The 56,650-nt window shown below is 70.1% G+C and carries 51 protein-coding genes and 1 tRNA gene (2 of these 52 only partly in view); 18 read left to right on the top strand and 34 right to left on the bottom strand.

The window, feature by feature from the left end:
- On the bottom strand, positions 1 to 998 hold the 5' portion of the coding sequence (locus FKR81_RS09035; protein ID WP_146350522.1) for a flavin monoamine oxidase family protein. 640 nt of this gene lie to the left of the window's left edge; 998 of the gene's 1,638 nt are visible here — the first part of the coding sequence; the start codon lies at positions 996 to 998; its stop codon lies off the left edge, out of view.
- Positions 999 to 1,145: 147 nt separating this feature from the next.
- Between FKR81_RS09035 and FKR81_RS09030 the strand changes: the two genes are divergently transcribed.
- Positions 1,146 to 1,346 (top strand): hypothetical protein, encoded by a 201-nt coding sequence (locus FKR81_RS09030; protein ID WP_146350521.1) that lies wholly within the window; start codon positions 1,146 to 1,148, stop codon positions 1,344 to 1,346.
- Positions 1,347 to 1,350: 4 nt separating this feature from the next.
- Entirely contained in the window at positions 1,351 to 2,505 is a 1,155-nt protein-coding gene (locus tag FKR81_RS09025; protein WP_146350520.1) for a lactate 2-monooxygenase, read from the top strand.
- On the opposite strand, the gene FKR81_RS09020 is transcribed toward FKR81_RS09025, so the two are convergent.
- The 6 genes from FKR81_RS09020 to FKR81_RS08995 all read right to left on the bottom strand — a co-directional run bounded on the left by FKR81_RS09020 (position 2,502) and on the right by FKR81_RS08995 (position 6,774).
- Complete coding sequence (locus tag FKR81_RS09020) at positions 2,502 to 3,059, bottom strand: hypothetical protein (protein ID WP_146350519.1); 558 nt, start codon at positions 3,057 to 3,059, stop codon at positions 2,502 to 2,504. The genes FKR81_RS09025 and FKR81_RS09020 overlap by 4 nt on opposite strands.
- Positions 3,060 to 3,087: 28 nt before the next feature.
- Complete coding sequence (locus FKR81_RS09015) at positions 3,088 to 3,612, bottom strand: hypothetical protein (RefSeq protein ID WP_146350518.1); 525 nt, start codon at positions 3,610 to 3,612, stop codon at positions 3,088 to 3,090.
- Positions 3,609 to 4,388 carry an ESX secretion-associated protein EspG gene (locus tag FKR81_RS09010; RefSeq protein WP_186762866.1) on the bottom strand — a complete coding sequence of 260 codons (780 nt, stop codon included), beginning with the start codon at positions 4,386 to 4,388 and terminating at the stop codon, positions 3,609 to 3,611. Before FKR81_RS09010 ends, FKR81_RS09015 begins: the two co-directional genes overlap by 4 nt.
- Positions 4,389 to 4,405: 17 nt before the next feature.
- Positions 4,406 to 5,668 (bottom strand): PPE domain-containing protein, encoded by a 1,263-nt coding sequence (locus tag FKR81_RS09005; RefSeq protein WP_186762865.1) that lies wholly within the window; start codon positions 5,666 to 5,668, stop codon positions 4,406 to 4,408.
- 67 nt (positions 5,669 to 5,735) lie between these two features.
- Complete coding sequence (locus FKR81_RS09000) at positions 5,736 to 6,344, bottom strand: DUF3558 domain-containing protein (protein WP_146350515.1); 609 nt, start codon at positions 6,342 to 6,344, stop codon at positions 5,736 to 5,738.
- 7 nt (positions 6,345 to 6,351) lie between these two features.
- Positions 6,352 to 6,774, bottom strand: a complete 423-nt coding sequence (locus FKR81_RS08995) for a hypothetical protein (protein ID WP_146350514.1) — start codon at positions 6,772 to 6,774, stop codon at positions 6,352 to 6,354.
- Between the two features lie 290 nt (positions 6,775 to 7,064).
- Here FKR81_RS08995 and FKR81_RS08990 point away from each other — a divergent pair, with 290 nt between their 5' ends.
- A complete protein-coding gene (locus FKR81_RS08990) occupies positions 7,065 to 7,898 on the top strand; it encodes a hypothetical protein (protein WP_146350513.1) in 834 nt (277 codons plus the stop codon).
- Here FKR81_RS08990 and FKR81_RS08985 read toward each other — a convergent pair.
- The 7 genes from FKR81_RS08985 to FKR81_RS08955 form a co-directional block, all read right to left on the bottom strand.
- Positions 7,880 to 8,521 carry a helix-turn-helix domain-containing protein gene (locus tag FKR81_RS08985; RefSeq protein ID WP_146350512.1) on the bottom strand — a complete coding sequence of 214 codons (642 nt, stop codon included), beginning with the start codon at positions 8,519 to 8,521 and terminating at the stop codon, positions 7,880 to 7,882. The two genes, FKR81_RS08990 and FKR81_RS08985, sit on opposite strands and share 19 nt — an antisense overlap.
- A 12-nt stretch (positions 8,522 to 8,533) precedes the next feature.
- Complete coding sequence (locus tag FKR81_RS08980) at positions 8,534 to 8,854, bottom strand: hypothetical protein (RefSeq protein WP_146350511.1); 321 nt, start codon at positions 8,852 to 8,854, stop codon at positions 8,534 to 8,536.
- Between the two features lie 100 nt (positions 8,855 to 8,954).
- A tRNA-Val gene (locus FKR81_RS08975) sits at positions 8,955 to 9,026 on the bottom strand.
- Between the two features lie 83 nt (positions 9,027 to 9,109).
- Positions 9,110 to 10,504: a carbohydrate-binding protein gene (locus tag FKR81_RS08970; RefSeq protein ID WP_146350510.1), complete on the bottom strand. Its 1,395-nt coding sequence runs from the start codon at positions 10,502 to 10,504 to the stop codon at positions 9,110 to 9,112.
- Positions 10,505 to 10,933: 429 nt separating this feature from the next.
- Positions 10,934 to 12,595: a bifunctional 3'-5' exonuclease/DNA polymerase gene (locus tag FKR81_RS08965; protein WP_235921406.1), complete on the bottom strand. Its 1,662-nt coding sequence runs from the start codon at positions 12,593 to 12,595 to the stop codon at positions 10,934 to 10,936.
- A complete protein-coding gene (locus tag FKR81_RS08960) occupies positions 12,586 to 12,843 on the bottom strand; it encodes a hypothetical protein (protein ID WP_146350509.1) in 258 nt (85 codons plus the stop codon). Before FKR81_RS08960 ends, FKR81_RS08965 begins: the two co-directional genes overlap by 10 nt.
- Positions 12,836 to 13,417 (bottom strand): winged helix-turn-helix domain-containing protein, encoded by a 582-nt coding sequence (locus tag FKR81_RS08955; protein WP_146350508.1) that lies wholly within the window; start codon positions 13,415 to 13,417, stop codon positions 12,836 to 12,838. Before FKR81_RS08955 ends, FKR81_RS08960 begins: the two co-directional genes overlap by 8 nt.
- Before the next feature lie 328 nt (positions 13,418 to 13,745).
- Between FKR81_RS08955 and FKR81_RS08950 the strand changes: the two genes are divergently transcribed.
- On the top strand, positions 13,746 to 16,232 hold the full coding sequence (locus tag FKR81_RS08950) for a tetratricopeptide repeat protein (RefSeq protein WP_146350507.1): 2,487 nt from the start codon (positions 13,746 to 13,748) through the stop codon (positions 16,230 to 16,232).
- Here FKR81_RS08950 and FKR81_RS08945 read toward each other — a convergent pair.
- Entirely contained in the window at positions 16,204 to 17,127 is a 924-nt protein-coding gene (locus FKR81_RS08945) for a proline dehydrogenase family protein (RefSeq protein ID WP_146350506.1), read from the bottom strand. The genes FKR81_RS08950 and FKR81_RS08945 overlap by 29 nt on opposite strands.
- Before the next feature lie 81 nt (positions 17,128 to 17,208).
- Positions 17,209 to 18,834, bottom strand: coding sequence for an L-glutamate gamma-semialdehyde dehydrogenase (gene pruA / locus FKR81_RS08940; protein WP_146350505.1), 1,626 nt, complete (start codon positions 18,832 to 18,834; stop codon positions 17,209 to 17,211).
- 109 nt (positions 18,835 to 18,943) lie between these two features.
- On the opposite strand from pruA, the gene FKR81_RS08935 reads away from it, so the two are divergent.
- Positions 18,944 to 20,449, top strand: a complete 1,506-nt coding sequence (locus FKR81_RS08935) for a PucR family transcriptional regulator (protein ID WP_146350504.1) — start codon at positions 18,944 to 18,946, stop codon at positions 20,447 to 20,449.
- Here the strand turns inward: FKR81_RS08935 and FKR81_RS08930 are convergent.
- The 6 genes from FKR81_RS08930 to FKR81_RS08905 are packed head-to-tail and all read right to left on the bottom strand — an operon-like array spanning position 20,431 to position 25,347.
- A complete protein-coding gene (locus FKR81_RS08930) occupies positions 20,431 to 21,048 on the bottom strand; it encodes a YidC/Oxa1 family membrane protein insertase (RefSeq protein ID WP_146350503.1) in 618 nt (205 codons plus the stop codon). The two genes, FKR81_RS08935 and FKR81_RS08930, sit on opposite strands and share 19 nt — an antisense overlap.
- Before the next feature lie 41 nt (positions 21,049 to 21,089).
- A complete protein-coding gene (locus tag FKR81_RS08925) occupies positions 21,090 to 21,374 on the bottom strand; it encodes a DUF6412 domain-containing protein (protein WP_222598202.1) in 285 nt (94 codons plus the stop codon).
- Positions 21,375 to 21,423: 49 nt separating this feature from the next.
- Positions 21,424 to 22,014 carry a nucleoside/nucleotide kinase family protein gene (locus tag FKR81_RS08920; protein ID WP_146350502.1) on the bottom strand — a complete coding sequence of 197 codons (591 nt, stop codon included), beginning with the start codon at positions 22,012 to 22,014 and terminating at the stop codon, positions 21,424 to 21,426.
- On the bottom strand, positions 22,011 to 22,553 hold the full coding sequence (locus FKR81_RS08915) for a DUF402 domain-containing protein (RefSeq protein WP_146350501.1): 543 nt from the start codon (positions 22,551 to 22,553) through the stop codon (positions 22,011 to 22,013). The genes FKR81_RS08920 and FKR81_RS08915 overlap by 4 nt, the downstream gene beginning before the upstream one ends.
- Positions 22,531 to 23,856 (bottom strand): FAD-dependent oxidoreductase, encoded by a 1,326-nt coding sequence (locus FKR81_RS08910; RefSeq protein ID WP_146350500.1) that lies wholly within the window; start codon positions 23,854 to 23,856, stop codon positions 22,531 to 22,533. The genes FKR81_RS08915 and FKR81_RS08910 overlap by 23 nt, the downstream gene beginning before the upstream one ends.
- Positions 23,857 to 23,913: 57 nt before the next feature.
- Positions 23,914 to 25,347, bottom strand: a complete 1,434-nt coding sequence (locus tag FKR81_RS08905) for a helix-turn-helix domain-containing protein (RefSeq protein WP_235921405.1) — start codon at positions 25,345 to 25,347, stop codon at positions 23,914 to 23,916.
- Positions 25,348 to 25,491: 144 nt separating this feature from the next.
- Between FKR81_RS08905 and FKR81_RS08900 the strand changes: the two genes are divergently transcribed.
- On the top strand, positions 25,492 to 26,841 hold the full coding sequence (locus FKR81_RS08900; RefSeq protein ID WP_146350498.1) for an aldehyde dehydrogenase family protein: 1,350 nt from the start codon (positions 25,492 to 25,494) through the stop codon (positions 26,839 to 26,841).
- Between the two features lie 63 nt (positions 26,842 to 26,904).
- Here the strand turns inward: FKR81_RS08900 and FKR81_RS08895 are convergent, their stop codons facing one another.
- Both FKR81_RS08895 and FKR81_RS08890 read right to left on the bottom strand, forming a co-directional pair.
- Positions 26,905 to 28,476, bottom strand: a complete 1,572-nt coding sequence (locus FKR81_RS08895; RefSeq protein ID WP_146350497.1) for a beta-N-acetylhexosaminidase — start codon at positions 28,474 to 28,476, stop codon at positions 26,905 to 26,907.
- Between the two features lie 84 nt (positions 28,477 to 28,560).
- The gene (locus tag FKR81_RS08890; RefSeq protein ID WP_235921404.1) at positions 28,561 to 30,045 is read right to left on the bottom strand and encodes a CYTH and CHAD domain-containing protein; all 1,485 of its coding nucleotides are present in this window, start codon (positions 30,043 to 30,045) and stop codon (positions 28,561 to 28,563) included.
- 163 nt (positions 30,046 to 30,208) lie between these two features.
- Between FKR81_RS08890 and FKR81_RS08885 the strand changes: the two genes are divergently transcribed.
- Positions 30,209 to 31,015 (top strand): hypothetical protein, encoded by an 807-nt coding sequence (locus FKR81_RS08885; RefSeq protein WP_146350495.1) that lies wholly within the window; start codon positions 30,209 to 30,211, stop codon positions 31,013 to 31,015.
- 711 nt (positions 31,016 to 31,726) lie between these two features.
- Here FKR81_RS08885 and FKR81_RS08880 read toward each other — a convergent pair.
- Positions 31,727 to 32,353: an HNH endonuclease family protein gene (locus FKR81_RS08880; protein WP_146350494.1), complete on the bottom strand. Its 627-nt coding sequence runs from the start codon at positions 32,351 to 32,353 to the stop codon at positions 31,727 to 31,729.
- A 182-nt stretch (positions 32,354 to 32,535) separates the two neighbouring features.
- Between FKR81_RS08880 and FKR81_RS08875 the strand changes: the two genes are divergently transcribed.
- Positions 32,536 to 33,006, top strand: a complete 471-nt coding sequence (locus tag FKR81_RS08875; protein ID WP_146350493.1) for a hypothetical protein — start codon at positions 32,536 to 32,538, stop codon at positions 33,004 to 33,006.
- Positions 33,007 to 33,026: 20 nt separating this feature from the next.
- On the opposite strand, the gene FKR81_RS08870 is transcribed toward FKR81_RS08875, so the two are convergent.
- Both FKR81_RS08870 and FKR81_RS08865 read right to left on the bottom strand, forming a co-directional pair.
- A complete protein-coding gene (locus FKR81_RS08870; RefSeq protein ID WP_186762862.1) occupies positions 33,027 to 35,549 on the bottom strand; it encodes an AfsR/SARP family transcriptional regulator in 2,523 nt (840 codons plus the stop codon).
- A gap of 61 nt (positions 35,550 to 35,610) precedes the next feature.
- The gene (locus FKR81_RS08865) at positions 35,611 to 36,549 is read right to left on the bottom strand and encodes a methionyl-tRNA formyltransferase (protein ID WP_146350491.1); all 939 of its coding nucleotides are present in this window, start codon (positions 36,547 to 36,549) and stop codon (positions 35,611 to 35,613) included.
- A gap of 93 nt (positions 36,550 to 36,642) precedes the next feature.
- On the opposite strand from FKR81_RS08865, the gene FKR81_RS08860 reads away from it, so the two are divergent.
- Both FKR81_RS08860 and FKR81_RS08855 read left to right on the top strand, forming a co-directional pair.
- Positions 36,643 to 37,899 (top strand): lysine N(6)-hydroxylase/L-ornithine N(5)-oxygenase family protein, encoded by a 1,257-nt coding sequence (locus FKR81_RS08860; RefSeq protein WP_146350490.1) that lies wholly within the window; start codon positions 36,643 to 36,645, stop codon positions 37,897 to 37,899.
- Entirely contained in the window at positions 37,896 to 39,425 is a 1,530-nt protein-coding gene (locus tag FKR81_RS08855) for an amidohydrolase (RefSeq protein WP_222598201.1), read from the top strand. The genes FKR81_RS08860 and FKR81_RS08855 overlap by 4 nt, the downstream gene beginning before the upstream one ends.
- Before the next feature lie 28 nt (positions 39,426 to 39,453).
- On the opposite strand, the gene FKR81_RS43430 is transcribed toward FKR81_RS08855, so the two are convergent.
- A complete protein-coding gene (locus FKR81_RS43430) occupies positions 39,454 to 41,130 on the bottom strand; it encodes a serine protease family protein (protein WP_186762861.1) in 1,677 nt (558 codons plus the stop codon).
- A gap of 120 nt (positions 41,131 to 41,250) precedes the next feature.
- On the bottom strand, positions 41,251 to 41,874 hold the full coding sequence (locus FKR81_RS08845; protein ID WP_235921403.1) for a hypothetical protein: 624 nt from the start codon (positions 41,872 to 41,874) through the stop codon (positions 41,251 to 41,253).
- Positions 41,875 to 42,206: 332 nt separating this feature from the next.
- Between FKR81_RS08845 and FKR81_RS08840 the strand changes: the two genes are divergently transcribed.
- On the top strand, positions 42,207 to 42,515 hold the full coding sequence (locus FKR81_RS08840; protein ID WP_146350489.1) for a hypothetical protein: 309 nt from the start codon (positions 42,207 to 42,209) through the stop codon (positions 42,513 to 42,515).
- Here FKR81_RS08840 and FKR81_RS08835 read toward each other — a convergent pair.
- Together FKR81_RS08835 and FKR81_RS08830 are read right to left on the bottom strand one after the other, a co-directional pair.
- Entirely contained in the window at positions 42,487 to 43,365 is an 879-nt protein-coding gene (locus FKR81_RS08835) for a GNAT family N-acetyltransferase (RefSeq protein ID WP_146350488.1), read from the bottom strand. The genes FKR81_RS08840 and FKR81_RS08835 overlap by 29 nt on opposite strands.
- A 46-nt stretch (positions 43,366 to 43,411) precedes the next feature.
- Positions 43,412 to 43,960 carry a LuxR C-terminal-related transcriptional regulator gene (locus FKR81_RS08830; protein WP_146350487.1) on the bottom strand — a complete coding sequence of 183 codons (549 nt, stop codon included), beginning with the start codon at positions 43,958 to 43,960 and terminating at the stop codon, positions 43,412 to 43,414.
- Here FKR81_RS08830 and FKR81_RS08825 point away from each other — a divergent pair.
- From FKR81_RS08825 to FKR81_RS08815, 3 genes are read left to right on the top strand one after another with little or no spacing between them, the layout of a single operon-like run.
- Positions 43,959 to 44,285 carry a hypothetical protein gene (locus tag FKR81_RS08825; protein ID WP_146350486.1) on the top strand — a complete coding sequence of 109 codons (327 nt, stop codon included), beginning with the start codon at positions 43,959 to 43,961 and terminating at the stop codon, positions 44,283 to 44,285. The genes FKR81_RS08830 and FKR81_RS08825 overlap by 2 nt on opposite strands.
- A gap of 11 nt (positions 44,286 to 44,296) precedes the next feature.
- Positions 44,297 to 45,628, top strand: a complete 1,332-nt coding sequence (locus FKR81_RS08820; RefSeq protein ID WP_146350485.1) for a hypothetical protein — start codon at positions 44,297 to 44,299, stop codon at positions 45,626 to 45,628.
- 26 nt (positions 45,629 to 45,654) lie between these two features.
- Positions 45,655 to 47,070 (top strand): glycoside hydrolase family 19 protein, encoded by a 1,416-nt coding sequence (locus FKR81_RS08815; RefSeq protein ID WP_146350484.1) that lies wholly within the window; start codon positions 45,655 to 45,657, stop codon positions 47,068 to 47,070.
- Positions 47,071 to 47,128: 58 nt separating this feature from the next.
- On the opposite strand, the gene FKR81_RS08810 is transcribed toward FKR81_RS08815, so the two are convergent.
- Positions 47,129 to 48,352: a hypothetical protein gene (locus FKR81_RS08810; protein WP_146350483.1), complete on the bottom strand. Its 1,224-nt coding sequence runs from the start codon at positions 48,350 to 48,352 to the stop codon at positions 47,129 to 47,131.
- A 96-nt stretch (positions 48,353 to 48,448) separates the two neighbouring features.
- On the opposite strand from FKR81_RS08810, the gene FKR81_RS08805 reads away from it, so the two are divergent.
- A complete protein-coding gene (locus tag FKR81_RS08805) occupies positions 48,449 to 51,328 on the top strand; it encodes an AfsR/SARP family transcriptional regulator (RefSeq protein ID WP_146350482.1) in 2,880 nt (959 codons plus the stop codon).
- On the opposite strand, the gene FKR81_RS08800 is transcribed toward FKR81_RS08805, so the two are convergent.
- Both FKR81_RS08800 and FKR81_RS08795 read right to left on the bottom strand, forming a co-directional pair.
- A complete protein-coding gene (locus FKR81_RS08800) occupies positions 51,316 to 51,585 on the bottom strand; it encodes a DUF2277 domain-containing protein (RefSeq protein WP_146350481.1) in 270 nt (89 codons plus the stop codon). The genes FKR81_RS08805 and FKR81_RS08800 overlap by 13 nt on opposite strands.
- A 20-nt stretch (positions 51,586 to 51,605) precedes the next feature.
- Positions 51,606 to 52,019 (bottom strand): cupin domain-containing protein, encoded by a 414-nt coding sequence (locus FKR81_RS08795; protein WP_407936511.1) that lies wholly within the window; start codon positions 52,017 to 52,019, stop codon positions 51,606 to 51,608.
- A 201-nt stretch (positions 52,020 to 52,220) separates the two neighbouring features.
- Here FKR81_RS08795 and FKR81_RS08790 point away from each other — a divergent pair, with 201 nt between their 5' ends.
- The 3 genes from FKR81_RS08790 to FKR81_RS08780 form a co-directional block, all read left to right on the top strand.
- Positions 52,221 to 54,890 carry a S9 family peptidase gene (locus tag FKR81_RS08790; protein ID WP_146350479.1) on the top strand — a complete coding sequence of 890 codons (2,670 nt, stop codon included), beginning with the start codon at positions 52,221 to 52,223 and terminating at the stop codon, positions 54,888 to 54,890.
- A gap of 245 nt (positions 54,891 to 55,135) precedes the next feature.
- On the top strand, positions 55,136 to 55,723 hold the full coding sequence (locus FKR81_RS08785) for a hypothetical protein (protein ID WP_146350478.1): 588 nt from the start codon (positions 55,136 to 55,138) through the stop codon (positions 55,721 to 55,723).
- 119 nt (positions 55,724 to 55,842) lie between these two features.
- A protein-coding gene (locus tag FKR81_RS08780; RefSeq protein ID WP_146350477.1) for a hypothetical protein crosses the window boundary here: on the top strand, positions 55,843 to 56,650 show its 5' portion. It continues 419 nt past the right edge of the window; 808 of the gene's 1,227 nt are visible here — the first part of the coding sequence; it begins with the start codon at positions 55,843 to 55,845; the stop codon falls past the right edge of the window.

Raw genomic sequence — 56,650 nt, 5'->3', positions numbered from 1 at the left:
ATCGAGATGCTGCTCAGGCAGTAGTCGGCGCGCATCGTGAACCCGGCACCGGTCACCTCGACGCCGTCGGCGAGCAGCCGGATCCCGGTGACTGGCGCGTTGTAGCGCACCTTGGCGCCGACCTTGCGCAGGAAGCCTTCGATGATCTTGTCCATGCCGCCGACCGGCTGGAACAGCGCGGGCTGCCACGTGTGGTGCAGCGGGATGTAGAAGTTGTGGTGCCAGAACTGCGAGTACAGCAGTTCCCGCAACGGCAGCGGCGGTGGCGCCTCGTACAGCTGGTCCACGTTCAGCGGCTTCGTGGTGCCCGACCGGGTCGAGCCGCGATAGGTGCCGTCCGGCCGCAGATCGCCGAACGTCTTCAGCAGGTCCGTCAGCGCCGACCGTTCGCTCGCCGTCAGGTCCTCGTCCAGCGCGCCGCGCCTGACCGCCCTCGTGAGCAGTTCCGCGAGGTGTCCTCGGGTGTCGTTGGCGACCCTGCGGTTGACCTGCGCCTTGCCCATGAATCCCTGAGGGCTCTGCACCAGGTTCGCGGTCGTCTCCATTGTGTACGGTTCGAGCGCGACACCCAGTTCCGCGCAGTAGCGCAGCACCCTGCGGTGGTGGTGCGGGATCCGTCCGGCGCCGAGGTTGAGGTACAGCCCCTCGTCGAACTGGCAGACCTGCGTGGTCGTGCTGCCGTCGGCGTGCTGCTCGGTGACCTTCGTGCCCCTGCGCGCGGTGAACACGCGCCCGCCCGCACGTCCCTGCGCCTCGAGGACCTGCACCTGGAACCCGGCGCGCTGCAGCTCGTACGCGGCGGTGAGCCCGGCGGGCCCCGCACCGAGGATCAGCACCGACGTGCCCGCACCGGAACCCCGCGGCAGCACCGACTCCCCGGCCTGCCTCCCGACCTGCGCCGCGGCCGCCTCGAACGGCACGGTCCCGGCCATCATCTGCGCGAGGACGGACGCTCCGGTCGCAGCGAGGAAACGTCGTCGGGTGGTGTCGCTTCGCATGCGGGCCAGTGTGTCGGCGCCACCCCTTGCAATCGCCTACACCTGGGTGCCGGCCGTTGCCCCTCGCCGAGTTTCGCGGTTCCCGGGACGGGGCGACCGTCCGATGAGTAACCTCCCCGCGTTCACCGACAATTCTGGGGGTTAGTCATGGTTCGCTTGGGTGGCCTGCTCGTCGTTCTCGGCTTCCTGTCCGCGATCTTGTTCCAGTTCACCGAGTACCGGCTGACGCTGCTCAGCTGGGCCGACGACTACCAGCCGGTCCTCGGCATCGGCATCGGTGTGGTCGGCGTGCTGCTGCTGGTGGCGAAGAAGCTGACTAGCAAGCAGAAGCCCGCGGTAGCAGAGTAGGCGCATGACCGGATTCGCTTCGTACCAGAACGAGATCTACCTGCAGGGGCTCGGCGGCCAGGTGCCGCCGTTCACCACCGACGTGACCGGGCTCGAGGAGTCCGCGCGGGAACGGCTGGGGCCCGGTCCGTTCTGGTACGTGGCGGGCGGTGCCGGCTCCGGGGCGACCGTCCGGGCGAACCGCGAGGCGTTCGACCGGGTGCGGATCGTGCCCCGGATGCTGCGCGACGCCTCCGAACGCCACCTCGGCGTCACCGTTCTCGGCACCGAGCTCCCCGCGCCCGTGCTCCTCGCACCCGTTGGCGTGCAGTCGATCCTGCATCCGGACGGCGAGCTCGCCTCGGCGCGCGCCGCCGCCGAGCTGGGCGTGCCGATCGTCCTGTCGACCGCGTCGTCCTACTCGATCGAGGAGGTTGCCGAGGCCAGCGGCGACGGCCCGCGCTGGTTCCAGCTGTACTGGCCGAACGACCCGGACGTGTGCGCCAGCATCCTCGACCGCGCGCGCAAGGCAGGGTTCACCACGCTCGTGGTCACTTTGGACACCTGGACGCTCGCGTGGCGTCCGCGCGATCTCGACCAGTCGTACCTGCCGTTCCTGCGCGCCGTCGGCACCGCGATCCCGTTCAGCGACCCGGCTTTCCGCGCCGGACTGGAGAAAGCGCCCGACGAGGACCTGCCGATGGCGATCCTGCGCTGGGTGCAGCTGTTCACCGGCAAGGACAAGAGCTGGGACATGCTCCCGTTCCTGCGCGAGCACTGGGACGGACCCGTTGTGCTGAAAGGGATCCAGCACATCGACGACGCGCGCAAGGCCGTCGAGTCCGGTGTGGACGGCATCGTCGTGTCCAACCACGGCGGCCGCCAGGTCGACGGCGCGGTCGGGTCGCTCGACGTGCTGCCGGAGATCGTCGCGGCGGTCGGCGAGCAGGTCGACGTCCTGTTCGACTCCGGCATCCGCACGGGCGCGGACATCGTGAAGGCGCTCGCGCTGGGCGCCAAGGCGGTTCTCGTCGGACGTCCGTTCGCCTACGGGCTGGCGCACGGAGGTCAGGTCGGCGTGCGGCACGTGCTGCGCAGCCTGCTGGCGGACTTCGACCTCACGATGGGGCTCTCGGGGCACCGGAGCCCGGCCGAACTGGGGCCGGACGCCCTGCGTTAGCGGCGGATGGTCGCGTCGGGAGGCAGGCCGAACGCCAGCTTCGCCTCCGACGCGGCCTGGTCGCTCAGCTCGCCCGCGTTCTCCAGCTGACGGTGCAGTTCCCTCGCTCCGGCGAGGGAGAAGTTGTTGTCGATCCAGTTCTCGCGGCCTGCGCCGTCCGCCCCCGTCTCGACCTCGATGACCTGGTGCGCCGGCTCGGTGACGATGACTCGCTTCGGCGCCGACTGACCACCGACGAGGCGCAGCGCCGTGCCGTCGCTCGCGAACGCGTCGCACACCGCGTGCAGCCCGACCTCCAGTTGCCCGTCCGCCCGGCGGATCTCGATCAGCTGCTCCGCGCAGAACCAGCGCCCCCGCTGGTCTGACGACCCGATGTCCCAGGGGCCTTCGCGCTCGAGTTCCGCGTCGATCACCGGGAGCACGGCCGCCGCAAGTCCGGGGTCGATCTCCGGTGGACTCCCGACGAACTGCCACCAGCCGAACACCCCCGCGCAGGCGAGCACACCGGCCCCCACCGCGAGTGCGATCACGCGCTTGGCAGACGTCTTGGCCACTGCTTCCCCTCGGTGCCGAGTGATCGCGTCAGTGACGGATCGGAGTGTCCGCGGGCAGCCCGAATGCGAGCCTCGCCTCCGACGCGGCCTGGTCGGCCAGGCCTGAGCCGGTGGCGATCCGCCGGTGCACCTCGGCGGCGCCCGCGCGGGAGAAGTTCTCGTCGATCCACTCCGCGTTGCCCGCGCCGTCCGGCGGCGTCTCGACGTGCACCACCCGGTGCGGCGCCTCGGTCATCGTGACGAGCTTGGCCCCGGACTCGCCGCCGACGGTGCGCAGGCCCCCGCCGTCGGTGATGTAGGCGTCGCACAGCGTGTGCACACCGACCTTGAGCTCGCCGTTCTGCCTGCGGATCTCGACCACCCGCTCGGCGCAGAACCACCGCGCGCCCGCGATGCGCCAGGGACCTTCCCGCTGCAGTTCGGCGTCCACCACCGGCGTCACGGCCCCGGCCAGCGCCGAGTCGACGGGCGGCGGACGTTCCTCCAGCACCGCGGCGACGCCGAGCAGCCCGACGACGAGCACGGCGCCGATCGCGATCGTGCCTTTGGTCATGCGGGCAGCTCGGCTGTGAGCCTCGCGAGCGTCGTGAAGTCGCCGGGCATGACGTTGAGCCAGCCGGACGTCTTCTGCGTGATGTAGCGGCCGCTGATGGTGTCGAAGAACGTCAGCGGGTTCTCGCACCGCTGCTTGCGCCCGCGCGAGTCGCGCCACGCCGCGTACAGCTGGCCGCCGCCGGTGCGCTGCTCGGACATGATCTTGCGCAGCTGCTGCACCTGCTGGTCGTGCGGCGTGCTCGTCGGCCGGGACTGCTGCATGAACGAGCCGGTGTCCTCGTAGCGCTGCGGCTTCGCCTCGAGCGCGTCACCGGGCAGGCTGATCGGCCCGCCCTTGCCCGGCGGCGTCGGGGGCAGTGCCGCGATGAGCGCCTGCGCCGCGTCCTCCGGCCGGATGGGCTCGAGCACGAACGTGTTGTCCGGCGTGAGCACCACCCGGACCGCCTCGTCACCGTTGCGGACGGTGAGCGCGGTGCAGGTCTGACTGTCCTCGTGGCTGAAGAACGCGTAGTACTCCGTCGTCGCCTCGGCGATGAGCCGCAGCGTGCTGGCGAGGTCCGGGTGGATCTGCCCGCCACGGGCGAGCCCCAGCTGCTCCAGCGCGCCCCAGCTGTTGCGCGCCAACGCGTTCAGACCACTCAGATCGCCCTCGGCGAGTTGGTCCTCGTCGAAGTCGATCTGAGCGATCAGCGCGCGGTGCAGCTGCGGCAGCCCAGCGGCCTGCCACGCGGTGTACAGCGCGACGACAGGGACGGCGACCCTGCTACGCAGCACTTTTCCCCCAGGTTCCGTTATCCGCCGATGACCGGCGGCGCCACCATGGTGCCGTCGCCGAAGATGTCCTCGGTCTCCTGCAAGTAGGACGCGGACTTGTGATCCTTGTCCTCGTCACCCTGACCACGCCCGGCACCGGCACCCATGCCGCCCATACCGGCCGCACCCGCGGCGCCGGCCCGTCCTGCGCCCGCACCACCAGCACCCGAGCCACCAGGCCCGAAGCCACCCTGCCCTTGTCCCTGACCCATGACACCCGACGACCCACCGGGCCCCATGCCCGCGGCGGCCGCACCACCGAGACGCCCGGCGCCCGGAGCACCCGGCCCACCGAGACCACCGGCTCCAGGCCCGCGGCCACCACCGCCGCCGCCGGGCCCACCACCGGGTCCGCCGCCAGGGCCACCACCGCGTCCACCGGGCCCACCGGGACCAGGCGGCACCTTCCCGCGGTTGCGCGGGTCGTTCGGGTCACCCGGCCGTCCGGGCACGCCGGGCGGCGGAATGGGCGGCGGAAGCGGCCGGTCGCGGTCGTTGGGGGGCGGGTACGGCGGAGGCACGGGCGGGTTGGGCTTGTCCTTGCCGCCGGGGTCGGTCCAGTCCGACTTGCCGGTGTCGTCGCCACCGCCAGTGGTGCCGGGCGGCTTCCACTGCGACGTGCCCGTGGTGTCGCCACCGGTCTTGTCCTTGCCGTTGCTGTCGCCACCACCGGGGTCGCCGGGGTACTCGGGCGGCGGGGGCTCGATGATCGGCGGAATGGGCGGCTCCGGCTTCTCGATCTTCGCGAGCGACCCGTTGGGCGACTCGAACGTCGGCATGCCGGTGGAGACGCTGTTGGCGCTCGACGCATAGGTGTTGAGCACCTGCATGTTCGCGTCGTTGACCTGCTGGCTCTTCTCGACCGCGTCGTCGTAGTCCGTGTTCCACGGAACTGCGCTGTTGTACCAAGGCTTGTCCGGTACGTCGACCGGCTTCTGCACGGAGTTCTTGGCCTGCCGGAACGCACTGCCCAGCTGGTACGTCTGGTCGGACGCCTGCCTCGCGTTGTTGCCGGTCGCATCGGCCCACGTGGCCAATGGGGACGTATTGCTGCGGGCGGCGTCACCCGCAGCGCCTTCCCAGGCCGCGCCGGAGTTCCTGACCGCGTCGTTGATGATCTGCGAGACGTTGCTGTGGCCACTGGCCAAGCTGGCGAACGTCTGATCGGTCACGTCGGTCGTCTGCTCGGGGCCCTTGCCGTCGTGGAACCAGCCGTAGATCTTGTCTGCACCGAACCCCATGGTCATGAGGCCGAAGCCGGCCACATCCATGTCGATAGCAGGATCTTGAGGTGATGTCATGGTTACCTCACTTCAGCCCATCGATCGCGACAGTGGAGATCCGCTCGGACTCCACGCACGGCGTCGTGTAACTGGGCGACTCCTTGCCGCGAACGGTGATCTGCACCACGAGCGTGGAATCCTTGCCCAACGCGATCGCGGTTCCGCAGTGTCCGTTCTTCCCTTCGGTGCCGTCGAAGTTGGCAGACGGATAGCCCGAAATCTCGGTGGGCTTGAAGTAATTGTAGTTACTCTTGCCCTTGTAGTAGTCGCTGAGAGTGCTCTTGCTGATGGTGAGCGTGAAGGCCACGCCGCCGGTCGACGCCTTCGGTTCCCAGCTGCACTGGGGCTGGCCTTGGCGGTCAGCGGGGCGGCCTTCGCGCAGATCCCCGATCTTGGAGAGCTGCTCAGCCGGTACGAGGGTGCACGGCGCGCTCTTGAACTTGTCGAGACTGATCTCAGGGCCGGTCACAGGGGGTGCTTCGTCGCCGCCTGGTGCAGACGTAGGCGTGTTGCTCTGGGTGTTGCCACCGGTTTCCGGCGCCCCAGTGGCGTTACCCGGTTCCTTCGAGTTGCACCCGGCAAGGAGCCCTGCTGCAGCGGTCGCGGCCAGTACGGACAACGCGAGACGATTCACGAGTTCCTTACCCCTTGAAAGTGGACTTGTTGCCGGATTCGGTCTCTTTGTAGACGTTCAGTGCGTCTTGAATGTTCTTGATGGTCTCGTTGAGAGCCTCTTGGGCCTTGACGTTCGCCCAGCAGTAGCCGCCCTCTTCGGCGCCGGTTGCCTTGCGAACCGCCATGGTTGCGAACCCGCTGTAGATGTCCTTGCCCGGTGAATTCACGTTCGCGACATCCATGGCCTCGTCGTGCAGCCTTTCCAGCTCACGACGGGCATCTTCGAGCCCCTTGATCAACTTGCTGGCTTCTGCGGGGTCGATGCTGAACTTGGTCTGGGTCGTCCCGACCATCTGCGCGGCCTTCATCGCCGCTGCGCCAGCGGCTCCGGCCGCGTCGCCAACCGCCGACATGATCGGTGTACTTGCCATGAACTCGATGGCCGGCATGTTCAGCTCCCCTCAGTGCCTCTCCCTTGGAGGATTTTGGCACAGCGTTGGTTCCATGTGGGGCTGATCGACTTAGTCCGATACCGCCATCTCGATGACTGCGGCTGCTGCTGCTCACACAGGCGGGTGAGCGTGGTCGGGGGCGTCGCCCACACGGAGGACAGTGGCGGTGACAGGCCTCCACCTGGGCTCAGGGAGGCCACTGTCCGTGCTCGTCCTCAACCCGACCGGGTACGCGGACGTCCGTTTCGTTCAAGACCGGTGGCGTGGCGGAGGCCTAGGTTCGAGACATGATCGAACGCGCAAGGTCTTTCATCTGGCACAACGCCCGCGTCCTCGAGCAGCGGCGGTTCGAGTTCCTGTTCGACGGTGGGCCCGCGGAGCCGGTGGTGACGGCGCTGCTCGCGTACCGCAACGACGACGGTGGGTTCGGGCACGCGCTGGAGCCCGACGGGCGTGGGCCGACCAGTCAGCCGTTGCACGTGCTCAGTGCGTTGCACCTGCTCGGTGAGTTGAACGCGCCCGAGCACGTGCCGCCGGTGCTCGGGTTTCTCGGCGAGATCTGGAACGACGGGGTGCCGTTCGGGCTCACGACTGGTGCGAAGTACCCGCACGCGCCGTGGATCGAGATGGACGGGCGGGGTGGGTTGTTGCTGACCGGGCAGATCGTGTCCGCCTTGCACCGCATGAAGATCGAGCACCCGTGGGTCGACCGGGCCACCGAGTACTGCTGGCAGCAGATCGAGGATCTCACGAGCGCGCACCCGTACGAGGCGAACGCGTGCGTCATGTTCCTCGACCAGGTGCCGGACCGGGAACGCGCGGAGAAGCACGCGGAGCGGCTCGGGACGATCGTCAAGGAGCAGCTGGTCACCGGCGGGCTGGACGCCGCCGAGGTGCACAAGCCGCACGACTACGCGTCGCGGCCGGACAGTCTGGCGCGGAGGTGGTTCAGCGACGAGGAGTTCGCGAAGAGTCTCGACGAGCTCGTTGCGGCGCAACAGGAAGACGGCGGCTGGGACTTCCCGTGGGCGGCGTGGACGCCGGTCACGAAGTTCGAGTGGCGGCCGATCGTGACGATCGAGAACTTGGTGAAGCTGCGGGCTCACGGGCGGATCAGCTGACTCAGCGGCACGCCCGCGAACTCGCGCACCTCGCGTGAGAGGTGCGCCTGGTCGGCGTAGCCGGACTCGGCGGCCACCGACGCGAACGGTGTGCCCGCGCGGGCCAGTGAGACGGCTCGGTCGAAGCGGAGCACGCGTTGCAGCATCTTCGGGCCGTAGCCGAACGCGTCCAGGCAGCGGCGGTGCAGCTGGCGTGAGCTGAGGCCCAGGTCCCACGCGACGGTCGAGACGGGGGAGCGGCGCAGCGCCGACGCGACCGCGTGCGCGGACGGGTCGGGGCGCAGCCGGTCCAGTGCGAACGCCACGATCTCGTCCGGGGTGGACAGGCGGGCGCCGGGCACCAGCTCGGTCAGCGGTACGCGCAGGTCGCGCAGTGCGTGGGCGGGTGCGCCGAAGACGGCAGGGCCCGCGCCGGGTGGGAAGCGGACGCCGAACATGCGGCCTGGCGCGATGGTCGTGGGGTGCGGCTGGGTGTCAGGACCGGCCACGAACAGGTGGTCCGTGTCGGGCACCCAGATGATGTCGGTGCAACCGTCCGGGACGACGCGCGCGATGTACGGCTCCGTGGACTCTCTGGTCCACAGGCAGGCCAGCCCGGCGGGCGCTTCGTGCTCCCGGTACACGCCTCCATGTTCTCAGAACGTCCAGCTGGAGTGCGCGAACGCCCACATGAACAGCATCACCGCCGCGATGGTGAGTACCACGCCGATCGTGCCCGCCAGCACCATGCCGGACCCGGCCGACCGCCACGGCGCGGGAGCGGCGGCCTTGGTCACCACGCCGAGCACCACCGAGCCGATCGCGATCCAGAGGAACGCGTAGCCGTACTCGCCGCCCTGCCAGCCGAGGACGTCCAGGTAGTCGCCCGTGAACGCGACGATGGTCAGCACCATCAGTGCCACCGGAATGGTGAAGCCGGCGAGTGCGGCGAACCTGCTCTGATCCACTTCGGTCACGGAACCGAGCTTGCCGACCGGCGTTCGCGGCGACATCGGTACAACTACTCAGGAATGCGAAAACGGCCTCCGGCGAAGATTCGCCGGAGGCCGTTTCGAATGGACGATACAGGGATTGAACCTGTGACCCCTACCGTGTCAAGGTAGTGCTCTCCCGCTGAGCTAATCGTCCGTGCGCGGACAAGCTTAGCGGGTTCCTTCGTTGGGGCGTGGTGGGGGTCCGGAGGAAGGAGGCATCCGGACGCCCACCACGGATCAGGTGCCGAACTTCACCCAGTTGACGCTCACGTACGGCGCGGGCTGGCCGCTGGTGAACGTGACGTAGACGTCGTGGGTGCCGGTGATGCCGGAGATGTTCGCCGGAACTGTCTTCCACGACTGCCAGCCGCCGGTGTTGCCGACCGCGAACGTGCCTGCCGGAGCCGCTGTGCGGCTGTCGAGTCTGACCTCGACGAGTCCGCTGACTCCGCCTGCCGCGCCGGACGCCACGCGGGCGTAGAACTGGCGCGCGGTGGAGGAACCGAAGTTCACGCCGGAGAACTTCAGGTACCCGCCGTTGCCGATCTCACCGACCGCCTGGCCGCCGCCGGTGTCCGTGGCGGTGCCGACGGTCCCGCCGGAGCGTTCCTGTGCGCTCTCCGCCTGGAGCTCGGAGTAGGCGCTGCCGCCACCGCCGGGGTTACCGGGGGTCGTGGTGGTGGTCGTCGTGCTCGTCGGCGGCGTGGTGCCGGTGCCCGACTGGTAGACCGCCACGTAGTCGACGACCAGCGAGTGACCGGGCACGGTCGCCGCCGTCGGCGTCTGGCCGGCCAGCGCGTTCGGGAAGGCGCCGCCGATGGCCAGGTTCAGCAGGACGAAGTAGCCCGCGTGGTTGGTCATCTGGTCCCACGTGCCCGCGCCGACCTGGCCCTGGTTGACGGTGTGGAAGAGCTGGCCGTCGACGTACCAGCGGAACTGCTTCGCGCCGTCGTCCCACTCGAAGCGGTAGGTGTGGAACCCGCCCTGGCACGAGGTGCCGGGGCACGCGCGGTTGCTCGCGATGCCCGTGGTCTCGTTGCAGGGACCGCCGGGGTTCACTCCACAGTGGAGCACGCCCCACACGGAGTTGATGCCGTTGACGTTCTCCATGATGTCGAACTCGCCGATGCTCGGCCAGTTCCAGTAGTTGCCGCGGTAGGGCGAACCCAATGCCCAGAACGCGGGCCAGTAGCCGAGTGCGGCCTGGCCGGTGACGTTCGGCATCTGGATGCGGCCTTCGATGGCGAGCTTGCCGCCGGGTGCGGGCTTGAAGTTCGAGCGCTGGGTCTCGATGCGCGACGACGTCCAGTTGCCCGCTCCGTCACGCAGTGCCGTGATGCGGAGGTTGCCGCTGCCGTCCAGCTTGATGTTGTTCGTGCTGTTCGTGTAGTTCTGGATCTCCCCGGTACCCCAGTTCCCGGGACCGCCGGGATAGGCGTGACCGAGATCGACGATCCAGTTCGACGACGAGGGCAGCGTGTTCGCGGCTCCGTTGAAGTCGTCGCCCCAGACGAGATTCCAGCCAGCCGCTGGTGGGGGTATGGCCGCGTTGGCGGACATGGCGACGACCGCGACTGGTATCGCGGCGAGCAGTGCTGTCGTGGCCGCGAGGATGCGGCGTCGGCGGCTCATGCGCGAGTGACCTCCTTGTCACGGGCAAGCGTGCTGGTGACTATGAGAGCGCTCTCACGACCAAAAGAGAAGCGCCCGTTCGGAGTAATGGTCCGTGGGTTGTTCGGGCTTGAACGGTCGCGCGGGTGCTGTTCGGATGGGTACGCGTTCGGCTGCTTCGGTTGGCCCGCAAAGGGAAAGTGCCTGTTGATCATTGGTGTGGCCGGGCTTCGGGCTGGACGGCGCGTGTGCACGGGTGGTGGATGGGCGGAATGGGCCGTCCGGGAACGGCCACCGTCCAGTTGGCCGCGTGGGCGGTGTGAGCCCACTGCTTGGTGTCGGCTCGGCAGTCGACGGGGGACTGCGTGCGTCGGGGAAGTGGATCGGGGCCGATGAAGGGGTGTTCGGGCCGGAAGCCTGCGTGTGCGGGCTGGCTGCGTGGCGTGCGGGCTACTTGGCGTCGGCGTAGCAGTCGACGGGGACGGCGCGCATGGGGAAGTGGATCGGGGTGGCGCCGAAGAGGAGTTTGGTGGCCTCCTCGGCGGACGTGGTGATGGCGGCGCACACCTCGTCCGCCAGGGCCGACGGGCAGTGGACCAGCACCTCGTCGTGCTGGAAGAACACGAGCTGGGACGCGTCGGGCAGGCGGGTGCGGAGCACGCCGAGCAGCGCGGCCGTCCAGTCGGCCGCGCTCGCCTGCACGACGAAGTTGCGGGTGAAGCGGCCCCAGTTGCGGGCGGCCTGGCGGGAGGGCTGGCCCGAGTCGCCCGCGTCGTCGCCCGCACCGGTCAGCTCGCGCCACGAGTCGGACGGGGACGGGCTCGTCCGGCCGAGGCGGGAACGGACCATGCGGCCCTGTTCGCCCGCTTCGGCGGCGGACTCGACGTAGCCCACGGCGTCCGGGAAGCGGCGGCGCAGCACGGCCAGCAGGGGACCGGCCTCGCCGGACGTGCCGCCGTACATCGCCGACAGCATGGCGATCTTGGCCTTCGCGCGTTCGCCGTGGAACGAGTCCGCGGCGATGCCGCCGTACAGGTCGTCGTCGCCGCACACCTCGGCCAGGCGCGCGTCGCCGGACAACGCCGCCAGCACGCGGGGTTCGAGCTGGGCGGCGTCGGCGGCCACCAGTGTCCAGCCGGGGTCGGCGTGGATCGCGCGGCGCAGGGTGCGCGGGATCTGCAACGCGGCACCACCACGCGTGGCCCAGCGGCCGGACACGACACCGCCCACCACGTACTCCGGGCGGAACCGGCCGCCCGACACCCACGCGTCGAGCCACGACCAGCCGTGCGCCACCCACAGCCGCTGGAGCTCCTTGTACTCCAGCAGAGGCTCGACCGCGGGGTGGTCGACGTCGCGCAGGATCCACGCCCGCGCGGACGGGATGTCGATGCCCTCCCGTGCGAACGCGCGCACGATCGAGCCCGGATGGTCCGGGTTCATCGACCTGCCGCCGAACGCCGCCACGATGCGGTCGGCGAGGTCCGCCAGCTTGCGCGGGCGCACACCGGGTGCGGTGCGCGGGCCGAGCAACTCCTCGAGCAGCTCGAGATGCACCTCCTCGCGCCACGGCAGCCCGTGGAAGGTCATCTCGCACGCGGCGAGCCAGCTCGCGCAGTCCGCCGCGATCAGCAACCGCAGCCGCTCGGCGAGGGGATTGCCTTGCTGCGCACCGTAAACCTGACCCACCGCGTCGAGCGGGTCGGCACCTCCCGGCAGTTTCTCCCGTTCCGGCTCGAACAACGTCGGCTGCGACTCCCGCCTGCGCGGGCCGGTGTCCTCCGGCGCGGACAGGCCCTGCAGGCGGGCGATCGCGGCGGGAAGCTCGCGCGGCTCCCGGTGCCGCCCGGCGTACCCCAGCAACAGACCCTCGGTGAGCGCGAGGTCGTGGCACCGTTCCACCCGGACACCGGCCGTCAACAGGTCCGGGTAGACGTCCGGCGTCGACGCCCACACCCAGCGGGGTTTGTGCCGTCGCTCCAGCTCGGCGACCGACGCGGGCAGGTCCGCCGTCTCGACGACGGGTCCACCGGGTGACCCGTCCTCCGAGATCTCGCGCAACCGGCCGGCGTTCGCTGTGTCACCAGGTTCAGAGACGACCGCTACCAGCACGCTCCGATTGTGTCGGAGAGGTCTGACAATTTCGGGCTCGAGCCGCGGAGCAGGGAGAAGAATCGCGGACCGGACGCCGTCATCACCCGGAAGCCTGACGAGTCGCGCGCCCACGGCCCTGGCACACCGGTCAGCGTCAGCGGCCACGGCGGTTCGTCGGGGAACGCCAGGTCGAGCAGGTGCAGCACGCCGGACGAGTCGGCGGCGAGCAGCCACCGGCCGTCGGGGGACTCGGAGATCTCATGCATCGTGCACCTCCGGCTTGCGCAGGGGGATGAGTGCGAAGTCGACCATCACCGGGGCCGTGCCCTCGCGGCGCTTCGACGGACGGCCCAGCTCGACGTACTCGTCGAGAAGTGCGAAGAGCCGCTTCTTCAGCTCGCCCAGTTCGGGAGCGGTCAGGTGGGAGACCACGCCGCCGCGGCCCGAGACCTGGCGCCACTCGGACGGGAAGGTGTCGCGCGTCTGCCGCCACGTCGTGATCTTCTGGATGAAGTACTCCAACTCCAGCTCGTCGAGCGCGCGCAGCGCGGGCATGGCCTCCTCGTCGAGCGACTCCGAGGCGATCTTGCGGACCTCCTCGACCGCCTGCCACGGCCGCTGCCTGCCCACGCCGCCCTCGGCTTCCTCGACGAAACCGTGCCTGGCGAGCAAACGCAGGTGGAACGAGCAGTTGGCGGGCGTGGTCTCCAGCCGGGCCGCGGCCTCGGTGGCGGTCAGCGGTCCTTCTTCTTGGAGCAACGCCATGATGCGCAGGCGCAACGGATGGCTCATCGCCCGCAAGTCCTGCGGCGTGAGCACTCGCGGGCTATTGAAAGACATGTTTCGAAAGTACTGTTGCGATGCCCCGGTGTCAATCGCTACCAACAGTGACGATCAGTGGTGTGCGGATGCGGCTCGAGGAGGACGTCGTCAAAGTCAAGATCACGCCCTGCTCGACCGTGGTCATCGGCCCCGTGGGTGGAGGTGCCGATGAGCCAGGATCCTTGCCTCTGCACAGAAAATTGTCCCTGGGGCAAACGCACCGCTGATGGTCCCCCTGCGGGGTGACGTTGTGGTCCAAGTAGAACCGAACGTGTGGTTGCGGTACCCAACACCCCGTGAAACCCGCCACTATTGAGTAGTGGATCGAGCACGTAGCGTTGCTGAATTGCTTGATGCCCGTCAGGAGGTCGTGCCGTTCCACGGCAGGACCGCCGAGCTGGCGGAGCTGGCCGGGTGGCGGAACGACCCCGCACCGCTGGCCGCGCTCCTCGTGCACGGACCGGCCGGTTGCGGCAAGACCAGGCTCGTCACCAAGGTCGAGGCGGACTGGGACGACGAGAAGAGGCTCGTCGTCATCGACGACGCGGACCGGTGGGCGTGGCCGGACCTGTTCGCGAAGCTGCAGGAGTCCATGCGCAGCGGGCCGCAGCGGGTGCTGCTCACCTCGCGCACCACGGGCTGGTGGTGGTCGTCGACGCGGCAGCGGGTCGCTGACCTCGACTACGTCATGGGCGACCTGGAGCTCAGCCCGTCGCTGGACAACCGCAAGCGCAGCTTCACGCTGGCCTGCCGGGCGTTCGCACGGGCGCTGAACGCCGGGCATGTCGGCGAGGAACCTCCCGCCATCGCGGACGAGACGGTGCACGACCTGCACATGGCCGCGCTCACCGCGGTCCACGGCGACCCGACGGACGTCAACCGCACGCAGCTCGTCCGCCAGCTCAAGGCGCGGGACACCGGCACGCCCGCGGACAAGCTCGCCGAGGACTACCTCGCCGTCGCACCGCCGGACGACCCCGACCCGGACCTGCTCGTCCGCGCCGCCACGCGCTGGCCGCAGCTGCTGCCGAAGGTCGACGAGCTGTTCACCGGCAAGGGCGCGGAGCTGGCCGACCAGGTCGACATCTCCACGCTGCGCACGCTCGCCGCGACCGCGGGCCTGCCACCGCTGGAACAGGTCGCGAGGCGCGTCTTCCCGGACGAGCGGTTCGCGCTCGACGCGCTCCCGGCGATGATCACGAAACGGTTGGTGGACAACAACCTCCGCCACTCCGAGGACTGGCTGGAGCAGGCCGAGATGTGGGGCAACCTCAGCGCCCGCACCGCGCTCGCCGGTCTGCGCGAGGAAGCCGCGGACGCGTCCCAGCGCGAGGTCGACGCCTACCGCGAGCTCGCCGCGCAGGACCCGGAGAACCGGCCGTTGCTCGCGGATGCCATGGGAGACCTGGGGCTCCGGCTCATCGCGCTCGGCCGCACCGACGAGGTCATCAAGGTGTCCGAGGAGGCGATCGAGCTGTGGAAGCAGATCGCGACGGACGACCCGGAGACCATGCCGCAGCTCGCGTCCGCGCTCGAGCAGATCAGCTACCGCTACTCGGCGCTCGGCAAGCGCGAGGAGGCGATGGACGCGATCAGCCGTTCCGCCGTCATGTTCCAGGAGCTGGCGCAGCTGTACCCGGCGCTGTTCCGGGTGGACTTCGCCCGCGTCGCCGGTGCGCTCGCGAGGCGGCTCTACCTCGTCGGCAGACGCGACGAGGCCGCGGACGCGATGCACTGGTCCCTGGTCAACTGGCGGGAGATCGCTCGCGACGACCCGAGGTACGAGCCGGAGCTGGCCCGCAACCTGGCCGCGTGCGGCGGGATGATCGCCGACTTCGGACGGCCCGAGCGCGCCGCGGAGGCGGTCGAGGAGTCGATCGTCGTGTTCCGCAGGCTCACCGCGGCGAACCCCGAGTTCACCAGGGAGCTCGCGGACGCGCTGCTGCGGCACAGCCAGCTGCTCGACGGCCTCGGCCGGTACGACGAGGCGCCGTTCGCCGCGCAGGAGTCCGTGGTGCTGTGGCGGAAGCTGGCCGTCGACGCGGCCGGCCGCGCGGGACTCGCCGCCGCGCTGCTCAACCTCGTCGACGTGGCGGGGGACCGCGCGGTCGAACGGGCCGCCGCGGCGGAGAGCGTCGAGCTGTACCGGGAGCTGGCGCGCACGAATCCCGTGCACCACCAGGTGAACCTCGCGCGGGCACTGGCCGCGCACTCCGAACAGCTGGTGGTCACCGGCAAAGCGGTCGACGAGCACGTGCGCGAGATGCTGGACCTCTGCGCCAGGCTGCCGCTCCAGCTGGTCATGGCGTTCGGCGCGGACCTCGCGATGTCACTGCACTCGCTCGGCCGCGCGCTGTCGCAGCTGGACCACCACGACCTCTCGATCGCGGTGATCGAGCAGGTCGTCGACATCTGGCGCACCACGGCTCCGCGCAACCAGTCCGGCCCGCTGGCGTACATCCTGGCGCTGCAACAGCTCTCGCTGAACCTGCGCGCCGCGGAACGGTTCGACGAGTCGCGCAACACCGCGCACCTCGCGGTCGTGCTGTGGCACATGGCGCTGCCGCAGTCCGAACTGGACACCCACGCCGCGTACGCGGACACGCTGGCCGTCTACGGGCGACTGTGCGCGGAGACCAAGCACGATCTGGACAACGCGCTCGTGCTCGCCCACCGCGCCGTGCTGATCACGCGCGACATCGGTGGCGAGCCGGACAAGCTGGAACTGGCGCTGGCGGCCGTCGACGCCGTGATCGACGCGTTCGACGACCGCCATGCGGCCCAGAAACGGCTGGAGGAGCTGGTCAGCTCGTCGTCAGCAGCGAGCGCATGAAGAACGCGACGTTCGCCGGGCGCTCCGCGAGGCGGCGCATGAAGTAGCCGTACCACTCGTCGCCGTAGGGCACGTACACGCGCATGCGGTTGCCCTCGGCGGCGATGCGGCGCTGCTCGTCGGGCCGGATGCCGTACAGCATCTGGAACTCGTACGAGTCGAGCGCACGGCCGCGCGCCAGCTCGGCCGCGATGCCGATCAGGCGCGGGTCGTGCGAGGCGACCATCGGGTAGCCCTCGCCCGCCATCAGGACCTTGAGGCAGCGCACGTACGACAGGTCGACGTCCGCCTTGTCCTGGTAGGCAACGGAAGCGGGCTCCTGGTAGGCGCCCTTGCACAGCCGCACGCGGGAACCGGCGTGCGCGAGGTCGCGGCAGTCCTGCTCGGTGCGGTGCAGGTAGGCCTGCAGCACCGCGCCGACCCACGGGAAGTCCACGCGCAGGTCGCGCAGGATGCCCAGCGTCGAGTCGGTGGTGGTGTGGTCCTCCATGTCCAGCGTCACCGTCGTGCCCACGACAGCGGCGGCGGAACAGATGCGCCGCGCGTTCTCCAGCGCGATCTTCTCGCCGTCGACCGGCAGGGACTGGCCCACCGCGGACAGCTTGACCGACACCTCGGCACCCTGCGTGAGGCCGTGCGAGTCCAGACGCCCCAACAGGTTCAGGTACGCGTCGACCGTCGCGGTCGCCTGCGACTCGTCCGTGGTGTCCTCGCCGAGGTGGTCGAGCGTCACGAGACGGCCGTCCGCGACGACCTCCGCGGTCGCGCGGATCGCGGCGTCCACGTCGTCACCGGCGACGAAGCGCTCGACGACGGGCCGGGTCAGCGGGGTGCTCTCCACGATCTTGCGGGCGTGCGGACTACGCGCCGCCGCGAGCAGGGTGCTGCGAAGCATGGTTCACGTCCTGACGGTGTGGTTGACGAGGGGAGCTTTCCTCAACTCGTGATTGAAGAAAGCTCCCCTCGTCAAGGGCGATCAGCCCTGGTGCGGGTGGAGGTGGGAGGTGGGGGCCACGAACGTCTCCTTGATGGAGCGCGGGCTGACCCAGCGCAGCAGGTTGTGGATGGAACCCGCCTTGTCGTTCGTGCCGGACGCGCGACCGCCGCCGAACGGCTGCTGGCCGACGACCGCACCGGTCGGCTTGTCGTTGACGTAGAAGTTGCCCGCCGCGAAGCGGAGCTCGTTCTGCGCGTGCGCCACGGCCTGCCGGTCGCGGGCGATGATCGAGCCGGTCAGGCCGTAGGCCGTCGCGCTCTCCATCTGGCGCAGCACCTGGTCGTAGTCGGCGTCGTCGAACACGTGGACCGCGAGCACCGGGCCGAAGAACTCGGTGGTGAACACGGAGTGGGCCGGGTCGGAACCCACGATCACGGTCGGCCGCACGAAGAAGCCGTCCGAGTCGTCGGCGGTGCCGCCGGCGACGATCTCCAGCGACGAGTCGGCGCGCGCCGCGGTGAGCACGCCCGAGAGCTTGTCGAACGAGCGGCGGTCGATGACCGCGCCACCGAAGTTCGAGAAGTCCGTGACGTCGCCGTAGGTCAGCGCCTCGACCTCGGCCACCAGCTGGTCCTTGATCACGTTCCACACCGAACGCGGCACGTACGCGCGGGACGCGGCGGAGCACTTCTGGCCCTGGTACTCGAAAGCACCGCGGATCAAGGCGACGCGCAGCACGTCAGGGTCGGCCGACGGGTGCGCCAGCACGAAGTCCTTGCCGCCGGTCTCGCCGACGATGCGCGGGTACGACTTGTAGGACGCGATGTTCGCGCCGACCTGGCCCCACAGCTTCTGGAACGTCGCGGTGGAACCGGTGAAGTGGATGCCCGCGAGGTCCGGCGACTGCAGAGCGACCTCGGAGACGGCCATGCCGTCACCGGGCAGCAGGTTGATGACGCCCGGCGGCAGGCCGGCCTCTTCGAGCAGCCGCATGGTGAGGTGCGCGGAGAACATCTGCGTGGGCGACGGCTTCCACAGCACCACGTTGCCCATCAGCGCGGGCGCGGTCGGCAGGTTCGCCGCGATGGCCGTGAAGTTGAACGGCGTGATCGCGTAGACGAAACCCTCGAGCGGACGGTGGTCCGTGCGGTTCCACACGCCGGGGGAGGAGATCGGCTGCTCGGCGATCAGGTTGCGGCCGAACGCCACGTTGAAGCGCCAGAAGTCGATCAGCTCGCAGGCGGAGTCGATCTCGGCCTGGAACGCGGTCTTGGACTGGCCGAGCATGGTGGCGGCGTTGATCGTCTGACGCCACGGGCCCGCCAGCAGGTCGGCGGCGCGGAGCAGGATCGCGGCGCGGTCGTCGTACGACAGCGCGCGCCACGCGGGAGCGGCCTCGCGAGCGGCGGCCAGCGCGTCCTGCGTGTCCTGCTGCGTCGCGGAGGCGAAGGTGCCGAGCACGGCGCGGTGGTTGTGCGGCTGCACGACGTCGACGCGCTCGCCGCCGGCCACGCGCTGCTCGCCACCGATGGTGGCGGTGAGCTCGATCGGCTCCTTCTGGAGTTCCACCAGCTTCGCCTGCAGCTCCGCGCGTTCGGGCGAACCGGGGGCGTAGAGCAGCACCGACTCGTTCACCGGCAACGGAACCCTGGTCACGGCGTCCACTGGCAACTCCTCCTCACGTCTGCGGTCCCTGAAATGTAGGGCCGCGACGAGCGCCAGCCGTTGTCCAACTCGCCAAAGTTCACGAGTCCGGATGTACGATCGGACAACCATGAGCCTCCGGCAGATCCTGATCGCACTCGGCGACCCGCTGGTCGAGGTCGAGGTCGTGCCGCACGGCCTGGAGACCGAGGTCCGCGACGTCGTGATCATGGACCCGGACGACGCTCCCGACGTGCGTCCCGGTGATCTCGTGCTGGTCATCGGCGCCCGAGGCCGGGCCGCGTTGCCGCTGATCAGGGCCGCCGGGCGGGCCGGAGCCGCGGCCGTGGCGGTCAAGGAGTCGACGCAGTTGCTCGAGCAGGCCGCGATCGACGCCGGGGTGGCGCTGCTCAACGTGCGCCCCGAGGTCCGGTGGGAACACCTCGAAGCACTCGCGCGCGGCGTGCTCACCACGGCCACCGACGACGGCGAGGTGCTCGGCGACCTGTTCGCGCTCGCGCAAACGATTGCCACGCTCACCGGCGGCATCGTCAGCATCGAGGACACCGCGAGCCGGGTGCTCGCGTACTCCCGCTCGTCCGACGAGGTCGACGAGCTGCGCAGGCTCTCGATCCTCGGCCGCCAGGGCCCCGAGCCGTACCTCAAGATGCTGCGCGAGTGGGGCGTCTACAACCTGCTGCGCTCCGGCGAGGAGGTCGTGCGCATCGACGAACGGCCCGAGCTCGGCATCCGCAAGCGCATCGCGGTCGGCATCCACGCGGGAAACCAGCCGCTCGGCACGATCTGGGTGCAGGAGGGCGACACCCCGCTCGCCGAGCAGGCCGAACGCGCGTTGCTCGGCGCGGCCCGCGTCACCGCGCTGCACCTGATCCAGCAACGGAACCAGCCCACGAGCAGGTTCCGCGAGAACCTGCTCGTCGCACTGCTCGACGGACGGATGGACGCCGCGACCGTCGCCGGCCAGATCGGCGCCGACCCCGCGAAACCCGCTGCCGTGGTCGTTTTCGCGCTGCGCGGTGAGGGCGGGCGCACCGAGATCGAGCTGCGCCGCTCCGAGATGACCGGCCTGATCTCCGTGCACGCGGCCGCGTACCGCCGCAGCGCACTCGTCAGCGAGGCGGGCGGGCGCACCTACGTGCTGCTGCCGGATCTCGCGGGCGGCGCACAGGTGCTCAGCCTCACCAGGGAGATCGTCACCACCGCACGACGGCACCTCGGCATCGCCGTCCGGGCCGCCGTCGGGTCGACGGTGTCCACTTTGGACGACGCGCGCACGTCGCGGCAGGAGGCCGACCGCGTGCTCGACGCGATGTCGCGCGACCTGGAGACCGACGTCGCGACGCTCGCCGACGTGCGTTCGCAGGTGCTGGTCAGCGAAACGCTCGCGCTGCTGGCCGAGCACCCGCGCATCCGCGACCCGCGCATCGACGCGCTCGACGCCGAGCTGGCCAAGTCGTTGCTGGCGTGGCTCGACGCGCTCGGTGACGTGCGGGCCGCGGCGGAACGGCTGCACGTGCACCCGAACACGTTGCGGTACCGGCTCAAGCGAGTCGACCTCGATCTGGACGACCCGCTCGTCCGGTTGTTCGCCCAGCTTCAGCTGAGGATGCGGTAGAGCAGGGCCCGTTCGGCGATCGTCCAGCTGGTCGTCGTCAGCAGGTAGAGCCCGGCCGCGAGCGGCAGCCACGCGGCGACGAGCACCGTCCCGTACGGCAGGACCCGCAGGAACCGCGCGAACGGCACCTGCGGCGCGTCCGGGCCCACCTGCGCCTTCTGCCAGCGGACCGTCACGAACGCCACGACCGCGAGCAACGCGAACAGCACCAGGAACACCCACGCGTAGCCGCTGGTGAAGTGCGTGCCGAGCGAGAAGCCGAACAAAGTCCCGTCCAGCAACGGGTTCGGCGTCGTCACCAGGCGGTACATCACCATGAAGAACGGGATCGTGGCGAGCATCGGCAGGATGCCCGCGAACATGGACACCCCGGCCTTCTTGTAGACCTTCTGGGTTTCCTGCGAGAGCTTCTGCAGGTCCTTGCCGTACCTCTTGTTGAGCTTGCGGATCTCGGGAGCGAGCTCGGCCTTGGCCTTCTCCCCGCGCACGGCGGCGCGGTAGAGCGGGTGCAGCAGCAGCCGCACGGCCACGGTGAACAGGACGATGGCGAGCGCGGGCGAGCCGAGCCCGGCCAGGGCAGAGCCCAGGTCGTGGAACACGGTGGTGGTTCTCCGTCTTGAGTTGGGACGAGGGCGGGAGATCAGCCCTGGCATCCCGGTGCTCGTGGACGGGGACGGCCCGCGGCGTCGGGGTCGCGGAGACGGAGTTGGGCGGCGCGTTCGGCGCGTTCGCGCAAAGCGGCCGAGTGGACCCGTGCGGGTACGGCCTGCGGCAGGCGCGGGGCCACGAGCAGCACGATCACGGCCATGGCGGCCACGGCGGCGATCAACTCGGCGGGGTTGTGGAAGAACGTGAAGGCGAACACGCCGGGCAGGAACACGGCCAGCAGCAACTGCAGGCGCGCTCTGGTCTCCGGTCGGATCACGAATCCGAGCGTACAGAGGTCGTGAGTGATCGGGAGGCCCAGAGCGCTCCTAATCACTCACGACCCAGCCTGGACGGGTGGGGTGGTCGTAGCGGATGAGGACGTCCGGAGTGGGTGCGTAGTCGTCGTAGGCCGGGAGCGTCCACTGCAGATCCGGGGACGTGCGGCGGGCCAGCGCGGCGGGGGAGAGGTGCAGGTGGACGGTCAGCTCGGCCGGTAGCCACTGGTCGAGCAGCAGCGTGCCGTCGAGCAGCACCACGCCGTTGTCCGGGAACGGCACGTACTCGGCGCGGCTCGCCCGGTCCGTCTCGGCGTTCCACAGCGTGGGCAGCACCTTGTCGCCGGACTCCAGCACCTCGCGCCGCAGCGCGCCGAAGTCGAACCAGTCGTGCCGGTAGGAGTGCGGGTCGGTGCGCCCGTGCTCCAACCGCACGGACGCGGGCCGCAGGAAGTCCGCCGCGGACACCCTGATCACCGGCCTGCCCAGTGCGCGCAACGGTTCCACCAGCGCGTCGGCCAGCGAGCCGGGAGCGGCGGCCGGCGCGCCGTCGATGATCACCCGAGCCCGGCCGGGCAGCGCGGAGATCCGCGAGAGGAGTTCGGACACGAGCGCCGAGGCGGTCAGGGGACGAACCTTCACGGGGTCCAGTCCGCCCACGCCGTGTCCCACCAGATGGTGCCGGACGACAGCATCGCCTCGATCTTCTTGCCCTCCAGCCGGATCGCGTCGGCCTCGTCGGCGGAGTACTTGCCCATCGCGACGTACCGCTCGAACTCGTCGAGATCCAGCTGCTCCCAGGTGCCGTCGGGGTGCATCCGGCAGTCCAGCGCGTGATCGAGCGTGTCGAACCCGTCGGCCGTGCGCTCGAACGGCGCCTGGAGGTTGAGGTAGTAGTCGCTGAACACCCGGTCCGGGCCGCGCCAGAACAGGTCGACCGAGTACGCGTCGCCGGGCCGGTGCAGCATCAGCTTCCCGTTGCCGCGCCAGAAACCCCGTTCCGGCCGGTCCCACGGATGCGGGTGCTCGTGGGGCGGGTAGGTGAGCCGGGTGCCCGGCTCGACGAACACCGCGAGCAGATCCGGTGAGTCGGCGACCACCCTGGTCGGCATCTCGGACCAGACCTGCCCGTGCAGCACCTCGCGGCGCACCGCCACGTCACCCGGCGCGAAGAACCTCATGATTCGAATCTAGTTGACCCTCCGTGTCGCGGAGCTCGTTCTCGCTCGCCATGAACCTTCGCTTCAACGCGGGCACGGCGTTGGTCACGCGCAGGAACGTGCGGAACATCGCGAGCATGACCCGGCCGATCACCGGCTTGTGGACCGGCGAGCTGCCGTCGATCTGGTCGCGCGACTCCAGCACCGCCCTGAACCCGTACTCGCGCATGTCCGCCTCGTACGACGCGATCGCCGGGATCAGCGAGGCCTCGCCGCGGTGCACCGCGACCAGCTCGCGGCACAACGCCTGCGCGTCCCGCAGCGCCGTGTTGGCCCCGATGCCGCGGCCCGGCGTCATGGTGTGGATCGCGTCACCGAGCAGCGTCACGTTGCTGGAGTCCCACGCGCCGAACGGTTCCGACGTGCGGATGCCGATCTTGAAGACGGTCTCCGGATCGGCCTGCGCGAACAGCGCGCGCAGGTTCGGGTGCCACTTCGGCGTCAGGTCCAGCACCGCTTGCTTCAGCCGCTCCGGCGTCGCGCCGCTCAGGTCCGGGAACTTGTCGTGCGACGCCGAGTAACCCCACATGACGTAGTCCGGCTCGACAGCATTGGATGCGCCCTCCGCTGGGGAGCTCACGTCGGCCGGCTCCCCTTCGAACACCATGTGGTGGACGATCAGGTTCGCCCCGCGCGGCGCGAACAGCAGCGTGATCGCTTCCTCCGCGTCGGACGGCACGAGCTCGCGCGTCTCGGGCGTCAGCCACACCTTGCCCGCGATCGCGGTGACACCGGAGTCCACGACCTGCGCCTGCGGCAGGTACTGCTTGCGCACGCGGGAGTTCGCGCCGTCCGCCGCCACCAGCACGTCGCCGGTCGCGCTGGTGCCGTCCGCGAAGAACGCGGTGACGGTGCCGTCGTCGTTGCGGGCGAAGCGGGTGAACGTCTTGTCGAACTCGACGACGTCCTCCAGCCCCGTCAGCAACGCCTTGCGCATCGCCGTGCGGCTCACCGACTTCTCGCTGCGGATCGGGTCGTCCCCCGGCTCCACGTCCGCGGACAGCAGCGTCCTCAGCTTCTCGGTCCGCATGTGCACGTGCCGGATGGGCCGCGCGCAGGTGCGCACGAACTCCGCGAACACCTCCGGTGGCAGGCACTCGGCTAACGCCCTGCTGCCGTCGGGGCTGATGCCGACCCGGTACCCGAGCAGTTTGTGTTGTGGGTCCCTGTCGCGTTCGAACACGGTGACGTCCACCCCGGCGCGGTGCAGCCCGTGGGCCAAGCACAGTCCGCCGGTCCCCGCCCCGATCACCAGTACGCGCATGACTCTCTCCTCACTAAGTCTCTTAGTGAGGAAGATATTCAGGAGGTGAGACTCTTGTCAACTGTCCAGAAGAGCGCGTTTCAGCCTGCCGGACGCGAGCGCGTACCGGACGTCGTTGCCCGGCAGCAGCCTGACCAGCTCTTCCAGCACCTCCACGTCGTGCTCGCCCGAGTCCGTCTGCGCGAACCGCCACAGCCCCTCGACGTCGTGCCGCGCCAGCACGCCGCGCCGCACGGCCGCCGCGAGGTCGTCCCGCTCGTCGCGCACGACCGGCGCCTCGGACCTCGCGAGCAACGCGCCGCGGTACTGCAGCGCGGCCTGCCGCACGTCACCGCTGCCCAGCGCGCGGCGCACCGCGAGGAAGTCCGCGCGCAACTCGGCGTGCAGCCGATACGGGCGGGTGTTCAGCACGACGTTGCCCAGCTGGGCGCGCAGCCGGTGCATCTCGGCGCGCACGGTCGTCGGGTTGCCGCGCTCGCCGTACAGCCGGAGTGCGAGTTGCTCCGCGGTCAGGCCGCCGCTGGTCGAGCCGGCCCCGATTGATCCGGCACCGTGCAGTGCGAGCGCGGTCAGCAGTTCGGCGTGCCGCAGGGTCAGCGGGACCTCGCGGCCGTCGAGCACGGCCACCGGCGGGTCCGTGCCCAGGAACGACAGCGTCAGCACGGGCAGCCTGGCCGGCCGGTGCTCGCGCGGGATGCGCAGCAGGTAACCCTCGGGGAGTCGCTCCAGCACGCCTTCGCGGCCGTCGGGGAGCGTCATCCGGTCCGACGTCACGTCCATCCTGGACGGGAGCAGGCCGTGCGGCTCGGCGACGAGCACCCGCCCGGTGGGGGAGAGCAGGGCGCCCGGCTCGCCGCGCAACGCGATCAGGTGGCGCATGTTGCGGGCCCGGAGCGACTCGTCCTGCTGCGCGAGCCGGACCTGCAGCTGGCTCTCCGCGAGCCGCGCGGACGCGGCGACCAGCGCGACCATCGCCGGGTGCATGGTCTCCAGCGGCCCGCTGAGGTCGACGACGCCGATCGTGCGGCCGGTGTCCGGGTCGCGCACGGGGCTCGCCGCGCACGTCCAGCCGTGGTAGGTCCGCACCAGGTGCTCGGCGGAGTGGACGGTGACCGTCGAGTTCACCGCGAGCGCCGTGCCCATCGCGTTCGTGCCCGCCGCGTCCTCCGACCAGCGGGTGCCCTCGCCGAGTCCGACGTTCTCCGCGTCTAGCCGGACGTCCTTGGATCCCTCGCACCAGAGGATGTGGCCGACGTCGTCGCAGATGATCATGATCTGCCGGGCTTCCTCGCCGAAGCCGAGCAGCGTCTCCCGCAGCATCGGGAGCGCGGAGTGCAGCAGGTGCTGCTCGCGGATGTCCGCGACCTCGTCCGCCTGGAACACGGTCGGCGCGGTGTGGAGGTCCGGGTTGACGTTCGCGGCGAGTGAGCGCTGCCACGACGCTGAGATGACGGAGCGTGGCGCATCAGCCGTGCGAGTACCACTCAGCACGGCCTCACGCAGTCGGCCTAGCAACAGCGCGTGGTGGGCGGGGTCTTGGGCCACCGATCCATCCGGATAGTGCAACGAGCATGCAACGTTCTGCTTCGTAGCTTCTCACCTTCCCACCAACTGCCTTCAAGCGGGAGTCGAGAAATGACGAAGTACGCGCCACCCGGACAACCGGGGAGTGTGGTCGCGTACCGGTCGCGGTACGACCATTTCATCGGCGGTGACGACGTTCCCCCGTCGTCGGGGCGGTACACGGAGATCGTCAGCCCGGTCACCGGAGAGGTGTTCACCGAGGTCGCCAAGGGTGGGCCGGAGGACGTCGAGCGCGCGCTGGACGCCGCGCACGGCGCCGCGCGGGCGTGGGGCCGCACGTCGGCCGCCGAGCGCGCGAACGTGCTGACCGAGATCGCCGACCGCGTCGAGGAGAACCTCACCGAGCTCGCCGTCGCGGAGACGTGGGACAACGGCAAGACGATCCGCGAGACGCTGACGCTCGACATCCCGCTGGTCGTGGAGCACTTCCGGCACTACGCGGGCGCGATCAGGGCGCAGCAGAGCGCCTTCGTCCCGGCGGGCGAGGACGTCGTCGCGTACCACTTCCACGAGCCGATCGGCGTCGTCCGGCAGCGCCTGCCGTGGAACTTCCCGCTGCTCATGGCCGCGTGGACGCTCGCGCCCGCGCTGGCGGCGGGCAACACCGTCGTGCTGGAGCCCGCCGAGGAGACACCGGCGTCGCTGCACGTGCTGATGGGGTTCATCGCCGATCTGCTGCCGCCCGGTGTGGTGAACGTCGTGACCGGATCGGGTGAAGAGACTTTGTTGGCTGGGAAGAGCCCCAACATTTTCTTCGCCGATGTCGCGTCCCAACGGGACGCTTTCTTCGACAAAGCGCTCGAGGGTTTCGCGATGTTCGCGCTCAACCAGGGCGAGGTGTGCACCGCTCCGTCGCGCGCGTTGATCCAGACGGCGATGTACGAGCAGTTCCTGCACGCGGCCACGCTGCGGACGCGGAACATCCGGCAGGGCGACCCGCTCGACACGGACACCATGATCGGCGCTCAGGTCAGCCGCGCGCAGCGCGACCGGGTGCTGCGGTACGTCGAGGTCGGCAAGCGCGAAGGTGCCCGGCTCATCGCGGGCGGCGAGGCGTTCGAGTTCTCCGGCGGCTTCTACGTCACGCCGACGATCTTCGAGGGCGACAACAAGATGCGGATCTTCCAGGAGGACATCCTGGGGCCCGTCGTCGCGGTCACCCGGTTCGACGACTTCGACGACGCCATCAAGATCGCCAACGACACGCGGCGCGGGCTCGGCGCCGGTGTGTGGTGCCGCGACGGGAACCTCGCCCACCGGGCGGGACGCGAGATCCAGGCCGACCGGGTGTGGGTGAACAACTACCACGCCTACCCGGCCGACAGCGCCGTGCTGTCCGACTACCAGCAGACCAAGCACCTGCTGGTGAGCTACTCGGACCAGGCTCAAGGCTTCTTCTAGCGCCGCAGTGAGACCCGCGCCGGGTCCCCATGGGGCAGGGGGGACCCGGCGCGGCCTTCAAAATCACTTCTGCCAGGGCACCTGCGGTGAGGCGTAGTAGTTGATGCCCTGGATCTTGAAACGCGGACCGAACGCGCCCAGTCGGGGCGCGAACTGGCCCCAGTTCAGCGCGGACGACGGCGACCAGCCCAGCTCGGCCGCGACCGGCAGGCGCGGGAACGCCATGTACTCGATGTCCGCGGACGTCTTGATGGTCTCCGTCCACAGTGGAGCCTCGACGCCGCGCACTGCGTTCTCGCCGACCCCGCTGAGGTACGAGCCGGGGTTCCAGCTGTAGGCGTCCTTGACCTCGATGTAGCCCGCCCAGTTGAGGCCGAGCTTCGTGTTCTTGTTGTACTTCATGTCGAGGTAGATCTTGTTCGCCGGCGACATGACCACCTTGTTGCCGCGCTTGGCCGCCGCGGCCACGTCGGCGTTGGACGTCGTGGTGCCCCAGTACTGCGGGACGGCCGTGATGTCCTTGGTGGTCTTGATGAACTCGTGCCAGCCCGCGGTCGTCTTGCCGTGCTTGGCGACGATCGGCAGCACCTTGCCCATGAACTTCGCGAAGTCCGCGTCCGGCGTCGACAGCGCCTCGTCGCCGCCGATGTGGAAGTACGGGCCGGGCGTGATCGCGGAGATCTCGCGCACGACGTCGTCGACGAACTTGTAGGTGATGTCCTTGGCGATGCACAGCGAGCTGAAGCCGACGTCCGTGCCGGTGTAGAGCGGGCGCTTCTTGCCGTCGCAGTTCAGCTCGGCGTACGACGCGAGCGCGGCGTTCGTGTGACCCGGCATGTCGATCTCGGGGATGATCGTGATGTTGCGGTCCTGCGCGTAGGACACCAGGTCCTTGTACTGCGCCTGCGAGTACCAGAACTGGCCCTTGCGGCCGCCGACCTCGGTGCTGCCACCGATCTTGGTCAGCTCCGGCCAGCTCTTGATCTCGATCCGCCAGCCCTGGTCGTCCGCGAGGTGCAGGTGGAAGTAGTTGATCTTGAACGCGGCGATCTGGTCGATGTAGCGCTTGACCTGGTCGACGGTGAAGAAGTGGCGCGCGACGTCGAGCATCGCGCCGCGGTGGGCGAACCGCGGGTAGTCGACGATGCTCGCGCCCGGCACGGTCCACGGACCGGCCTGCTTCGTCTTCGCCTCGACCTTCGCCGGCAGCAGCTGGCGCAGCGTCTGCACGCCGGAGAAGAGGCCGGACGCCGTCTTGGCGCGGATCACGACGTTCTTCGGCGTCACGTCGAGCTGGTAGCCGTGGTCACCGACGCGGGCGTCCGCGCCGATCAGCAGCACGACACCCTCGGCGGAGACGCCCTGCTCGACCGGCAGCGCGAAACCCGTGGAGGGGCGCAGGATCCCGGCCAGGTACTCGGCGGGCTTCACCGCTTCCGGCGCGCCTGCCTGGATCTTGGCAGCGGCACCGAGGGTGAACGTGATGTCGGTGCGCGGCTGCACCTCGACAGTGGCGGGGACGAGCTCCTGCAACGACGAATTCGGGGCGGCGTCCGCCGTTCCGACGACCATTCCGCTAGCTCCGAGCACCAGTGCGACGAGTGCGGTCCGCACTCTCTTTGTGACCACTGCCATCCTCCTGGCCAGGGCGAAACCGGGCGGCGGCGGAGAGGCAACGGTTTCAGCCCCGGTTGAGGCTGTCAAGGTCTGAACCAATCGTCAGAACTTCGGTTTCCCGAGGTTCGCCCACAGCTTCGGGTAGCGCTCCTCCGTCCGCCGCATGATCGCTGTCTCGCGGCCGTGCAGCACGCCGAACGTGAACCCGTTCTCGTCGCCGGCGCCGAGGTGCCGCAGCACCGGTCGGGCCACGTAGGCGTCCTGGTGCTCGCCGAGCAGCGTCTGCACCTCCTTGGCCTGCTTGCGGTAGGACTTCGCGGCCTTGCCGAACACCGGGCCGGACACCTCGGTGGCGTACCGCAGGCGCTTGGCGGACTTGCGGCAGTCGTGCAGCGCGAGGTCGCGGTCGTTGCCCGCGTCCAGTTCGAGCGCGTGCTCGGTGCGTTCCTCCAGCCGCCGGTACGCCTTCGTGATCAGGCCGGGGAGCACGTCCCTGGCCGGCTCGCCCGCCAGCTCGGTGAGAGGCGGGTCGGCGAGGAGCCGGTCGATCCCGTCGAGGAGCTCGAAGTACCTCGGGCTGTCCAGCGCGGCGATGGAGTCCTTGTGCGCCTTGGCCTCCAGCGGGGCGAAGTACCGGGTGAGGCGGGCCGCGACGTCGCCGAGCACGATCTCCGGCTCCAGCTCGTGCATCGCGTCCTCGAACCGCATCCGCAGCACCTCGAGGTCGCGCGACTGCCCGAGCGCGTTCGAGACCCACTTGAGCTCGTCGGTCAGCTCTCGCGTGCGGTCGCGGTCGACGACCTTGCCGAACGCCTGCAGCGCGCTGCGCATCCGCCGGGTCGCGATGCGCATCTGATGCACGGCGTCGTGCTCCTGGCGGCGCACCCGTGGGTCGTGGTGCTTGAGCGCGGCGGTCTGCTCGTGCAGGTACGCCAGCACGACGTCGCCTGCCGTGGCCTTCCGGCCGGCCTTGGGCGTCTTCGGCTTCTCGCCGATGCGGTCGCCGAGGAGCTGCGCGAGCTTCGACGACGAGCTGGACCGGTGGATGCCCGCGTCGCCGAGCCGCTCCTCGACCGTGTCGAGCAGGTCGGGCGTGCCGCTCTCACCGAGCTCGACCTCGATCTCGCGCCACGTGTTGATCGTGGTCGACGAGCCCATGGTCTGCGCGGTGACGACGTCGTCGACGACCTCGACGAGCAGCTGGCCGTCGCTGTCGACGAGCTGCCAGCGCTTGCGGCTGGTGTGGATCTGGGCGACCGGCCCGAGGTCGGCGCCGCGGGTGTGCACGCGCACGAGGCTCGCCAGGTCCTTCGGCGGCTTCTTCGTGGCGCGCCCGAGCGGCAGCCTCAGCTCCTCGCGCGTGTCGTTGACCTTGGGCAGCTTGAGGTGCCAGCCGGCGTCGTCGCCACCGGTGCGCCTGCGCAGCGTCAGGCCCGCCCTGGCCAGGCGGAGATCGTCGGTGTCGAAGTAGACGGCTTCGAGATCGAGCTGCTCCGGACCGGCCTCGGCGGCCACGCCCGGCACGTGACTCAGCTCGGGCAGGTTCGTGCCGGAGGCGGCCTCATATTTGCGTTCGGTCTCGTTCATCGAGGTCGTCATTTTGTATTCATACCTCGTTTTGGCGCAGTTCACATGGGGCCGTGACCGTGCGTGATGATCGACTGCCCTGTGCGGGCGGATCCGCTCTCACGTCCGCGTGGTTTTGTTGATCAACACCCGGAACGCCGCTTTCGTGGGGTTCGCTGGTGGCGTGCCAACGGAGAAGGAACGGCTCGACGCGGTCGAGCCGAAGGTCGCCACCCTGATCAGTCACGTCGCCCAGCTGGCCGACGAGCTCTCGCGCGTCACCGCGCGCCTGGTCGTGCTCGAACGACGGCTGTCCGGAGCGGGCGACGGCGACGTCGCCGCGCTGGACTCGGTCGACGAGTGCGCCGCCCTCGTGTCCGCGCTGCGCGCGGCGTGGGACGCCGAGCAGGAGCTGCTGGCCGAGAAGGTGCGGGTGGCGCTGCGCCAGGAGGTCGCGGAGTTCGAGGGCATGAAGAGCCGCCTCGCGGCACTGCGCGCCAAGCTCGGCGGCCGCGGCGTGTCCCGCTACGAGCGCGACCACCTCGACCACGAGGCCCGTCAGCTCGAGTGGCAGATCGGCGCCTCCGAGGCGAGCTTCGCGTCGGCATCCGACCGGCTCGCCGCCGACGAGGACGCGTCCACCGAGGACTGGCGCCAGGAAGCCGTGGTGGCCGGCGACAAGGCGCGCGCCGAGATGCAGGACTTCGCCGCCGCGCGGGTCTCCTCGGCGCTGGGTGCTTCGTTGAGGATGCCGGTGTGGTTCCGCGTTGGCGTCGGCGAGATCACCACGCCCGACCCGGCTCCTTGGCTACGGGCCGCCGTTGCGCTCGTGGCGTATCGGCTCGAGTACGGCGTGGATGATCCGGTGAACCCGCTCGGGGCCGTGCCGTCTGCGTCGTCCGGGTCTGCGGCCTGGGTTCGGCGGACTGAGGTGCACGCCGACATCGTGTCCCAGTTGGCGTCGTTGAGTGCTGTTTTCCGGTTGCAGTAGCTGAGTCTTGGGTGTTTCGGGGTGGGGTGGGGGGGCCTCGCTGATCACCTCACGGTCGCGGCAAGGCTGCGCCTGATCAGCGAGGACCTCCCCACCCCCGGCCCTTCGGATGCGTGGGATCGTTCGGCCGCCGGGTGGTGGGCGGGGGCCGCGCGCGGGGGGCAGGGCGGGGGTTGGCGGTGCGGCGGGCGCTCTTTTCTTTTGGTACCTGCCGGTTTCGTCGGGCTCCCTTGGTATCTGCCGGTTTTGGCGGTGCTCTCTTGGTATCTGCCGGTTCGCTGGTGCTCTCTTGGTGCCCGCCGGTTCGCTGGAGCTCCCTTGGTGCGTGCCGGTTGGGTCGGTGCTCACTTGGGATCTGCCGATTGGGCGGTGCTGGCCTTGTTCGCGCCGGTTTTGGCGGTGCCGTCGTGCCCGCCACGCACCTGCCGGTTCTCGCTTTGCCCGCCTCCGCTTCTGCGGGCGCGGAGTTGTCGGTGCTGGCTGAGAGCATGGATCGGGGGGTTCTCACGTGCGGGGGACGCCTGCCTGAGCGCGGCCGAGGCCCAGCAGGCGACCCGGCACGTCGACACGCCGAAACCTGCGCCGTGTGCGCGCACCGCTGTGCCCCTGGCGAGCCCAGCACCCCAGCGGATCAGCGCCCGAGTCAGTCCGACTCACACCGAGCGGGCCGACGCTCGCCAGCAGGGCGGCGGTGTCGGCGGGCAAGTGGAGTCAGCAGGCGGCGAGCATGCTCGCCAGTGCGTCGTGCTCGGCCTGGTCGATGGTGAGCTTGTAGGTGTTCTTCACCTGCACCCAGTGCGTGGCGTAGGTGCACCAGTAGGACCGCACCGGCGGCTTCCACTTGCCGGGGTCCTGGTCGCCCTTGGACCTGTTGCTGGCAGCGGTTGTCGCCAGCAGCTGGATGCCGCCCAGGTCGTTGGCGAACTTGGCGCGGTCGTCGTCGGTCCACTTGTCGGCGCCCGAGCGCCAGGCTTCGGCCAGGGGCACGGTGTGGTCGATGTCCACGTCGCCCGCGTCGGTCACCACCACGGCGTCGTAGGGGCTGGTCCACTTGCCTGCGGTGGCCTTGCAGCTCTTGTCGGTGCGGACGTCCGCGCCCTGGCGCTGGAGCACGATCTCCCTGGTGTCGCAGGAGTTTCCCTGTGAGCTCCAGTGCGGGAAGCGGTCGCGGCTGTAGCCCGCCATCTTGCCCTCGGGGGCGATGGTCAGCGTCGAGAGCTCAGCGCTGCCGGTTCCGGTCGGGGCCGGCGGCGGGGTGGACTGCAGGTCGCTGAGGTACCAGGCCAGCCCGACGAGCAGCAGGAACACGAGGAGGCTCGTCACCGCGGCACGATTCATGCGCCCAATGATCAGCGATGCGGATCACGGGGTGATCACCAGGGGCCTTCCGTGTGGTGGCGGTGTGGCGTCGATGCGAAAGATTGCCGCCCGTCAACCCCGAAAGCATGACCCTCACGAGGAGAAAAGTGTCCGCTATCCCTTATACCCAGGCCGCCCCCGCTCCCGTCAAGCGTCCGGGGGTGTTGACCGCCGGGTTCTTCGCCTCGCTGCTGTCCGCGCTCGCCGGCATCGGCGGTGCGATCGCCATCTTCATCGGTGGCAAGAAGATGGTCGCCGAGCTGGCTGTCGAGACCATGGGTGGCGAGCTCGGCTTCACGCCTGAGGACATCGGCAACGCCGCGTTCGACGAGATCTTCGCCGACGCGTACCAGAAGCTGGCGGTCCGCGCCGGGCTCGTCGTGTTCTGCTGCGGCCTCATGCTGATCGCGGCGCTGCTGCTGCGCAACGGTGGCCTCGGCGGCCGGGTGTTCTTCACCGTCGTGCTGCCGCTGTCCGGGCTGGCGTGGTTCGTCGTGCTGCGCGACATGGCGCCGACCGTCACCAAGGCCGGTGGTGCCATCAGCCTCGTGGTCGGACTGGTCGCGGCCATCCTGATCTGGCTGCCCGCGGTCAACAACTACGCCGCTGCCCGCAAGGCATCCAAGCGGTGAGCCCCCGCCGGGCGGGGCTGTCACGCGTTGTCGATGCCGTGCCAGCCCCCGCCCGCGAGACCGAGCAGGATGCGCTTGGTGATGGTGGTCTCCGAATCCTCGGCGTCGCCGGGCTCGTCGACGATTCCCAGATCGTGCAACGGGTTCGCGTGCTCGCCGAGCAGTGCGATCGCCTCCGAGCGCGCGGTGCGCGCGCTGTCCAGGTCGAACCGGAACAGGTGGCTCAGCGCCACCTCGGCGAACGCGAGGGCCGTGTGTCCCGGCTCCAGGTCGCGGGCCAGCTCCAGCGCGGTGCGGCTGCGGTCGAGGGACTCCTCGAACCGGCCCAGCCTGCCCGCCGCGATGGCCGCCATCCGCAACGCGGAAGCCTGGCCGTGGCGGTCGTTGGTCCCTCCGAAGTGGACGGACGCGTCGTCGGCCATCGCCAGCGCCCGCTCGTGGTCGCCGCGGACCGCGGCGACCTGCGCCAGGCCCAGCAGCGCGCACGCCTTGCCCTGGTCGTCGAGCGACGACTCGCACTCCGCGAAACCGGCCTCCGCCTCGTCGTACCGGCCGCGCGCGTAGTGGATCAGCGCGATCGAGTAGCGCGAGACCGGCTCGTCGACGCCGTCGTGCAGCGCGGCGAGCTCGTTCCACGCGCTGTCGTGCCACAGCAGCACGCTGACCCGCTCCATCAGCAGCCCGGCCTCCGGCCAGCCGCGGTGACGGGCCAGCTCGGCGATGGCGATCAGGTTCGCCTGGTCGGCGGGCAGGCTGGCGGTGAACGGCACCGGCTCCACCTGATCGGCGAGCCGCGCGATCAGCAGTGTGCGCGGCACCTTGCGGGCCGCGGCGTCGGTCAGCGCGAGCGCGACCCGCACCAGCGAGCGCTCGGCGCCGTGGTCGTCGGAGTCGGCGTGCTCCCGGCCGTACAGGCGGAGCAGGTCGTGCATCCGGTGGTGGAGCTCGCCGGTCGCCTCCAGCAGCGACGCCTCGACCAGCTCCTCGACGACACCGTCCGCGTCGTCGACCTCCAGCAGCGCCGCCACCATCCACGTCGGGATCGAGCACTGCCACAGCATGCCGAGCCTGCGGAACGCCTTGCGCGCCAACGGGCTCAGCGCGTCGTAGCTCAGCGAGAGGCTCGCCCGCACCTGCAGCTCGCCGACGGACAGCTCGTCGAGCCGCTTGCGCTCGTCGTCCATCCGGTCGGCGAGGTAGCGCAGCGACAGGTGCGGCCGCGCGGACAGGCGCGTCGCCGCGATGCGCAGCGCCAGCGGCAGGTTGCCGCACATCGTCGCGATCCGGTCCGCGGCCGATGCCTCGGACGCGACCCGGCTGCTGGACGTCACGCGCGCGAGCAGCATGCGCGCGTCGTCGTGGGAGAGCGGCGTGATCCGGAAGACCCGCGCGCCGGGCAGTCCGCTGAGCCGCTTGCGGCTCGTCACCAGCACCGCGCAGCCCGGCGTGCCGGGGACGAGGTCGCGCACCTGCGCGATGCTCGCCGCGTCGTCCAGCACGAGCAGCACCCGCCGGTCCGCGAGCCGCGACCGCAGCGCGGCGGCGCGTTCCTCGACGAGCTCGGGGATCGCGGCACCGGAACACCCGGCCGCGCGCAGCAACGTCGCCAGGATCTCGCCGACGTCCTTGCCCGCGAGGTGCGCGAACAGCTGGCCGTCGGGGAACTCCGCGCGCACCTGGTGCGCCACGTGCACGGCGAGCGCGGACTTGCCGACACCCGGCTCACCGCTCAGCACGACGACCGGCACGGTCGCGCGCGTGAGCAGGGCGCCCGAGGCGGCGTCGATCTCGTCGCGGCGGCCGGTGAAGTCCGGCGTGTCCGGCGGCAGCTGGCACACCGGGAACGTGTCGTCGCCGCGCAGCACCTGCTCGTGGACGCGCTGCAGGTCCGCGCCCGGCTCGACGCCGAGCGCGTCGACGAGCGTGTTGCGGGTCGCGCGGAACACGGCGAGCGCGTCGGCCTGCCTGCCCGTCGCGCACAGCGCGAGCATCAGCTGGCCCGCCAGCCGTTCCCGCAGCGGGTGCTGCGCGACCAGCACGCCCAGCTCGTCGACGACCTCCGCGTGGTGCCCGACGGCGAGCTCCAGGTCGACCCGGTCCTCGACCAGGTTCAGCCTGATGTCCTCGAGCCGCACGATCTCCGGCTCGAGCGCGGGAACCGTCAGGTCCGCGAGCGGACGGCCGCGCCACAGCGACAGCGCCGTCCGGAAGTGCGCGATCGCCCTGGCCGCGTCGTGCTGACGTGCGGCTTCACGCCCGGCGCGCGCGTGTTCCTCGAACGCCTGGAGGTCGAGCGAGTCAACGTTGTCCACCTCGAGCTTGTACCGGCCGTCGTGGTGCTCGATTCTGACGTCGAGCCGTTCCCGCAGCCGGGACAGGTAGGTGTGCAGGTTGGACAGGTACGACTTGGGTGGCCTGCCTTCCCACAACGCGTCGATGAGGTGGTCCACGGACACCTGCTGACCCGCGCGCATGAGCAGCACCGCCAGCAACGTCCGCTGGTGCCGCCCACGCAGCGCGATGGGTCTTCCCTCGTCATCCATCACTTCGAGGGAACCGAGTACCCCAAATTTCACGCGGGGGACTCTAGACCTTTCCTCTTCGTCACGGGCGGGAGGTGAGGTATCCGCCCATGTGGGTGAAGTACTCCTGCGCGGGGAGTTCAACACCATCGGCCGTCCGGACGCGCTTCACGAGCAACGCGCGGCTCCGGCCGCGGCGTGCCTCGGCGCCCGCGACGATCGCGACGCCGTCGCCCTCGCGGTAGAAGATCCGGCCCGGCGTGCCGCCGTAGACGGCCGCGGACACGTCCGCCTCGACGATCTCGAGCCGCTGGCCCTTGTGGAAGCAGAACGCGCTCGGGTACGGCGCGCACTGCGCCCGCACGAGCCGGTCCAGCTCCTCGGCGCTCCAGGTGAAGTCGACGCGGTAGTCCTCGGGTGCGCGCTTGTGGAAGAAGCTCGCCTTCGACCGGTCCTGCTCGGCGAAGTCCGTCCTCCCGGACGCGATCTCGTTCAGCCCGTCGACGGTGATCGGCCCGAACAGCGCCAGCGTCTTCTCGAACAGGATCGCGGTCGTGTCGCGCGGGCCGACCGGGACGGACCGCTGCAGCACGACGTCGCCTGCGTCGAGCGTGTCGTCCATCATGTGCGCGGTGACGCCGACCTCCTTCTCGTCGTTGATCAGCGCCCAGATCAACGGCGAGAAACCCGCGTAGGACGGCAGCAGCGAGTCGTGCACGTTCAGCGTGCCGTGCTTGGGGAGCGTGAAGACCTGCGGCGGGATCCAGGTCCGCCAGTTCGTCGCGACGATGACGTCCGGCTCGACCTCCTTGAGCTTGGTCAGCAGCTCCTGGTCGTCGGGGCGCTCGCGGACCACGACCTCGACGCCGTGCGCCGCGGCCAGCTCGGCGACCGAGTCGTTCCAGATGGTCTCGTAGCCGTCGGGGTGGGTCACCACCAGCACGACCTCGTGCTCGGAGTCCAGCAGAGCCTGCAGCGTGCGGTGGCCCCAGGTCTGGTAGCCGAACATGACGACCCGCATGGGGGTGCCCCTTTCAGGTAGGCGTCGGGTACGGTCAGGCTAACCTAACTCTGGGCTTGTTATTTAGCTTAGGCTGCCCTAAGTTCGGGAATCATGGTTCCGATCTACGACCTCGTCGGCATCGGGTTCGGCCCCTCGAACCTGGCGCTCGCGATCGCTCTGACCGAGCACAACGAGCACGCCGAGACCCCGGTCACCGCGGTGTTCCTGGAACGTCAGCAGACGTTCGGCTGGCACCGGGGCATGTTGCTGGAAGACGCCACCATGCAGGTCTCGTTCCTCAAGGACCTGGTGACGATGCGGAACCCGGTCAGCCGCTTCAGCTTCCTGTGCTACCTCCAGGAACGCGGCAGGTTGATCGACTTCGTCAACCACAAGAACCTGTTCCCGCTGCGCGTCGAGTTCCACGACTACTTCGAGTGGGCCGCAGCCCAGGTCGACGACCTCGTCGCCTACGAGTCGGACGTGGTGTCCGTCTCGGCGCTCGCGGACGACCTGTTCGAGGTGGTCACGGCCTCCGGTGAGCGGTACCGCGCGCGCAACCTGGTGTTCGCGACCGGACTCGTGCCCGAGGTCCCCGACGGTGTCGCGCTGTCGGACCACGTGTGGCACAACAGCCAGCTGCTGCACCGCGTCTCGTCGCTCACCGCCCCGAAGCGCGTCGTCGTGGTCGGCGCCGGCCAGAGCGCCGCGGAGGCCGTGGCGTACCTGCACCGCGAGTTCCCGGCCGCCGAGGTCTGCTCGGTGTTCTCCCGCTACGGCTTCAGCCCCGCCGACGACAGCTCGTTCGCGAACCGGATCTTCGACCCGGCCGCGGTCGACACCTACTACTCGTCGCCGGACGCGTTCAAAGAGCGGCTGATGGCGTACCACCGCAACACGAACTACTCGGTCGTCGACACGGACCTCATCGACCAGCTCTACCGCACCGCGTACCGCGAGAAGGTGCTCGGCCGCGAACGCCTGCGGTTCCTCAACGTCTGCCGCCTCGACGCGGTCACCGAGACCGGCACCGGCGCGCGGGCCGTCGTGCGCTCGCTCGCCACCGGCGCGCTGGAGGTGCTGGACGCGGACGTCGTCGTCCTCGCCACCGGCTACCGGGAGGCCGACCCCACCCGCCTGCTGGGCTCGCTGGCGGCCACCTGCACCCGCGACGACGCGGGCCGCTTCGCCGTGGCGCGCGACTACCGGCTGGTCACGTCGCTGCGCGGCGGCCTGTACCTGCAGGGCGGCACCGAGCACACGCACGGCATCACGTCGTCGCTGTTGTCCAACGTCGCGGTGCGCTCGGGTGAGATCCTCGACTCCGTGCTCACCAACACCACCTCACGAGTGCTCGCCTCGGCGTGATCCTCGACCTGAAGCTGACCGGCTGCCGGGTCCTCACGATGGACCCGGCGCGCCCGTCCGCGACCACGATCGGCGTGTGGCAGGGCCGGATCGCCGGCCTGGACGACGAGGTCGCCGACCTGCCGGCGCGCGAGACCGTCGACCTCGGCGGAGCCGCCGTGCTGCCGGGCTTCGTCGACGCGCACACGCACCTCGCCTGGAACGGCCGGTCCCGCCGCACCGTCGACGTGTCCGGGTGCACGTCGGTGGCGGAGCTGCTCGCGCTGCTGGACGCGGCACCGGACGGCGAGTGGGTGGAGGCGTCCGGCTACGACCGGCGCGCGCTGCCGTTGACCGCGACCGACCTGGACCAGGTCAGCCGCGGCCGGAAGATCTACGTCGCCGATCTCTCCGGCCACGCGTGCGTGGTGAACTCGGTGGTGTTGAAGGAACTTCCCGGCATCACCTCCGACGGCTGGCTGACCGAGGGGGACCAGCTCGCCGCGCGGTCGCTGCGGCTGCCGTACTCGATCGACGAGGTCGTGGAGGACCTGCGGGCCTCGGCGGCGCAGGTGCTGTCCGAGGGCGTGACCCTGTGCGCCGAGGCGGGCGTGGGTACCGGGCTCATCGGCAGCACGCCCGTGGAGATCGCCGCCTACCAGCGGGCCCGGCTGCCGGTCCGGGTGCAGCTCATGGTGTCCGCGACGGCGTTGCACCCCGTCGGCGCGCACCCCGCGGACGGCATCGGGCGCGCCATCGACCTCGGGCTGCACACCGGCTTCGGCGACCCGTTTCTCTCGCTGGGCGCGCTGAAGCTGTGGACCGACGGCGGGATGATGGCGCGCACCGCCGCGCTGACCGCCCCGTACGAGGGCACGGCGAACATCGGGCAGCTGCAGGACGATCCCGACGTCATGCGGGCGCACATCCTCGACGGGCACCGCGCGGGGTGGCAGCTCGCGATCCACGCGATCGGTGACCGTGCCGTCGACTTCGCCCTGGCCGCGGTGGCCGAGGCGCAGGCGTTGCTGCCCCGGCCGGACGCCCGGCACCGGATCGAGCACTGCGGGCTCGTGCGGCCGGACCAGGTGGAGCGCATCGCCGCGCTGGGCCTGATCCCCGTTGTCCAGCCCGCGTTCCTGTGGGCGTACGGCGACGACTACGCCGAGATCATGGGCGCGGCTCGGGCGCCGTGGATGTACCGCGGGCGGGCGTTCCTCGACCACGGCATCACCGTCGCCGGCAGCTCTGACCGGCCGGTGGTGGACGGGGCTCCGTTGCGGGGCATCGAGTTCATGGTGTCGCGCACCTCCTCCGGTGGGCGGGCCGTCGGACCTGACGAGGCCGTGTCCGTCGAGGAAGCCCTGACCGCGTACACGCTGGGCGGGGCCTACGCGTGCCGGATGGAGCACCTGCTGGGGAGCGTGACGCCCGGCAAGCTCGCCGACTTCGTCGTGCTGGCCGAAGACCCTCGTGAGGCGTCGAAGATCGCGGACGTCGAGGTGCTCGCCACGCTCGTGGGCGGGGAGTTCGCTCACCGCCGTTGAGCACGGCGAGCACCTCGGAAGCGGCGTTCTACAGCGGAGGATCGACCAACGTGACCTCCGCGTGGAGGCCCGCCTCGTCCGTGTCGGTGTGCATGCCGAGCTCGCCGTCCACCCAGCGCACGATCAGATCGTCCGGCCAGCCGTTCGAGTTGAAGCTCCCCGCGGAGATCACCACGGCGTGCTTCCAGAGGTCGTTCGGCGGCTGCATCCGGTGCTCGCCGTGCAGACCGTCCTCGTCGACGTCCGGGTACAGGGTCACCTCGCCGTCCACCCAGCGGACCATGAGGTCGTAGTTGTCGTTGCCGGTGAAGTCACCCGAGGTCACCGTCACGGCGTGCGACCAGTCGCCGCCCGGTGCGGCGAGCTGGGTCTCCGCGTGCAGGCCCGCGCCGTCGACGTTCTGGTAGAGCGTGAGCTCGCCGTCGTCCCAGCCGACGACCAGGTCGTCCGTGTCGGCACTGTCGTTCGTGAAGCTGCCGGCGGTGATGGACTTGGCGTGCGTCCACAGGCCGTTCGGCGGCTGCAGCTGGATCTCGCCGTGCAGGCCGGTCTCGTTGACGTCCGGGTACAGGGTCAGCTCACCGTCGGCCCAGCGGACCACCAGGTCGTCGCCCGCGCCGCCGGCGAAGTCCCCCGCGGTCACGGTGACCGCGTGCGTCCACACGCTGCGCGGCCGGGCCAGGGTGATCTCCTGGTCGAAGTAGCCGGTCTGCTCATCGGCTCCCCGGTACAGGGTGAGCTCGCCGTCGTCCCACACGACCACGAGGTCCGAGGAGTCGGGATCACCGGTGAAGTGGCCCGAGGTGAGGATCTTGGCGTGCTGCCACGTTCGCGCGTTGCCCAGCACCGGGTGGCCGGTGTCGCTCTCGCCGACCGCCTTGCGGTACTCCGCGACGACGTCGTCGTCGAAGTACGAGCTGTAGGACGTGTCGTCGGTGTCTCCGCCGGTCTTGAACCCGCCGACGACGCCGAACACCTGGAAACCGTCACCGTGCGGCAGCAGGAACGGGCCACCGCTGGTGCCCGGTGAGAAACCCGCGCAGTCGATCTTCAGGAAGCTACCGGGAATGTCAGCTTCGGGGCTGTTGAACCGGGTGGTCTTGTTCACGCAGTCGAGCGGGCCGTCCCGCTCACCCGGATAGCCGATGAGCCGGGCCGGATCGTGCTCGAACGGCAGGTTGATGCCGAGTTCAGCACCGCCGACGACCTCTTCGACGTTGCGTCCGTCCTCGCGCGGTTCGACCACGAGGAACGCGAAGTCCAGGTCCGCCCCGCGGTTGACCCCGAGTTGCACGTACCGGTCGTCCAAGTAGATCTGTCCGCGCTTGACGGGGAAGACGCCGAACGGTTTCTGCCCGTCGTGGTACTGCGGCACGAAGGCGAGGTTCGTCTGCCGCTCGTCGTCCAGGAAGCAGTGCGCGGCGCTCACCAGCAGGTTCTTGCCAGGGCTCTGGACGACGGTCGCGGTGCAGAGCTTGTCCTCGCCGTCTTCGGTGATGAACAACTGCCCCACGATCGGGATGCCGTCGAACTGTGTGCTCGCGACGTGCGGTCCGCCGGCCGCGGGGACGGCGTCTCGCATCCGTTGCGGTGTCCAGTAGCGGTCGAGCTCTCCGGCCGCTGACGCGGCCTGTGCCGGTGGCACCGAGAACATCACGAGCACGATCCCGATGACCGTGGCCAGCAGCCTGCCGTGAGTGCGCATGATCAGGACGCTAAGTGCGGGTACCGGCCGCGTTCGATCTATTTGGCGTTCCTTGTGGTTCCGGCCGGTGGAGCCCGCCCGCCGCCCCTGACCCCCCGGACAGGGGCGGCGGGCAGCGGGTCAGGCGCTCATCCGCCAGTGCGTGACGTAGCCGACGGCCTCGGCGGCGATCAGCACGTCGAGCTTGGCCAGGTTGGTCCTGGCGGCCATCTGGTACGCCTTGCCCCTGCGCGCGTCCAGGACCATCGGCACCGCGCCGGGCAGGTTGTCCTCCACGGTGTGCTGGAGGATCCGCAGCCCCACGTTCGCCGCCTCACGGGTGAGCGGTGCCTCCTTGGTGTGCACCAGCACGGCGTAGCTGGTGCCGTCCTTGCGGCGCAGGCCCAGGTGCGGGCGCACCTTCAGGGTCAGGTCGCCGGAGCGCCACACCGTCGCGTCGACCGGGACGCCCGTCGCGCGCATCTTCTCCAGCCACGGCAGGAAGCCGTCCGCGATCTCCTCGAACGCGCGCGGCTGGCCGTTGCGGTTCGCGTCCAGCACCGCCTGCTTGAGCTCGAGCAGCGGCTCCGTCGAGTTCGCGGCCCGGCGCATCGCCGAGCGGATCGGGTTGTAGAAGCCGCACACCCGCGGGTCCTCGGCCAGGTACATGCCCCGCTGTTCCGACACGATGTTGATGCGCCCCCGCTGGCCGCTCATCACGTACTCGGTGAACGACAGTGCGGTCACGCTCACGTTGTCCAGCAACGAATTCTCCCCTCGTACCGCCTTACGACACCCCACGTTAGCGACGAGGTCTGACAAGAACGGGACTGCTCCGAACGGTCCAGTGGAGGGGGTGGCGCGCATACCACGGAGAGTGGAGTCATCACCCGTTAGAGAGTGCGATTTGGAGTGTTGTCGACCTCAGTCGGTAGACGGAAGGTAACGACGCGGTTGCTGATCAGTGCGACGACCGTTCGTCCGCCGCTCGGCGACGCTCACCGAACGCTCACCGCACAGACCGCGCGTGTAACTGTGCGTACAAGATCATCTGATCAGAATGGTGTCGACCAGGCCAGTTGTACGTGAGGAGCACGATGGCGCCGAGAGGGGCTCAGCCTGCCGGGCTGAGGAAGCGCCACTCACCCGAAAGTGGTGAGGACGAGATCGACGTGCCTCAGCCGCGCAAGCCGACGCACTGGCCCAGCCATCCCGGCCGCTGGCCGCACGCGGTCCAGGTGACCGTCCTGCTCGTGCTGATCGCGCTGCTCCTGTGGGCGATCGCCGTGCTGCTCGGGCCGGACCAGGCGTTCATCATCGGCGCGGCGGGCACCGCGGCCAAGCTCATCTGCATGGCGCTCGACGCCCGTCCGCAGGTCAGGTCAGATCGAGGCGGCGGTAGCTGACCGGGTAACCGGCCCGCGCGAAGTTCCGCGCCATCGGCACGTTGCTCACGTCCGTGGCACCCACTATCCGCTCGTGCCCCAGTTCGGCGAGCACGTGCGTCGCCTCGGCCAGCAGGTCGTAGGCGTAGCCGTGGCCGCGCTGCTCCGGCACCACGCCGATGTACCCGATCACCGCTGAGCTGTAGTGGTGGCACGGCATCGTCAGGCCGACCAGGTCGCCGGACGGCGTGTACGCCAGCCGCCACCACTCGCGCGGGCTCGGCATCCACTCCAGGTAGTCGATGGACTCCCGCGCCGCCGCGTCCGGCCCCGACTCCTCGAAGGTGCGCCTGGCGTGCGCGTCCAGCGTGCCGACGTGCACCCGGCGGAACGCGTCGAGCACCTCGTCGTCGGACGGGCCGGTGCGGTAGACGAGCCGGTCCGGGCGCTCGGGCAGGCCGCACTCCGCGGTCCAGGTGTACCGGTAGCGCTCGACGAGCGGTGTGTAGCCCGCCGCCGTCGCCGCCTCGATCCGGGCGTTGGCCGCGGCCAACGCGTCAGGGCGCTCGCGCCAGTCGACCGGCAGCAGGAACTGGAACTCCGGGCGCCACGGCGCCGCCTTCAGCAGCCGCACCGCCGCGTCGTGGTCGGTGAAGTCGAACCAGTCCAACGCCTGCGGCTCGTCGTTGTCCGGGCCCGCCCACCACGCGGCGCGCGCGACGACGGTGCCGTCGCGCACCGCGACCCACAGCCACTCGGGCCGGTAGTCGCTCGGATCGAACGGGCCGCGCAGGGCGAACCCCACGAGGCCCGGATCCGGCAGGGACGAGAACTCATCGGCTGAAGCCGGGCGGATCACCAAGTCAGTCATCGCGAAAGACCGTAGTGATCAGGGCAGACGTGTGGCCAACGGTTAATCAGAGCCAGCCGCGCCGGGCCGCCAGCTGGCCCGCCTGGAACCGGCTCCGCGCGCCGAGCCTGCCCATCACTCCGGACATGACGCGCCGCACCGACCGCGCCGACGTGCCCAGCCGCGCCGCCGCCGCGTCGTCCGTCGCGCCCGCCGCGAGCAGCCGCAGGATCACCCGCTCCTGTTCGGTCAACCCGCCGACCACGCGGACGTCCGCCGCCATCGCGCCCGCCCACAGGTGGTCGAACCACGCTCTGAGCAGGGCGACGGTCTCCGCCGATCTGATGACCACCGGCGTCGGCCCCGGCACGACCGCCGTCTCCTGGTCGCACAGCACCAGCCCGGACGGCAGTCCGGCGCACATCCGGACCTGGTCGTGCCCGCGCAGGAACGCGGGCACCGACTCCCGGTCGACGTCGTCCGGGTAGAGGACGCGCACCGGCGTCCCCCGCGGGAGGAAGCGCACGTCCACGAGCTCGCCCACTCCGCCCGACATGCACAGGTCGATCTCGGCCTGTGCTCGCATGACCAGTTCCTGCACGTCGTCTGTACGCATGCCGGCAACGCTATTGAGCCGCCCTGCACAGGAAGCTCACGAAACCTGGACGGACCCTGCACGCCGATGTCCTGATCCGGCCAGGGCATTTCAGGACGCCCTGAAACCCTTGTTCCGCAATGGTCGGCAGGGCAATCTTCATTCCACGATGTTCCTGATCGAACGAAATCTGAAAACGAACGTGGATACGGACGCACTCAGGGGAACAAAGCTCGAGAACCTGAAGGTTCGCGTCGACGAATCCGGTTTCCAAGTATTCGCTCACGTGCTCGCGGCTACTCGGGAAAAAGCCGAATCAATCGCAACGGAAATCTTGGGAGAATGACCATGCGTGGAATGAAGACGGTGCTCGCCGCGGTCGTCGCGAGCATCACGCTCGGGCTCATGCCGGTGCAGGCGGAGGCCGCGCCGAACACGCCGAGCTTCGGCGCCCAGATCGACCCGTACTCGTCCTACGACGGCCAGAAGACGTGCGAGAGCAGCGCGAAGGCCGGCCCGATCGGCGTGCGTGACCTGCTCAACACGACCTACGGCACCCACACGGCGGGCATCGTCCGCAACTGCGACGGCTCGGTCAGCGAGCACCACGAGGGCCGTGCGCTCGACTACCACTTCAACTACTTCGACACCGCGGACCGGGCCAAGGCCGAGGATTTCCTCAGCTGGCTGCTCGCCACCGACCAGCACGGCAACGCGCACGCCATGGCCCGCCGGCTCGGCGTCATGTACGTGATCTGGAACAACCGGATCTGGGAGGCCTACCGGCCGGGCAGCGGCTGGACGCCCTACAGCGGTGACAGCCCCCACCAGGACCACATCCACATCAGCTTCAGCTGGGCGGGCGCGTACAAGCAGACGTCCTGGTGGACGCAGGCCGCGCAGCAGATCGGCCGGATCGGTGTCCTGCAGGGCGGCACGCTGTCGGTCAAGGAGGGCAACCTCTACGCGGGCTGGGTCCCGCAGCTCGGCAACGTCGCGAAGTTCGAGATCGACGGCGACCGCATCGGCGTGCTCACGACCGGCGGCGAGGTGCTGGTCAAGGAGGGCGACCTCTACGCGGGCTGGACGACGCAGCTCGGCGGCGCGAAGGACTTCCACCTGGCCGGTGACCGCATCGGAGTGCTGCGCAACGACGGTTCGCTCGCGGTCAAGGACGGCTCGCTCTACGCCGGCTGGACCGAGCAGGCGGGCAACGTCGCGGACTTCGACATGACCCCGAACCGCATCGGCGCCGTCTTCACCGACGGGCTCGCCAGCGTCAAGGAAGGCGACCTGTACGCCGGCTGGGTCAACCAGATGGGCGGCGTCAAGGACATCGAGCTCGCCGGCGGACGCCTCGGCGTCCTGCGCACCGACAACTCGCTGGCGGTCAAGGACGGCTCCCTCTACGCGTCGTGGACCGAGCAGGCCGGTGGCATCACGAGCTTCGAAATGACGACCAACCGCATCGGTGCGGTGTTCGGCAACGGCATTGCCTCGGTCAAGGAAGGCGACCTCTACGCGGGCTGGGTCAACCAGATGGGCAGCACCAGGGAAATCGACCTCTCGGCCGACCGCATCGGTGTGGTGCGCAACGACGGTTCGCTCGCGGTCAAGGAGGGTTCGCTCTACGCCGCCTGGACCGAGCAGGCCTCTCCCATCACCTCCGCCGACCTCACCCACCGCTAATTCTTCCGACTGAGGAAACAAAGGCCATGAAGAACGCAGTAGTCGCCGCATCACTGATCGGCGCCACCATCGCCACCACTCTGATGTCCACCCCGGCCGCGCAGGCGGCGGAGACCGGCCCCCGGATCGGCATCCTGCAGGGCGGCACCCTCTCGGTGAAGGAAGGAAACCTGTACGCGAGCTGGGTCCCGCAGATCGGCGGCATCGCCAAGTTCGAGATCGACGGCAACAGAATCGGCGTCCTGACCACCGGCGGGGACGTCATGGTCAAGGAGGGCGACCTCTACGCGGGCTGGACGACGCAGCTCGGCGGCGCGAAGGACTTCCACCTCTCTGGCAACCGGATCGGTGTCCTCCGCACCGACGGTTCGCTGGCGGTCAAGGACGGCTCGCTGTACGCCGGCTGGACCGAGCAGGCGGGCAACGTCGCGGACTTCGACCTGACGCCCAACCGGATCGGCGCGGTGTTCACCGACGGGCTGGCCAGCGTCAAGGAGGGCGACCTGTACGCGGGCTGGGTCAACCAGATGGGCGCCACCAAGGACATCGAGCTCGCCGGGGGCCGGATCGGCGTGCTGCGCAACGACAACTCGCTGGCCGTGAAGGACGGCACGCTGTACGAGAGCTGGACCGAGCAGGCCGGTGGCGTCAAGGACTTCGAGCTGACGACCAACCGCATCGGCGTGGTGTTCGGCAACGACATCGCTTCCGTCAAGGAGGGCAACCTCTACGCGGGCTGGGTCAACCAGATGGGCGGTGTCAAGGAGGTCGAGCTGTCCGGCGACCGGCTGGGCGTGCTGCGCAACGACGGTTCGCTCGCCGTGAAGGAGGGGTCGCTCTACGCCGCGTGGACCGAGCAGGCGGGCGGCGTCACGGCCGCCGACCTCACCTCGCCGTCCGCACCGGGCCAGGTCGTGTCGCTGCAGGACCTGCGCAACATCTACGGCTCCATCCCCAACGAGGCGACCGTCTCGCAGGGCCTGGAGAGCCTGAACGCCGAGATGGTGCGCGGCGGCATCACGACCCCGGCGCGCAAGGCCGCGTTCCTCGCGACCCTGCGCAACGAGAGCGGCTTCCGCTACAACGCGCTGGAGGGCGTGTCCGGCACGTACAAGGGCCGCGGCTTCATCCAGCTGACCAGCGAGGCCAACTACCGGGGTGCTGGCAACCACCTGGGCGTCGACCTCGTGTCGAACCCGGAGGCCGCCGCGAGCCTGCAGTACAGCGCCGCGATCGCCCGGTGGTACTGGACGGTGGCGCGTTCCGACTCCAACAACGCCGCTGACCACTACGACATGGGCCTGATCTCCCGCTACGTCGGCTACGCGGCCAGCTCGGCGGAGGACCTGGAGCGCTGCAACGACTTCAAGTCGGCGCTGCGGTACTTCAACGGCGGCTCGCTGCCCGTCGCGGACAGCCAGATCACCTGCTACCGCCACTGATCGCGACAGAGTGAAAAGGGCCGCCCTCGCGAGAGGGCGGCCCTTTCGGCGTCTGCTCCTAGCGGCGGTGGGTCAGGTCGCCCTGGGAGGTCGAGGGCGCCTGATTCGTCCAGGAGGCCCAGAGCGTGCCCTCCTTCACCTGGAACGCGCCGTGACTCTGCCGGACGCCCACGCGGTTGCCGGACAGCTCGACGTCGACGGCCTGCTCCAGCTGGTCGACCCAGCCCGCGTAGAGGTCGCCGTCCTTGACCCGCAGCAGGCCACCGCTGTGCACGATGCCGACGCGGGTGGGCGTGAGGTCGAAGTCCGCGACGTCACCGCTCTGCTCGGTCCAGTACGCGTACGGGGTGCCGTCCTTCACCGCGAGCGTGCCGTTCTGCCGCAGCACGCCGATCCGGTTGCCTGCCAGCTCGATGCCCTTCGCGCCCGGCAGCTGGTTGATCCAGCCGTCCCACAGGCTGCCTTCCTTGACGCTCGCGTTGCCGTCGCCGAACACGGCGCCGATGCGGTTCGGCGTGAGGTCGAAGTCGACGACGCCCTTCGTCTGCTCCGTCCAGGACGCCCAGAGCGTGCCTTCCTTGACCGCCAGCGAACCGTCGGTGCGCAGCACCCCGATCCGGTTGCCCGCGAGGTGGAAGTCCTTGACCCCACCCAGCTGCGGCACCCACTGCGCGTAGAGGTCGCCCTCCTTGACGAGCACCTCGCCGCCGGTGGTCAGCACGCCGATGCGGTTGCCGTCGATCTCGAACCTGGCGACGTCGCCGCGCTGGTTCAGCCACTGCTCCCAGAGGGTGCCCTCCTTGACCAGCAACGTGGTGCCGGACAGGACGCCCACGCGTCCGATGCGCGGCTCCAGGTACGGCTCCGCCGCCTGCCGGGCGACCGGCAGCCACCGCTGGTAGCGCGCCGTGCCGTAGCTCGCCTTCCACTTCGGCAGCCACGAGTCGCCCTGCGCCTTGTACATGTCGTGCGCGACCTCGGAGTTGCACGAGGGGTTCAGGTAGCAGGGGTTCACCTCGCCGTTCGCCGCGCCGATCATGTACACACCCTGGTCGAGCTGACCGTTCGGGTTGCGGTGCGTGGCGTCCGGGCGGCAGTCCGACTCCGTCATGCCGACCGCGATCGCCTCGATCAGCGCGTCACCGGCGAACCCGGCCTGGTCGGCGTGGTAGGCGCACACCTCGGGTCCGTGGTCGTCGGCCTGTGCCTGGCCGGTGATGACGGTCGTGGAGAGGAGAGGAAGTACAGCCGCGGTGAGCAGGGCGCAGAGGCGTCTGGACATCGTGTTCGATCCCCCATGTGGCGTATCCGGTGCGTTCGGGAGGAACACTAGAACGCAGGTCTGCACGAAACCTGTACGGCTATCGTGACTCCCGTCATGGAGATCGGGATCCTGGGGTCGGTCGAGATCTGGCACGGCGGGGAACGCGTGGCCGCCGGTGCCCCGCAACAGCGCTGCGTGCTGTCGATGCTCGCGCTCAACGCGGGGCAGGGCGTGTCCGTCGACCGCCTCGCCGAGGCGTTGTGGGGCGAGGAGCCGCCCGGTGACTGGCGCGGCCTCGTGCACGGCTACATCTCCCGGCTGAGGAAGCTGCTGAAGCCCGCCGGGCTGGAGATCGCACGGCGCTCGCCCGGCTACGCGCTCGACGCCGAGGTCGACCTGCACGTCTTCCGGCGGCTCGTGTCGGACGCCAAGGCGTCGGACGAACCGGCGGCCGGCCTGTTCAAGGCGCTCGCGCTGTGGCGGGGCACGCCGTTCGACGGCGTCGCCGGGTCCGCGGTGCTCGACCGGCTGCGCGACGGCCTCGTGCAGGAACGGCTCGCCGTCGTCGAGGAGTGGGTCGAGCACGAGCTGGACCTGGGCAGACATCGCGAGGTGATCGGCGAGCTCACGACCCTGTGCGCCGAACACCCGTACCAGGAGAAGCTGATCGGCCTGCTGATGCTCGCACTGCACCGGTGCGGACGGCAGGCCGAATCGCTGCGCCGGTACGAGGAGTGCCGCCGTCTGCTCGCCGACGACCTCGGTGTCGACCCCGGCGACGAGCTGAAGTCGCTCTACGAACGGATCCTCCGCGCCGATCCGGGGCTGAGCCGGGCGGAACCGGCCGCCGTCGTCGCACCGGCCGCGGTCCGCGTGCCGGACTCCCTGCCGTTCGACCTGCCGGACTTCACCGGCCGGACCGGTGAGCTGGCCCGGCTGATCGACACGGTCGCGACGCGGGGTGGCGTGATCTCGATCGACGGCATGGCCGGGGTCGGCAAGACCGCGCTGGCCGTGCGCGCGGGGCACGAGCTCGCGTCCCGCTTCCCGCACGGACGGCTGTTCGTCGACCTGCACGGGTTCACCCCGTCGAGGTCGCCCGTCGAACCCCACGCGGCGCTGGGGGTGCTGCTCCGGTCGATCGGCGTGCCGTCGGGGGAGATCCCGAACGACGTGGACGAGCGCGTCGTCGCGTGGCGCACCGAGATGGCGGGCAAGCAGGCTCTGATCGTGCTCGACAACGCGGTCGACGCGGCGCAGGTGCGCCCGCTCGTGCCGGGCTCACCGGGCTGCGCGATCGTCGTGACCAGCAGGCGGCGACTGCCGAACCTGGACGGCGCCGTCCCGCTGTCGCTGGAGGTGCTCCCGCCCGCCGACGCGGAGGAGCTGTTCCGCAGGGTCGTGGGGGAGGAGCGCGGTGACGGTGTCGCCGAGCTCGTCTCGCTGTGCGGGTACCTGCCGCTGGCCGTGCGCGTGGCCGCGGCACGGCTGCGTCATCGTCCGAGGTGGACAGTGGCGGACCTGGTCGAGCGACTGCGCACCGAACAACAGCGATTATCCGAGCTCGCGATCGACGACCGGGACGTCGCCGCCGCGTTCACGCTGTCCTACACCTACCTGGACGCCGCGCAGCAGCGCATGTTCCGGTTGCTCGGCGTGCATCCCGGCGTGGACGTGGACGTGCACGCGGCCGCCGCGCTGACCGCACTCCCGCGCACGCGGGCCGAGGACCTGATCGAGGACCTGCTCGACCACCACCTGATCGAGCAGCGGGCACGCGACCGCTTCCAGCTGCACGACCTGCTGCGCGCGCACGCGCTCACGCTGGTGTCCGAATCGGACTCACCCGCCGAGGTGGACGGCCGCCTGCTCGACTACTACCTCACGGTCACCGACCGGGCGGCCGACTCCCTGCAACCGGGCAGGAGACGCGCCGAGCCGGAGATCGTGCACCCGCCCGCGTCGCTGCCGTCGGTGTTCACGCTGCCGGACGCGATGAGGTGGTTCGCGGTCGAGCACCCGAACCTGCTCGCGGCGGGCGCGTACGCCGCGCGCAAGGGCTGCGACCGGCACGTGCGCGACCTGCCGCGCCACGTCGGCCACTACCTGATCATCTCGCACCGCATCGACGAACTCGTCGCACTGCAGGAGGCGGGGCTGGAGGCGGTGCGCAGGCTGGGGGACACGCGGGCGCAGGCGGTGAACCAGTCGCAGGTCGCGATGACGTACTACATGGCGTGCCGCTACCGGGAGGGCCTGGTGCACGCCGAGCGCAACCTCGAGCTGACCCGTTCGCTGGACGACGTGACCGGGCAGGCGTACGCGCTCGTCGTGCTGGGCCTGCTGAACCAGCGGCTCGGCAGGCACGCCCGCGCCCGCGAGTGCAACCAGGGCTCGCTGGAGCTGTTCGCGAACAGCGGCGACTACCGCCTGGTCGCGATCTGCGTCGGCAACCTGGGCCGCATCGCGCTGGTGACCGGTGACCTCGACACGGCGTCGCGACTGCTGAGCAAGGCGCTCGCCCAGAGCCAGGAGATCGGGGAACGCAGCGAGGAGGCGTCCGTGCTCTCCGGGCTCGGCGCGACGCTGAGCAGGCAGGGCGAGCACGACCAGGCGTTGCGGCTGCTCTACGAGGGCCTCGAGCTGGCGCGCGAGGTCGGCAACACCGACTACACCGTGCGCGGCCGGATCAAGCTCGCCGACGGCCACCGCAGGGCCGGTCACCTGGACCGCGCGCTGGCCGTCGCGTCCGAGGTGGTCGACGACCTGCGCCGGGGTGTGCTGGTCGACCACCTGGCCGGCGCGCTGAACGTGCTCGGCTCCGTGCAGCGCGACCTCGGGTCACCTGAGGCGGCCGGGTCGTTCGAGCAGGCATTGGAGGTGGCGCGGCGCATCGAGTACCGCATCGAGCTCGCGCACGCGCTGCGCGGCCTCGGCCGGGTCGACGAGGCCGCGGGGCACTACCGCGACATGGGCGTGCTTCAGGTGCCGTAGCGCTCCGCCGCCCGCGCCTTGGCCTTGGCGGCCTCGATCTCGCGGTCCTTCGGCGGCGCGGCGGTGACCAGGCTGTCCAGCAGCTTCCTGGTGGCGGCCGCGACCTCCTCGACGGCCTGGTCGAACGCCTCGGCGTTCACGACAGACGGCTTGGTCGCGCCGCTCACCTTGCGCACGTACTGCAACGCGGCCGCGTGGACCTCGTCGCTCGTCGCGGGCGGTTCGAAGTTGTGGAGCACGCGGATGTTTCGGCACATGCCTCCACTATGAACCCGAGTCAGTCGAAGTCGCAGCCGGGATTCGCCGCGTCCCTGGCCAGCGGGCTGCCCTTGGGCAGGACGTACAGCACCTCGAGCACCATGTCCGTGCTGCCCAGGTTGCGTCCGATGTGGACGTGGTCCGCGCCGCTCGGCTCGGTCAGCGCCTGGCCCCGGTGGTGCACCTCGGTGGTCGTGCAGTCGGAGAACGTCCGGGTGATCGTGCCCTTCTTGACGACGGCGTAGAGGGTGCCGTCGTGGTAGTGCCACCCGGTGCTGCCGCCCGGTGCGATGGTGACCTCGCGGAGGACGTAGTCCTTGTCGCCCACCGTCTTCTGCGTGATGATCCGCGCCGTGACGCCACGCGAAGGCGTCGCGGACGCCGTCGCGGGCAGGAGGGCGAGCGTCAGGGCGACAGCCACTGCTTTGCGCAACATGGGGCTCACGCTAGATCGTCAGCGGAACTCGCGGAAGACGCGGGCCCGTTCACCGGAAAACCGGGAGAATTCTCGGAAATCCGATTTTTGCTCGGTGCATGATATCAGCGGCAAAACCCTTCTTTGGTCTCTTGTGGCGCAATGCGCCGCGGTAATAGAACTGCCGTCGGACTTTTGTCGGTTCGAGGGGGATTCTGGATGCGTTTCGTGAAGGCGCTGGTTCCCGCGCTGCTCGTCGCCTGCCTGGCCACACCCGCGTGGGCGGCCCAACCCGCGAACTCGGGGTGGACGCTCACCGGCTCGCAGCTGGTGTGGACGGCACCCGACCCGATTCCGCCGGGCGACGCCGCGATGGAGTTCTGGGAAGGCGACCGCCTGCTCGGCGTGCCCCGTCCCTCCGCTGACCTGCGCTCGTTCACCCTGGACGTGCCGGGGATCAGCAGCGCGGACCGGCTCCAGGTCCGGGCGTCGGGCAGGCGGCTGGACGCGGAGGAGCCGGTTCAGGCAACGGGTTCGGCGCCGCTGCCCGCACCCGCGCCGCGGCCCGCCGGGGAGGTCGACCCCGGCAAGCCCGGCCCGTTCCCGACGCGGACGGGTGAGTACGCGCTCGACCCGATCAAGGTGCCGGGTTATTCGGCTCCCATCGAAATGCAGGCCGTGGTCGTGGCGCCCAAGGGCCTTGCCGGAAAGCGCCCGCTGGCGTTGTTCCTGCACGGCAGGCATTTCACGTGCTACGACCCCGCCGTGCCGAACAAGATCCTGCTGACGTGGCCGTGCCCGGAGAAGACCAATCCGGTGCCGAGCCACCGCGGTTACCTGCAGGCGCAGCAGTTGCTCGCCTCGCAGGGCTACGTGACCGTGTCGATCTCGGCGAACGGGATCAACGCGCAGGACGCCCTTGATCTCGAGGCGGGCGCGGGGGCTCGGTCGGCACTGGTGCGCCAGCACCTCGCGAAGTGGGCGGACTGGGCCGGTTCCGGTCGCGGCTCGGCGCCGGACGTCGTCAAGGCGTCACCGGCCGCCGACCTGTCGAAGGTGTTCCTCGTCGGGCACTCCCGCGGCGGCGAAGGCGTCAACCGGGCGGCCACCGACACCCTCACCCCGCCGCCCGCGGGCAGCGGCTACGACGGCCCGGCGCGCTGGACGATCCGGGGCACCCTGCTGATCGGCCCGACCATCTTCGGCCACAACCCGGCGCCGGACGTGCCGTCGGTGACGATCCTGCCCGGCTGCGACGGTGACGTGAGCGACCTGCAGGGCCAGATGTACCTGGACGCGACCCGCGGCGTCAGCCGGGGAGCCGCATTGCACAGCGCGCTGTACTTCGTCGGCGCGAACCACAACTTCTTCAACACCGAGTGGACGCCAGGCCAGGCCGAGGCCCCGGCGTCCGACGACTTCCGCACCCCACCCGGCGACGCGGTGTGCTCGCCGGGGACGGCCACCCGCCTGACCGCGGCGCAGCAGCAGACCGCGGGCGCGACCTACGTAGCGGCGTCCGCCCGCCTGTTCCTCGCCGGCGACCAGCGGGTGCTGCCCCTGCTCGACGGCTCGGGCGTCCGCGCGCCGTCGGCTGACCCGGCCCGCGTGCTCAGCCACGCCGTCGGCGCCGCGCGAACCGCGTTCGTCGTGCCCGACGAAGCGACCACGGCAACCGGCAGCGCGCGGAAGTGCGCCCAGGTCGCGGCCGACCCGGCCACCGCGTGCGTCGACTCGACGGAGTGGCGCGGATCGCCGCACTTCACCAGGTTCCGCGGCATCGCGCCGGAACCCGGCAGGTTCGCCGCGGCACTGCGCTGGTCCGCCGACGGCCAGCCGGCCGTCGTGCGTCCGGGCCGGCCGGTCTCGCTCGCCGGCGCGAAGGACCTGGCCCTGCGCCTGATCGTCCCGCCGAACACCGCGGCCACCCGCTTCGACGTGGCCATCACCGACCCTCAGGGACGCCAGGTGCAGCTCGGCTCCGTGTCGGTGGACGGCCTGCCCGGCACCGAACGCATGGCCACCCTGTGGGCCCAGGAGGTCCGCGTCCCACTGCCACCGGACGTGCACGAGGTCGCCTCGCTCGAACTGACCCCGCGCACCGGCACCGGACAGGCGTGGCTCATCGACGCACACGGCTGGAACAAGGGCACCCCGGACCCGCGCCCGTCCGCACTGCCGCGCGTCGACGTCGGCGCACTGTCGGTGGAGGAGGGTGACAGCGGCACCAGGACCGTCCAGCTCCCGGTGACCGTCACCGGCGACGGCCCCGGCTCGGTGCGCCTGTTCGTCAGCGAGGAGAACGGGTCGATCACCCAGCGCGCCGTGACGCTCTCACCAGGCCAGCACACGATCGACGTCCCGATGCAGGTCACCGGCAACACGAGGTGGAGCTCGGGAGCACGGCGCTCCGTTCTGGTGAAGGCCGTCCAGGGCACCGTGGCCGGCCGCTACGCAGGCGCCCTCACGGTGCTCAACGACGACCCGGAGCCGACGCTCACCGTCACCCCGATCGCGGGCGAGGTCGCCGAGGGCGGCGTACTGAAGTGGCGCGTGACGCTGTCCACGACGGCCGACGAAGGCATCCTCCTGCAGGGCGTCCCGCGCGCCCCTGACGGACCCGAACTGTCCACCACGGACGTCGACCCCACCTGGTTCCGGCGGTTCGCCTTCCAGGAGGAACCGTTGCCGTCCCGGCCGTTGTCCAGCACGGGACTGCAGCTGCGGGTGTACATCCCCGCGGGACAGTTGACCGGCGAGGTCACCGTTCCGACGGTGGTCGAAGCGGAAGCCGAACCGGCGGAGCAGGTCCGGCTGCGCTTCGCGCCGCAGTCCGGTGGCGGTGAGGTGATCTTCGTCGGCACGGTCACCGAGCCGCAGCTGAGGTGACGATGCAACCTCACGGCGGGTGGTTGCGCACGGAGCCAGGGGTGTCCGGGTCAACGCGATCTTGCCCGGCACCACTGATACGCCGTTCGTCCGGCCGTCGGGTTCTCTCCGGTTGAACCACTGACCAGTTCAGGTGCGACAGCGCTGTTGTCACACGATTCGGTGAGGGTGCGCAATCGCGGGGCGGCGGCGGGGTCTGGGGTGGGGCAAGCGCAGACCGCTGTTGATGTGTGGAGGCCCGACCGATGACCGATCCGCCCCTGCCGGGCACGTGGGCTCGCTATCGGTGGGTGGCGCCGGCGGTGGCGTTCGCCGCCGCCTTGACGATCACGCTGGCCGCGGTGCGCGGCCAGGCGCACGACGGTCCCGTGCGTGACGATCTGGCGGTCAGCGTGGCTGACGGGACGCGCACGGTCGACGAGAACAGCGTGGTCGCCTACCAGGTCGCGGTCAGCAACCTGACCGGGCGGGACCTCGATGGGCTCGAGCTCACGGTGATGACGCCCGACGTACTGGTGCTGGGTGACGGGGCACCGGCGCAGACGCGCTGGAGCGGCGGCATCAGTGCGGGTGGGAAGGCTGGTTTCGAGGTCGGCGGAGTGGTGCGGGACGTGCCGGCCGGCCAGACCGAGATGGTGGTCACGGCGTGCGCGGCGGGTGCGGGGCTGGCGACGGTCTGCTCGTCGGACGTCAACGGTGTCGAGAACGCGGACACGGGTGTCAGCTGGCTGATGATCGTGCTGATGCTGGGCCAGTTGCTCGTCACGCTGCCGCTCGTGGTGCTGGTGGTGGCTGTCGCCTGGCTGCGCCGGAAGCGTGGCGGGACACCGTGAGCATGCGGCGGGTCTGCGCTGTGCTCTGCCTCTTGGCGGGCTGTCTGGGGGGTGAGGGCACCGCCTCCGCGAACCCGGCTGGGACGCACGTCCGGGCACGGCAAGCCTGGTACGCGTACGTGGGGAAGGGGGAGCGGCTCGACGCCTCGTTCACCAAGGTTGCTGACGCCGCGGGGACGCCGCGGCACGACCTCGTCGTCGGAGTGCGCGGACCGGGCGGGGTGGCGGCGCGGTGCCGGGTCGACGACGTCGCGCCGGTGCGAAGCGGGTGCGGGTGGGCAGGGCTGACCAGTTCCGCGTCGGGGATCTGGGTGGTTGACGTGGACATTCCCGGCGCCGGGTGTCCGGTGGTCGGCACGTGTGCTGGGCGGGATGGGTTCCGCTGGGCCGTGGCCGTGCGCCGGGGGACGGAGCTGCTGCCCGGCAGGGTGTGGACCGAGCGATACGAGATCAGTCGAGACACCGGCGAGCCGCCCGTAGACCTGACGTTCTGGTACCAGGGCGAGTACGGCTACACCTACCGGGCGACCTTCCGGGAGCACCACGGTGTCGACTGGGCTGTCGCGGCCGACAACCTCGGCGTGGTGCGGGACTTCACCTGCACGCCGGTCCACGCGAGCAGCGATCGGCTACCTGCCGCCGACGGCTGGTGCGGAGGTGCGTACAAGGTGTTCTTCGAGCCGCCCGCCGCCGATCTGCCCGCCGAGGCTGTTCGCTGGGACGGGGTGCTCGACTGGGTGCGACCCGGCTTGCGCCCGCACCCCGTGATCAGCGGCGGCAGGTTCACGCCGGCGGGTGGCCGCAGCGGCACGCTCGCGTTCGAGCTCGCCGACTACAGCGGGCATCTCGTCGTGCGGGTCGAAGCCGGCGGTGACGGTGTCGACAGGTCGATTCCGATCACCACGCGGGAGGGGACCGTCGAGGTCT

It is taken from the genome of Lentzea tibetensis (genome assembly GCF_007845675.1).
Classification (GTDB): Bacteria; Actinomycetota; Actinomycetes; order Mycobacteriales; family Pseudonocardiaceae; genus Lentzea; species Lentzea tibetensis.
This window is presented reverse-complemented; position numbering and strand designations above follow the sequence as displayed.

Excerpts from the sequence above, each read along its gene's own strand:
- FKR81_RS09030 (WP_146350521.1), top strand. The coding sequence starts at position 1,146 with ATGGTTCGCTTGGGTGGCCTGCTCGTCGTTCTCGGCTTCCTGTCCGCG.
- FKR81_RS09025 (WP_146350520.1), top strand. The coding sequence starts at position 1,351 with ATGACCGGATTCGCTTCGTACCAGAACGAGATCTACCTGCAGGGGCTC.
- FKR81_RS09015 (WP_146350518.1), bottom strand. The coding sequence starts at position 3,612 with ATGACCAAAGGCACGATCGCGATCGGCGCCGTGCTCGTCGTCGGGCTG.
- FKR81_RS09005 (WP_186762865.1), bottom strand. The coding sequence starts at position 5,668 with ATGGGGTTCGGTGCAGACAAGATCTACGGCTGGTTCCACGACGGCAAG.
- FKR81_RS08995 (WP_146350514.1), bottom strand. The coding sequence starts at position 6,774 with ATGCCGGCCATCGAGTTCATGGCAAGTACACCGATCATGTCGGCGGTT.
- FKR81_RS08990 (WP_146350513.1), top strand. The coding sequence starts at position 7,065 with ATGATCGAACGCGCAAGGTCTTTCATCTGGCACAACGCCCGCGTCCTC.
- FKR81_RS08970 (WP_146350510.1), bottom strand. The coding sequence starts at position 10,504 with ATGAGCCGCCGACGCCGCATCCTCGCGGCCACGACAGCACTGCTCGCC.
- FKR81_RS08960 (WP_146350509.1), bottom strand. The coding sequence starts at position 12,843 with ATGCATGAGATCTCCGAGTCCCCCGACGGCCGGTGGCTGCTCGCCGCC.
- FKR81_RS08955 (WP_146350508.1), bottom strand. The coding sequence starts at position 13,417 with ATGTCTTTCAATAGCCCGCGAGTGCTCACGCCGCAGGACTTGCGGGCG.
- FKR81_RS08945 (WP_146350506.1), bottom strand. The coding sequence starts at position 17,127 with ATGCTTCGCAGCACCCTGCTCGCGGCGGCGCGTAGTCCGCACGCCCGC.
- FKR81_RS08935 (WP_146350504.1), top strand. The coding sequence starts at position 18,944 with ATGAGCCTCCGGCAGATCCTGATCGCACTCGGCGACCCGCTGGTCGAG.
- FKR81_RS08915 (WP_146350501.1), bottom strand. The coding sequence starts at position 22,553 with ATGAGGTTCTTCGCGCCGGGTGACGTGGCGGTGCGCCGCGAGGTGCTG.
- FKR81_RS08910 (WP_146350500.1), bottom strand. The coding sequence starts at position 23,856 with ATGCGCGTACTGGTGATCGGGGCGGGGACCGGCGGACTGTGCTTGGCC.
- FKR81_RS08900 (WP_146350498.1), top strand. The coding sequence starts at position 25,492 with ATGACGAAGTACGCGCCACCCGGACAACCGGGGAGTGTGGTCGCGTAC.
- FKR81_RS08895 (WP_146350497.1), bottom strand. The coding sequence starts at position 28,476 with ATGGCAGTGGTCACAAAGAGAGTGCGGACCGCACTCGTCGCACTGGTG.
- FKR81_RS08890 (WP_235921404.1), bottom strand. The coding sequence starts at position 30,045 with ATGAACGAGACCGAACGCAAATATGAGGCCGCCTCCGGCACGAACCTG.
- FKR81_RS08880 (WP_146350494.1), bottom strand. The coding sequence starts at position 32,353 with ATGAATCGTGCCGCGGTGACGAGCCTCCTCGTGTTCCTGCTGCTCGTC.
- FKR81_RS08870 (WP_186762862.1), bottom strand. The coding sequence starts at position 35,549 with ATGGATGACGAGGGAAGACCCATCGCGCTGCGTGGGCGGCACCAGCGG.
- FKR81_RS08865 (WP_146350491.1), bottom strand. The coding sequence starts at position 36,549 with ATGCGGGTCGTCATGTTCGGCTACCAGACCTGGGGCCACCGCACGCTG.
- FKR81_RS08860 (WP_146350490.1), top strand. The coding sequence starts at position 36,643 with ATGGTTCCGATCTACGACCTCGTCGGCATCGGGTTCGGCCCCTCGAAC.
- FKR81_RS43430 (WP_186762861.1), bottom strand. The coding sequence starts at position 41,130 with ATGCGCACTCACGGCAGGCTGCTGGCCACGGTCATCGGGATCGTGCTC.
- FKR81_RS08840 (WP_146350489.1), top strand. The coding sequence starts at position 42,207 with ATGGCGCCGAGAGGGGCTCAGCCTGCCGGGCTGAGGAAGCGCCACTCA.
- FKR81_RS08835 (WP_146350488.1), bottom strand. The coding sequence starts at position 43,365 with ATGACTGACTTGGTGATCCGCCCGGCTTCAGCCGATGAGTTCTCGTCC.
- FKR81_RS08825 (WP_146350486.1), top strand. The coding sequence starts at position 43,959 with ATGCCGGCAACGCTATTGAGCCGCCCTGCACAGGAAGCTCACGAAACC.
- FKR81_RS08830 (WP_146350487.1), bottom strand. The coding sequence starts at position 43,960 with ATGCGTACAGACGACGTGCAGGAACTGGTCATGCGAGCACAGGCCGAG.
- FKR81_RS08820 (WP_146350485.1), top strand. The coding sequence starts at position 44,297 with ATGAAGACGGTGCTCGCCGCGGTCGTCGCGAGCATCACGCTCGGGCTC.
- FKR81_RS08815 (WP_146350484.1), top strand. The coding sequence starts at position 45,655 with ATGAAGAACGCAGTAGTCGCCGCATCACTGATCGGCGCCACCATCGCC.
- FKR81_RS08810 (WP_146350483.1), bottom strand. The coding sequence starts at position 48,352 with ATGTCCAGACGCCTCTGCGCCCTGCTCACCGCGGCTGTACTTCCTCTC.
- FKR81_RS08805 (WP_146350482.1), top strand. The coding sequence starts at position 48,449 with ATGGAGATCGGGATCCTGGGGTCGGTCGAGATCTGGCACGGCGGGGAA.
- FKR81_RS08800 (WP_146350481.1), bottom strand. The coding sequence starts at position 51,585 with ATGTGCCGAAACATCCGCGTGCTCCACAACTTCGAACCGCCCGCGACG.
- FKR81_RS08790 (WP_146350479.1), top strand. The coding sequence starts at position 52,221 with ATGCGTTTCGTGAAGGCGCTGGTTCCCGCGCTGCTCGTCGCCTGCCTG.
- FKR81_RS08785 (WP_146350478.1), top strand. The coding sequence starts at position 55,136 with ATGACCGATCCGCCCCTGCCGGGCACGTGGGCTCGCTATCGGTGGGTG.